The following is a 54,935-nucleotide window of genomic DNA, read 5'->3' on the forward strand; positions in this document are numbered from 1 at the left end:
TCTGACCACGACACTCCGTACCGTCGCCGAGACGGGCTCCACCAACGCCGATATGGCGGAGCTCGCTCGGAACGGCGCGAGCGAGGGGCTCTGGTTGCGCGCGGAGCGCCAAACGTCCGGAAAGGGCCGCCAGGGCAGGGTTTGGGCCTCGCCCGAGGGCAATCTCTATATTTCGACGTTGGTCCGTACGCGCCCCGGCGAGCCTTCGCCCGCGACGCTGGCGTTGGTCGCCGCCGTTGCGCTGGAAGAAACCGTCGCCTTGTTCGGCGTCCGCGCGATGCTCAAATGGCCCAACGATCTGCTCGTGAACGGTGCCAAGCTATCGGGAATCCTGCTCGAACGCGTGGATGATGCGGTCATCATCGGCTTCGGGGTCAATCTGGCGCACTGCCCGGTGGGACTTGGCCAGCCCGCGACGAGCCTGAGCATCTATGCGCCTTCGCCGGACGCGGAAGTTTTTGCCGAAGCTCTGGCCGAGATCTTCGCTCGTTGGCTCTCGCGCTGGCGGAACGGCATTGCGCCGGTGCGCGAGCGCTGGCTTGCTCGTGCCCACCCTGCCGGGACTGCGCTCACTGCGCGGCAGGCCGATGGCAGCCAGGTGGACGGCCTGTTCGATGGACTGACGAGCGACGGGGCGCTCATCCTGCGCTTGGCCGGGGGCGGCGTCCGTGTCATTCACGCGGGCGACGTTTTCCTGCTCTGAAAGGGCCCCGAATGCTGCTCGCGATCGACGCCGGCAACACCAATGTCGTCTTCGCACTGGTCGATGCCGGAGCGATTCGCGCGCGCTGGCGGATCGCCACGGATCCGCGGCGCACCGCCGATGAATATGCCGTGTGGCTCAGCCAGTTGCTTGCGCTTGAAGGATTCCGGATCGGCGACGTCACCAGCGTCATCATCGGCACCGTGGTGCCGCGCGCGCTGCACAATCTTCAGGTTCTGAGCGACAAGTACTTCAAGACCGAAGCGGTGATCGCCGGGCAGGGACGGGCACCTTGGGGCTTTCAGCTCGATGTGGAAGAGCCGCAGAATCTTGGCGCGGACCGGGCGCTCAATGCGATCGCCGCTCATGCGAACCATCCGGGCGACCTGATCGTCATCGATTTCGGAACCGCCGCGACGTTCGACATGGTCGATTATACCGGGGCCTATAAAGGCGGCATCATAGCGCCGGGCATCAACCTGTCGCTCGATGCGCTGGTCACCGCCGCCGCAAAGCTGCCTCGCATTGCGATCGAGGCGCCCAAGGGCAATATCTCCGTAATTGGTCGCAATACGGTCGATCAGATGCACATCGGCATCTATTGGGGCTATATAGCGATGATCGAAGGGCTGGTCGCCCGGATGAAATCCGAGGTGGGCCGCCCGCTGAAGGTGATCGCGACGGGTGGCCTCGCGGTGCTCTTCGAAAAGCACACGGACGTGTTCGACGCGATCGAACCGGATTTGACGATTCAGGGGTTATGGATGCTGTGGGAACGCAGCCGGTAACCCGTTCCAAGGAAACATTGTGACTCCAGGTAAAGAACTACTCTTCGTCGCGCTTGGCGGCTCGGGCGAGATTGGCATGAACGTCAATCTCTATGGCTGTGACGGCAAATGGCTGATGGTCGATTGCGGCATCACCTTTGGCGACGCCAGCTATCCCGGCGTGGACGTGATCCTACCCGATCTCCAGTTCATCGAGGAGCGGCTGGACGATCTGCTCGGCATCGTGCTGACGCATGGACATGAGGATCATATCGGCGCGTTGCCCTATCTGGCGAGCGAACTCGGCGTTCCCCTCTATGCGACACCTTTCACCGCGGGGCTGATCCATGGCAAGCTGGAAGAGGAGGGCAATGCCGATCGCATCGAGCTGAACGTGGTCAAGGAGGACGGCCCGTTTGATATCGGCCCGTTCCGCATCACCTATACCCCGCTCGCCCATTCGATCCCTGAGGGCAATGCGGTGCTGATCGAAACACCTTATGGCAGGATCTTCCATACCGGCGACTGGAAGCTCGATGAAGCCCCGGCGCTGGGCGGAGCCTCGACCGCGCAGGAATTGACCGCGATTGGCGACAAGGGCGTGCTCGCGCTCGTCTGCGATTCGACCAACGTCTTCAATCCCCAAGCTTCCGGCTCCGAGATCGATGTTCGCAAGGGGCTGGATGAGGTCGTCGCCGGGATCAAGGGCCGCGTGCTGGTCACGACCTTCGCGTCGAACGCCGCGCGCCTCCAGACTCTGGGCGAAGTGGCGCAGGACTGCGGGCGCCAGCTTTGTGTGGCGGGGCGTTCGCTCGATCGGATCATCCGCGTCGCCAAGGCCACGGGCTATCTGCGCAACTTCCCCGAAACGATCGATTTCGATACCGCGATGTCGCTGCCACCGAGCCAGGTGATGATCATCGCGACCGGGGGGCAGGGCGAGCCCCGGGCCGCGCTCAATCGCATCGCCGAGGACACGCACGTCCTGAAGGTCCACAAGGGCGATACCGTGCTCTTCTCCTCGCGCCAGATCCCGGGCAACGAGATCGCCATCGGCCGCATCATGAACATTCTGGCGGGGAAGGGCGTGGAGATCATCACCGATCGCCAGGCTTTCATTCACGTATCCGGCCATCCGGGGCGGCCCGAACTCTCCGAAATGTATAAGTGGATACGGCCCGAAATCCTGATCCCGGTGCATGGCGAGGTCCGCCACATGCACGAGCAGGCGCGCTTTGGCCTGTCGGAGGGCGTGCCGCAGGCGATTAACCAGGTGAACGGCGATATCTGGAAGCTCGCGCCCGGTAAGCCCGAGAAGGTTGGCGATGCCCCTGTGGGCCGTCTGGTCCTCGATGGGGACGTGATCCTTCCCGCCGATGGCGCGACGATCAACGAGCGCCGCCGGGTTGCGTTGTACGGCCAGATCTCGGTTGCAGTCGCAGTCCAGAAGGGCCGGCTTATCGGTGACCCCCAGATCCGGCTGCAAGGCGTGCCGGTGGAGGAGGATCGCGACAATTTCATCGCCGATGCCTGCGATGCCGCGGAACAGGCGGTGCAGAAGGAAAGCAGCCGCGATCTCGAAAAGCTCCGCGAAGCCATCCGTCTTTCGGTTCGCCGCGTCGCGGTACGCTACACCGGCAAGAAGCCGGTTGTCGACGTCCTGATCATCGAGGCCTGACCCTATGACGTGGCAATCCGCTCTGGCGATCTATCTGTTGTTCTGGGCCTTTTCGGTCTTCCTGGTGCTTCCGTTCGGCGTAAAGACCAGCGAGGAAGCCGGGGTCGATCTCGTCCCCGGTCAGGCCCCCAGCGCACCGCATGAGTTCAACGCCAAGCGCGTGATGATCCGCACGACGATCGTGGCGACCGTCCTGTTCGCGCTGTTTTTCGCGAACTACAATTTTGGCTGGGTGACCACCGATATGCTGGACTGGGTGAACTAATAGCCCTCCAGCACACTCTGGGGTTTCGTGATGCGCGAGATGCCAGCTTTCGCTGGCATGACGGTCAGCTGCGCAGCCTCTCGATCGCCTGGGCCAGCGCCACATAAAGCTTGCCCATGTCGGAAGAGAGCAGGGTCACGCCCAGTGGCGATCCGTCGCGCAGCGTTAGGATCTGGCGCAGCATCGCCTCGAAATCGTGGATGTAGCGATTGACGTTTTCGCGGAAGGCGTCGTCCTCGTCATATAGGCGATGGATCTCGCGCGCGTCGCCGGCATCCAGCACGCGCACCGCGCGGCGGGTGAAGACGCCGCGATCGCCCTTCAGATACGCCGCCCATGCGCTGTCGGTCACATCGGCGGCGAAGGTCTTGGTGATATCGATCGAGTTCGAATTGAGCGCTTCGATCAGCAGCGAGACACGGCGCGCGAAGCTGTCGCCGTCCGCCTCTTCGCGTGCGGCGCGCGCGGCTTCGATCTGCGCTTCGACCTGGCTCGTGCTTTCGGCGAGCTGGAGCATCTGCTGGGTCAGCCGCTCCGACGCGCGCGTCGCTGCGTTGACGGCGGCCTCGGTCGTATGGCCGAGTTCGGTCAGCTGGCGGCGGACGCTGTCGTCCATCGCGCGGCGCATAGCGGTGGTGCTGGCTTCCTCCAGCGCGCGGGTGGCGCCGGGAACGATGCCCGCAATCGCTTCGCGCGCATGATCCGCCGCCGCCACAGCGGTCTCGCGGACGCGCAGCAACGCATCGACAAGTTGTGGTGCAGCGTCCTCGGCAAAGGTCCGCGTGGTCTGGATCGTCTCGTCGACGATCTGCTCGAGCGCCTGAGCCCGTTCGCCGCCCGTATCCAGCGTCTCCAGCAAGGACGCCTGCGTCTTGGCCAGCGTATCGCGTTGCTGGCTCACCACATCGGCGATCGCCTCGATCGCGTCGTGGGTGCTTTCGGCGGCAGTCACCAAAGCGAGCAGCTCGGGCTTGGCGCCAGCCACGATCTGGCGGCTCGCGGCGATCCGCGCATCGAGCCGCGCCAGAGCCTCGGGCAGGGTCTCGTCGATCTCGCGCGCCGAAGCGTCCAGCGCCGTCAGCAGATCTTCGGAAGTGGTAATGACGCGGCGGGCGATCACATCGCCGCCGTTCAGCGCCTCGCTCATCGCGTCGACCGAAACGTGGAGAGCGCTGACCGACGCGGCGAGGCCTTGCGTCCGGTCCATGCCGGCTGCGTGGAGCACCTGCAGTTCGCGATCGAGCCGATCGACGCCGCTAGAAAGCCCGGCAAACAAAGCGTCGCCGCGCTCCTGTTCCTCGCCGAGCCGCGCGCCCACGCGCTCGACCGCGTCCGCGATCGCAGCCATGCGCTCCGCGAGCGCTTCGGTCGTATCCTTGCTCGCGCGATCGAGCGCCGCCTGGTTGGCGCCCAACATCGCCAGGATCGCCTCTCCCTGCGCGGCGATGCCCTTGCGTGCCTCATCCACAGCCACGGCGGCGCGATCGAGCATGCCATCCACTTCGACCGACATCTGCCCGGTGACCGCCTCCAGTCGCGCGCTGGCCGCCTCGCTGGTCGCTTCCATGCGGGCGATATGCGCCGCCAGCCGGTCCGCCGCGCCGCCGGCGATCTGATCCGCCTCGCGTCCGCGCTCGGAAAGCGCCGATAGTTGCGTGTCGAGCGCCGCAGCGCGCTCGCTCGCGAGCAGTCCTGCTGCGTCCACGCGCTCCGAAAGGCCGCGCATTTCCTCATGCGCCTTGGGCAGCGAGGCAAGCACGACCGCGATCCGGCGTTCGGCCTCGCCAGCGGCGAGCGTCAGCGTGCGGCTGCTGCCGTCGATCGAGCTCGCCTGATGCGCCACCGTGCCCGCGACTTCGGCGATCTGCTGCGCTGCGCGGTTGCCCATCGCGATCAGGATGTCGGTCTGTTCAGCGAGGGCCTCGCGATTCTCGGCCAACTTCTCCGACAGGGCAGAGAGCTTGCGGTCCAACGATGCCGCTTCCATCCGCATCGTGTGCGCGGTGGCTCCGAAGCGGCGAGCCTCCGCCCGGCTGGTGCGCATCGCCAGAAGATAGAGCACGCTGATCAGCAGCGGCGGCACGCATAAAGCCGCGATCAGCTGCACCAGCGCTACCGGCGGCATTCCGGCCTGCACCGAGGGAAGCGCCATCCAACCGAGCCCGGCAAATGATCCCAATGCCGCCGCGATGGCGAGCGCCGGGAATATCCAGCTACGGTCTCGTGCGGGCGTCTCTTCCTCCGCACCGTCGTCCGCTTCGGGCAGCACGGCGGCTGCAGACAGGACAAAGGGTTCGTCGCTGTCGGCGGTGAACATTGGCTCTGCTGGTTTGGCCCCACTCATGTGGCGCATTTACCACATTATTCCGCCGGACCAACACCGTAAGGAAACGGACCGTTAACATAGCCTCTGATAGCGTCGCCTGATGGCGTATGATCCCGGTGCAATCGATGCGACCCTGGCGGCGGCGGTGGGCGACGAGCCCCAGCTGATCGCTGAGCTGCGCGAGGCGTTTCTCGATGGCGTTCGCCGGTGCCTGCAAGCGATGAAGGGTGCCGACAGCCCGGATGCCTGGAGCGCAGCGGCGCTCCGGCTCAAGGGATTGGCCGCCAGCTTCGGCGCTGTGCGCCTGATGGGCCTGGCATCGGAGGCTGCGACCGCACAGGCGCATGACGGCGCCGTGCTGCGCAAGCTTCACCGCGCCGTCGAACGGCTCTAGGCTGTCTCCGGCGCCGCTGCCGGAGACCTGATTTGCGTCCCACCTTATTCCTGTTCGCGATACTGGCGATGTTCGCGGGAAATGCGGCGCATGCGCAGGTGGTCGATGACCGCCCCATCGTTGTCACCGGAAAGAAGGGCGGTTCCGCCAAAGCGGCCCAGCGCCAGCTTCGCCAGATCGTCTCCGCCGTGGACGGCCAGCTTGCGCGCTTCGCCGAGCCGGTCTGCCCGATCGTGCTGGGCCTTTCGCCAGAGAGCAGCCTCGCGGTCGCGCGCCGCATGCGTGATATCGCGGAGGATGCGGGGGCAAAGGTCGCACCCGAGCGCTGCGATCCGAATATCGTCATCATCATCGCCGCGGACGCGGATATGTTCACCGCGGCGCTCCGCAAGCGCTTTCCGGCGATGTTCGCGGGCCTGCGCCCGGGTGAATTGCGGCGTGCCAAGCGCGAGGGGCCGGTGCATGCGTGGAACACGGTGGAGGTCCGGAACGAGGATGGCGAGGCCGCGACCGGCGGCGACGGGGAGGAGCCGCCTGTTCTGGCGGTGCAATCGGCGTCGAACATCCGTCCGCCCACCCAGCAGGTGACGCTCCAGTCGATCGTCGTGATCGACGACGGCGCCGCGCTGGGAAAGTCGTTGACCCAGATTGCCGATTACGCGGCGATGCGCACGCTCGCGGGTGCACGCCCCCCGCGTGAACCCGGGATGGCGGAAACGATCCTCTCGCTCTTCGATGCCGATGGCGTCCCCCCGCCGCAGATGCTCACCCGGCTCGACAGCGGATTCATCAAGGAGCTCTACTCGGGCGCGGGGAATGCCACGGCCCGGCAAAAGGCTCGTGCAGCCGCGCGCAGGGTGGCGGGCGAGCGCTAGCTTTTCCGGCTCAGCTCGCGCGTCGCGTCGTCGAGGCCCGCGAGCGTCAGCGGATACATGCGGTCGTTCATCAGCTCGCGGATGATTTTCACCGACTGGGTATAGCCCCATTGCGCCTCCGGCAGCACGTTGAGCCACACTGCGGCGGGATAGGTGTTGGTCAGCCGCTGCATCCACACCGCGCCGGCTTCCTCGTTGAAATGCTCGACCGATCCGCCGGGATGAGTGATCTCATACGCGCTCATCGAAGCATCGCCGACCAGGATCAACTTATAATCATGGCCATATTTGTGGAGGATGTCCCACATCGGCGTCCGCTCGGTGAAGCGGCGGCGATTGTCCTTCCAAACGCCCTCATAGGGGCAATTGTGGAAGTAGAAGAATTCGAGGTTCTTGAACTCGGATGTAGCGGCCGAGAACAGCTCCTCGCAAAGCTTGACGAACGGGTCCATCGATCCGCCGACATCGAGGAACAGCAGCAGCTTCACCGCATTGTGCCGCTCAGGCCGCATCCGCACGTCGAGCCAGCCCTGCTTGGCGGTGCCCTCGATCGTCGCGTCGATATCGAGCTCGTCGGCGGCGCCTTCGCGGGCGAAACGGCGAAGACGCCGCAGCGCGACCTTGATGTTGCGCGTGCCCAGCTCGCGGGTGGCGTCGAGATTCTTGAACTCGCGCTGGTCCCACACCTTCAGCGCGCGCTTGTGCCTGCTTTCCCCGCCGATGCGGACGCCCTCGGGGTTGAAGCCCGAATTGCCATAGGGCGAGGTGCCGCCGGTCCCGACCCATTTGTTGCCGCCCTGATGCCGGCCCTGCTGCTCCTCCAGCCGCTTCTTTAGCGTCTCCATGATCTCGTCCCAGGAGCCGAGCGACTTGATCGCCTCCATCTCTTCTGGCGTCAGGAACTTCTCGGCGACGGCCTTGAGCCAGTCCTCCGGGATGTCGGCGGGGGCGACGCCGTAATTGGTGGCGATGCCGCGGAACACCTTGGCGAAGACCTGATCGAAGCGATCGAGCAGCCCCTCGTCCTTCACGAAGGTGGCGCGGGCGAGATAATAGAAAGCCTCGGGCGTGCGATCGATCACATCGCGATCGAGCGCTTCGAGGAGGATCAGATGCTCCTTCAGGCTCGCCTGGATACCAGCCGCACGCAACTCGTCGAGGAAGGAGAAGAACATGGCGCCGGGTTTAGGGTCGGAACGGTGCGCCAGCAAGGGACAGGGGCGTGACGGCTTGGCTTCCCACTTTTCATGCGAATCGTGAAATTTCGCTTCGTGGCGGGCCTGGGCTGAGCAAAGGTGCGGCTACCCTGTAGGACAGCGTGACCGCCAATTTCTCCCTTGCTTCAGCGGGGGTGGGCTTGGTGGGGTGGCGGTGCCCTCTCCGTCATTCTGAACTTGTTTCAGCATCCAGCCCTCCACCAAATTCACCGCTGGGTTGGTGCACGTTGGACGCTGAAACAAGTTCAGGGTGACGGGGGAGATTGGGTTTCTCATTCCTCCCTCGCGCAGCGGGGGAGGGGGACCGCCGCGAAGCGGTGGTGGAGGGGGCGTTGCCGCAGGGGATGCGCTTGCCGCCGGGCCCTCTCCGACAGGCTGCGCCTGCCACCTCCCCCGCTGAAGCGGGGGGAGGAATATACTAGGCCTCGCGTCGGCTCAGGTGGAGGAGCATCGCCGCCATCACCGCCGCACCGCCGATCCCGCCCAGCATCCAGCCCAGTTGCTGGATCTCCGGCCGGGGCGACAGCATCCCCGCCGCGAGCAGCCATGGGAACCACGCCGCCTTGGTCGCGCCGAACGTGCCGATCCCGATGAACGTGCCCGCAATGCCGAAGACCAGCGGCACCACGAAGCTGCGATTCGCGAGCGCGACCCAGAGCTGGAGCATGCTGACCAGGGTGCAGGAGAGGGCCATGAGCCCGAGCCGTATGGCCAGGGCTGCATAATCGGGATGGCCGGTCACGCCCAGCGGATGGAGCAGCGAGAGGAGAGCAGCGCCGCCGAGCAGGAACAGGAACAGCAGCACAGACATCGCCGCGACGAGCCCGAGCATCACGATTGCCTTGGCGAGAAACACATGGGGCCGCGCGCCCGGCAGGGTGAGCAGATGGTTCCAGTTGCGCGAGCCATGCTCCATCTGCGCCATCAGCACGCTGAGCGCGGTGATCGCGAGCGGCAGCATCACGAACGACCAGATGCCGGGGCCGGTCATGACAAAGGCGGCGAGATTTACCGGCGCCTTCTTGTCGAAGGCGATGATCGTGCCGAGCAGCGCGACACATCCGGGTGCGGCGACGCAGAGCATCAGCGCGAGGCTGCGGCGCAGCTTGAGGATTTCGGCGATCAGATAGCGGTGCAGCATGGGGTGGCTCCTCAGGCGGCCTGAGCGATGTGGCGGTGATAGATTCCTTCCAGCGAAGGCCGGTGGCGGGCGAGATGCGAAAGCGACTGCCCCTCGCGCACCAGCAGCGCCGCGATCTCGGCAGGGTCCTCCGCATCGACCAGCAGATTACCCGCCTCGCTCTGGCGAACCGAGAAGCCGGCGCCCCCCAGGATCATCGCCGCGCGGGGGCGATCGCCGGTATCGACCTCCACCGCCGCGATGCCGCCGAGCAGCGCATCGAGCCGCGATTCGACCAGCAGCCGCCCGCGATGGAGCAGCCCGACATGCGTCGCGACCTGCTCGACTTCGGAGAGGAGATGGCTGGAGACGATCAGCGTGACGTCGCCGGTCTCGGGCAGGCGGCGCAGCAGATGGCGCATGTCGCGAATGCCGTCGGGATCGAGGCCGTTGGTCGGCTCGTCGAGGATCAGCAGGCGCGGATTGCCGAGCAGTGCCCGCGCGATGCCGAGCCGCTGGCGCATGCCGAGCGAATAGCCGCCGACGCGTTCGTCGCCCGCGCCGCGGAGATCGACGATATCGAGCACCCGATCGATCTCGCGCCGCGGAAGGCCGAGCAGGATGCGGGTGAGATCGAGATTCTGGCGGCCGGTGAGGTGATCATAGGTGGAAGGCGTCTCGATCAGCGAGCCGATGCTGGTGCGCGCCTTCGCCGCATCCTCGCCGAACAGACGGATCGTCCCGGAATCGGCGCGCAACAGGCCGAGGACGAGCTTGAGCGTCGTGGTCTTGCCCGCGCCATTGGCGCCAAGAAAGCCATATATCGCGCGGCGCGGGACATTGAGCGAGACTGCATCGACGGCGGGCGCACCCTTGCCGAAGCGCTTGGTCAGGCGATGGGTTTCCAGGGCAGCGGTCATGCATCGACTCCGAATTTAACTATAGCTTAAATTTGCCAATCGTGGAAATTTAAGTCAAGGTTAAATCATGAGCGGCATGGAGACCCTATGATCGACACGCTTCGCGCCCGTGCGCGCATCCTGATGTGGCTGGTGACGGTGCCCTTCGTGCTGCTGCTTCTGGTCGCCGCGATCCTGATCCTCGCGCCGATCTGGACCGGCCGCTTTTCGTGGCCGGCGCTGATCTTCAACCTGCCGATGTATATCTATGTCTGGGCGATCTGGATGGTGCGGCAGGCGCTTGGATCGATCGCTTCGGGGGCGGTGTTCGGGCAGGTCGTGCCGCAGCTGCTGCTGCGAATCGGCGCGGCGTTGTTTGCCGGCGGCTTGATCAACGTGTTCGGCGTGCCGCTGCTGATGCGCCTGATCTATAGCCAGGGCGCCTATGCGCGGTTCGATGGCGCCGCGATCACGCTGGGGGTGATCGGCGCGACGCTCGTCCTCGTCGCGCAATTGCTCGCCCAGGCATCGGCCGCGCGCGAAGAGCTGGACGAGTTTTTCTGATGCCGGTGAAGGTCACGCTGGACGCCGTGCTCGCCAAACGCGGCATGACGGGCAAGCAGCTCGCCGAGCAGATGGGGCTCAGCGAGACCCAGCTCTCGCTGTTCCGCTCGGGCAAGGTGCGGGGCATCCGCTTCGCCACGCTCGCCAAGATGTGCGCGGTCCTGGAATGCGCGCCGGGGGAATTGCTGGATTACGAGGCGGATCCGTCGGATTTGTCCGCGCCCGAAGACTGAGGCGCCCGGTGCACCAGTTCCACCAGCACAAATGAGATGATCATCAGCAGATACCAGGCTCCCAGCTTGCCGGGGGAGACGAGCAGCAGGCCAAGCATCAACCCGCCGAACAGGCAGGCCCAGCCTTGCTTGAAGCCGAACAGCAGGAACTCATAAAGCCAGCTGCGCCAGCCCGGGCGGGGCTCGAACGCTTCCAGCTGGGCGCGGATGCGGGCGAAGCGGGTGGCGCCGAGAGAGCGGGGATCGGTCAGTCCACTTCCTCCGCCCAGAATATGAAGGCGTTCTGCGCGTCCCAGCCGATGATTCCGCAGTCGAAGGTGGCGCCGGTCAACGGCATCCACCAAGTGTTCGTCTGTCCGGGCATCCAGCCATTGGCCAGCCACACGGGCCGGTCCCGCAGTTCGGCCAGCGCCTGCTTTGCCTCGGAAACTGCGTGCGGTTTGGGCGCAGAATGATGGGCAAGGCTGGTCGTGGCGGCAACCGCGAGCACATAGGCAGCGTCGGAAAGGCTGACGGCCTTTATGCCGCCGGGGACAAACGGATCGTCGCGTGAAGTCGGATAATCGAGCTTTGCCGCGATCAGGCGGGCCATCTGGCCGTCGCGGCCCTCGGGGCGTTCCCCGATCCACCAGCGCGCACGCCGATGGCGCGCATGTCGTTGGAAGCACGCTTCGAGGATAGGCATGGGATACAAGGCTAAGCTGCCCCGACGCGCCGTGTGCGTACACGACAATAGGGCCGTCCTCCCTTGCGCCGCTCCGCCATCCGCCTCAGCCGATCGGTGCAGGCTGGCGCGGGGTGTGGAGCAGGGCGGGATCGAGGCAGGCGCATTCGGGGGCGCTATCGGTCCAGATCAGTTCGGTCGGGCGGTAACGGTTCGGATCGTCCAACGCGCCGACGCGGACGCCAAGGAACTTCGGGGCTTCTGCGGGGCCTGTGAAAAGCGGCGTCCCGCAATCGGGGCAGAAGCCGCGGCGCATGCGATTGCCGCTGTCGGCGACGCTTTCATACCAGCGCACGTCGCCGGTGATCGAGACCTGCTCGATCCGGTACATCGCGTTGGTGGTGCCGCTGCCGGCCGCCCAATATTGGCAATCGCGGCACCAGCAGGTGCGAACGCGCAGCGGCGCGCCCTCGATCGCGATGCGGACCTTGCCGCACAGGCAGCCCGCGTGCGTGGTCATTTGCCCTGCTGCCGCCGGGCCATGAACGCCAGCCGTTCAAACAGCATCACATCCTGTTCGTTCTTGAGCAGCGCGCCGTGGAGCGGCGGGATCGCCTTGGTCGGGTCGCGGTTCTGAAGCACGTCCAGGGGCATCTCCTCGTGGAGCAGCAGCTTGAGCCAATCGAGTAGCTCGCTGGTCGAGGGCTTCTTCTTGAGACCGGGCACTTCGCGGATATCGTAGAAGATATCCATTGCCTTGCTCACCAGCATCTTCTGGATGCCGGGGAAGTGGACGTCGATGATCGCCTGCATCGTCTCGCGATCGGGGAACTTGATATAGTGGAAGAAGCAGCGGCGCAGGAATGCGTCGGGCAGTTCCTTCTCGTTGTTGCTGGTGATGACGACGATCGGGCGCTCCGCGGCGCGGACGGTCTCCTTGGTCTCATAGACATGGAATTCCATGCGATCGAGTTCCTGGAGCAGATCGTTCGGAAACTCGATATCGGCCTTATCGATCTCGTCGATCAGCAGCACCGGCAGTTGCGGCGCGGTGAACGCCTCCCAGAGCTTACCCTTGCGGATGTAATTGGCGATGTCGTGCACACGCTCATCGCCCAGCTGGCCATCGCGCAGCCGCGCCACCGCATCATATTCGTACAGGCCCTGCTGCGCCTTGGTCGTGGATTTTACGTTCCACTCGATTAGCGGCGCGCCGACCGCCTTGGCGATCTCATAGGCCAGCACGGTCTTCCCCGTGCCGGGTTCGCCCTTGACGAGGAGGGGACGGCGCAGCGTGACCGCTGCATTGACCGCGACCTTCAGATCATCGGTCGCGACATAGCTCTGGGTGCCTTCAAAACGCATGAAGGGGGGATAGAGGGGTTCGGTTGCTCGTTGCAACCCTTAGTGCCCGGGATCAGTGCCGATCGCGGGCGCTGGCGCGCGCCTCGAGCAGATCCCACAGTCCGCGATGCTGTGCGAAGAGCTGTTGTGCGCCGAAAAGCATCGCGCGCTCGACCGGCCCGGCGCGGACCAGCGCATCGATGACCGTGGCGGTTTCCTCGAACGGCGGCAGGGCGAAGGGGGGCGGGGTGAGGTTCAGGCGGTCGGCGGCGGCGTCGAGCACCTTGCGGATTTCGAGCCAGTCGATCGCCAGCGCCAGAGCCGCGCCGATCGCGCATCCCGCGCGGTCCGATTGGGCCAGCGTTTCCAGAGCATGGCGCTGCGATGCTGCTGCTGCTTCGGATTCGGCATGCCCCGGCGTACTCGGCAACGGACCCGCAGCGGCGACGATTCGGACTAGGAAGGCGCGTTCCGTCGCGAATGCTCCCGCGGCGCTCTCCAGCCACGCCTGCTCGCTGCCAAGCGGCGCATGCGTTGCCGCGTGATCGATCACGCCGGGATGCCGGCCATGCAGGATGCACATGTAGTGCGCCGCATCGGCGAGATCGCGAACCGGCTCCACATTGGCCTGGAGCCGCTGGAGATAAGGATGGTTTGCGCTTCCGTCAGAGGCCGCGAGCGCACCCATGGAGCTCCAGCCGCCTGCCAGTCGCGCAACGTTCACGGATTCAAGCGGCATACGCCCCCAACAAATTAGTAGCTGGCCGGCGAAAGGACCGGGTGCAGCCGTGATGCGCCACAGGGATATACCGAAGCGCGTAAAGACGTGGTTTCCGCGGGATTTACCGTGATGCAACACACTGTGCCGGGGTGGGATTCATTGCGTTTGCGTAACGCCGCCTTTCCGAAACGGCGGTCGCTTTTCAGCGAAACCTCACAACGCGCTCATGTCGCTCATTCCATGGCCCGCAAGAGTGCGGCTTTCAGCAATATCCAGAGGACTGGCGATGACGGGAAGCACGGCGCGGGGCGCTTATTGGGCGGGGGTGGCGATGGCGGTATTCGTGTCGCTGTTCCAGATGTGGATAAACTTGGCCGTGGGCATCGTCGGCAATGAAGAAAACCCCGCGAACCAGGGATTCTTCGGCGTGGTCGCGACCGCGCTTGCCTGCACGTTCGTCGCGCGCGCCCGTGCACCGGAAATGGCGCGCGCAATGCTCGCCGTGGCTGCGGTCCAGGCCGCGCTGGCGCTGATGCTGGCAACTGCGCCGGCCAATGCGCACTCGATCAAGCCGATCGTCGTGCTGAGCAGCGGCTTTGTGGTGATCTGGCTGACTTCCGCTGCCTTGTTCCGGCGGAGCGCGCGAATCGCTGGCGGATGAAAGGAAATCGCCGAGCGGCAAGCGCGGACAAATATCAGCGGCGGCGCTCAATATCCATGGCGGAGCCAGGCGCGCTTCATCCAGAAGTTCTTTTGTGTTTCTTCCTTAAGGCCCTCTTCCCACGCGGATATCAATTTCACCTGATACCATTTCACGCCATTCTTGACCTCCCGCCGCCCGGTCAGTTCGACAGTCGTGAAGCCGAGATTGGAGGAATGGACGTTGAGGTGAGATTCGTTGAGGTTCTGCAGAAGGGTGGTTTTATCGATATTGTATCGCCTGCCTGCGCCATATTCGCCGGCCTCCAGCCCGGTGTGGAAGCCGTAATTGAATCCGTCATCATATTGGGTGATTGCAAACGGCAAGGGCGCGCCTTCGTCATAATAGCCGTGATTATACCCCGACTGATATCCTCTGATATAAGCGTCCGCAGCCTCCTGTCCGGCCTTTTCGCCCTCCGCATAGGCTTGCCGGTAGGTTTCATCGTCGATCATCGGTGGGGGCGGCTGGCTGAATGACAGCTCATACTCCGCCAGCAGTTCGTTATAGCCCTGACGATAGCCGGCATCCCGGCCGACCTCCCATGCCTCTTCGTTCAGCCGGTCCATCGCTTCGGCCGACTCCTGCTCGCTCACTTCAAGGCTTTCGATCGCCTGGCGAAGCTCGGCGATCCGCCCGATCAGCGGCTCGCGGTGATCCACCACATGCTTGAGCAGGTTAGAGGTGGTGAGGACCAGATCCTCCGCGTCGATCTTGGTCCTTATCGCATGCTTGCCGGAAGCCGCCCCGGATGCGACTGGATCGCTGGCGACCGCATCCGCCGAGTCCAAGGGTGAAGTTATCGTCAGGGTCACGGTCTGTGGCCGCGTCGCCGCATTGCCATCAATGTCGATCCTGTACCATGTCGCGACCAGCCGGCTCGCATAGCGTACCTTGACGGTGGAACCGCCGGACGCTGGCGTGGCTTCGACGCCCATTGCGGCCGGAATTGCCCGGGGCGCCAGGGCGACGGCCTTGGTCTTGTCGGCATAATCGACATTGAGGATGTAGCGCATCCAATAGCCCTGCTCGTTGACATCCACGCGAAGGTTGTCCTCGATGCGGCTCGACTGCAGCGAATTGGCGGTTCCGGGGATGGCTGTCAGGTTACGCGCTTCGTTTCCCGGGCCGCCCAGTTTCTCGGTCAGCAAATGCCCCGAGATATAGCTCTCTCCCGACAGCTTCTTGAAAGATGCGACACGCTTTAGCGCGTTCTGCGCCGATGGGTTTGAGCCAAGATTATGGTCTGGGCCGATCATGGCGTCCACACTCGTGCCTTCGCCGCTAACCGCATCAACGGCGCCCCAGCTGATATGCGACCTTCGCACATTCACGCCGTCCACGAGTTTTGCGCTGCGTCCGGACTCGGTTGCCGTGCCACCAAAATTCTCGGTGCGTGTGCCGCGGAAGCTTCGCCAGTCATAATTCCCGTCGCGCGTGGCGATGATCTCCGCATCTTGCACCAGCGCGCGTTGCACCACCGGCGCGCTTGGGGGAGGCAACATTGACGGCGCGGCGGCGCGCTGGACCGCCCCCCCGGCGGCGAGCGCACCCATGCGATCGGCTTCGTCCTCCAGCACCCGATCGTCATTGACCGGCACGCCGCCCGCCATCTGTGTGGTCGGCTGCACCCGGCCCTGCGCTTGCTGGACGACATGCCAGGCCTCATGCGGCAGATGCGCTTCCTGGCCGGGGCCGAGATGGATATCGCCACCCTGCGCGAAAGCATGCGCCTGTAGCTGCGCGGGCAGGGGCGAGTTGCGATGGACGCGAACATGATCGATCGACATGCCCGACATCGCCTCGACCCCTGCCTTGAGAGTATCGGGCATGCCGGTGTGGTTTGGGGTCAGTGCTTCAAGCCGCTGGACCGGCGCGGAGCCGTTCAGCGCAGCCGACATCGCCGAAAGCTGCGCGGTGTGCGGTCCCGCAGCGTGCTCGGAACTCGTCGCCCGCTCGTCGCGGCGCGCAAGGGGCCGCTGTGCTGCTTCCCGATCCATCCGTGCAGGCTATACCTGCACAGATATCCCTACAATTGCCAAATCAAAGATGGCTACCGAAGTGGACCAGATTGCTTCCTGACAGAAAATAACTGTCCGGCGCTTCTTCAGGAAAAATCAAACATCCGGATTCGTCTGTTTCGATGGGGCCAGAGATCTCGCCGCACATTCGCGTGCTGTACGGCAATCGGTCAGAGGCCCGGCGATGCGCCAGTCTCTGACCTTTGACCCTGTCGGCTCGCGCCGCGCTTACTGATCCAGGAACGACCGCATCTTGCGCGAACGCGAAGGATGCTTGAGCTTCCTGAGCGCCTTCGCCTCGATCTGGCGGATGCGTTCGCGGGTAACCGAGAATTGCTGGCCGACTTCTTCCAGCGTGTGATCGGTGTTCATCCCGATGCCGAAGCGCATGCGCAGCACGCGCTCTTCGCGCGGGGTGAGTGAGGCAAGGACGCGGGTGACCGTTTCCTTCAGGTTCGCCTGGATCGCGGCATCCACCGGGATCACTGCGTTCTTGTCCTCGATGAAATCGCCCAGATGGCTGTCTTCCTCGTCGCCGATCGGCGTTTCGAGGCTGATCGGCTCCTTGGCGATCTTCATCACCTTGCGCACCTTTTCGAGCGGCATGCTCAGGCGCTCCGCCATCTCCTCCGGCGTGGGTTCGCGGCCCTGCTCGTGGAGGAACTGGCGGCTCGTGCGCACCAGCTTGTTGATCGTCTCGATCATGTGCACCGGAATACGAATGGTGCGCGCCTGATCTGCGATCGAGCGGGTGATCGCCTGCCGGATCCACCAGGTCGCATAGGTCGAGAACTTGTAGCCGCGGCGATATTCGAACTTATCGACCGCCTTCATCAGGCCGATATTGCCCTCCTGGATAAGGTCCAGGAACTGCAGGCCGCGATTGGTGTATTTCTTCGCGATCGAGATCACGAGGCGCAGGTTCGCCTCGACCATCTCCTTCTTGGCGATACGCGCTTCGCGCTCGCCCTTCTGCACCATGTTCACGATGCGGCGGAATTCGCTGAGCGCCATGCCGGTCGCCTGGCTGATCTCGCTGATCTCGATGCGGATGCGATCGACTGCGGCGCCTTCATTCTCCGCGAACGCGGCCCATTTCTTGTCGAGCTTCTGAACGGTCGCGATGAAGCTCTCGTCCAGCTCATGATCGACATAGCGATCCAGGAAATCCTTGCGATTGACCTTATGGCGCTCGGCAAGGCGCAGCATCTGGCCGCCCAGAGCGGTCAGGCGGCGGTTGAAGCTGTAAAGCTGATCGACCAGGTACTCGATCTTCGCGTTGTGGAACTGGACGCTCTCCACCTCGGCGGTGAGGTCCTCGCGCAGCTTCTGGTATTTGCGCTCGTCGGCCGCAGCGAGCTCGCCGCCAGCCGCCATGGCGCTGAGACGCTGCTCCTGCATCTTCGAGAATTTCTTGTAGATCGACGTGATGTTGGCGAACTTCTCCAGCGCCTGCGGCTTGAGCGTTTCCTCCATCTGGGCGAGCGACAGCGTATTGTCCTCGTCCTCATCGTCCGAAGGCCGCGGGGCGCGGCGCTCGGTCATCGAATCCTCGTCCTCTTCTTCCTGGACTTCCTCGACTTCCTCTTCTTCCTTGAAGGAAGCGCCGGCGGTGGCTTCGCTGATCTCGCCATTATCGTCCTCGGCGCCTTCGACCTGTTCGGCCGAGGGACCTTTGGAAAGCATCGCGTCGAGATCAAGGATTTCGCGGAGCTGCATCGTGCCTTCGTTCAGGGCGTTCGACCAGCCGATGATGGCGTTGAAGGTGATCGGGCTTTCGCACAGGCCCAGGATCATAGTGTCGCGACCGGCCTCGATGCGCTTGGCGATGGCGATTTCGCCTTCGCGCGACAAAAGCTCCACCGCGCCCATCTCGCGCAGGTACATGCGCACCGGATCGTCGGTGCGATCGACGGTTTCCTTCTTCTTGACCGGCTCGAACCCGGAATTGTCGTCGGAGGCCTCGGCCTCATCGGACTCGTCGGCCTTGTCCTCGTCGGATTCGCCGTCTTCGCCCGATTCCTCATTCTCGACGACATTGATCCCCATGTCATTGAGCGCGGACATAACGTCCTCGATCTGCTCCGAGGTCATCTGATCCTGCGGGAGCATCTCGTTGAGTTGGTCGACGGTGATGTAGCCGCGCTTCTTGGCGCGCGCGACGAGCTTCTTCAACGTACCTTCGTTGAGGTCGATCAGGGGCGCGTCACCAGCCTCGCCGGTCTCGGTGACGTCGATATTCGCCTTGGCCATCAAAATCCTCAAAAATCAGATGGCGGCTATTTTACTAGGCCGCCCTATTCGTCCAAATTCTCGTCGTCCGCAACCTTGAGATTTCCAAGGTGCGTTTCGAGCTCCTGACGCTGTCGTACCAGCGCCACCTGTCGCGCAAAGGCGTCGTCCGATGGACGCTCCTTCAAAATCGCAGTCGCCTCTTCGATTGCCCTATTGAGAGCTGGTTGCGCTGCAAGGGCAGATATCGCCTCACGGATATCATTGCCGGCCCCTTGGTGATCCCGATGCCTGCGGATATAAGCGTATGCCATTCCATCAGCTCTGACTAACTTTTCCGCAGCTGCTTTCAGACCAGCGGTTGCCAATATGGTCTCCACGGTGGGTTTATCAAGCCTGGGGTAGCTCAGGGCCCCATCCAACAGCGCCTCGAGAATCTGCCCCTCTCGAGAATGGTCTATCAGTTCTGTGAGCCGCTCAATATTGGATGAAATCGCAGTAGGATATAAAATCAACGCGCCACAAAGCTCCCTCATCAAAACGGGATTCAAACCGCTCGCCTTAAGCCTCCGTGCGACGGTAGATGGCGGGGCTTCTGCATTTGACCAATTGGGGTGGAACTTGCCGCTGCGCGGACGCCGCACTTCCCGGGAAGGCAGCGCAAAGAGCGCGTCTAGACGACGACGAAATTCGGCTGAGTACTCTTCGCGCGTATCGCGATGGACAATAGACTGCACTAACTCACGTAAGCGCTTACGGAGCCCGGCGCGTGCCTCAGGGGTGTCAAGAGGTTCAGCACCTACCTCTTGAGACCAGAGGAAATCGGCCAACGGCTGAGCGGATCGAAGCAAATTGTCAAATTCGTGGGGTCCGCGGTCGTAGATCAGTTCATCTGGATCAAGCCCCTCGGGCAGCCCAACAATCGAAAGGCGGCGGCCGGGCTCAATCGATGCAAGCGCTTTGACTGACGCGCGAATGGCCGCTCGCTGGCCCGCAGAATCTCCGTCAAAGCACAGGATCGCCGTATCGGAGGCGCGCCAAAGCCGTTCTAGCTGATGCTCTGTCATTGCCGTGCCGAGAGGAGCTACGACTTCGTGGAACCCCGCCTGTGCCAGCGCGATCACGTCCATATAGCCTTCGACCGCGATGATTCGCCCTGTCTTGCGCGCGGCTGCCTGGGCCCGGTCGAGATTGTAGAGCGTGCGCCCCTTGTCGAAGAGCGGCGTCTCGGGCGAGTTCAGATATTTGGGTTCGCCATCCCCGATGATGCGCCCGCCAAAGGCGATGGTCCGCCCGCGCACATCGCGGATCGGGATCATCAGCCGTCCGCGGAAGCGGTCATACGGCTCTTTGTTCTCCACGCCGATCAGCAGCCCGGCCTCGACCAGCATCGGATCGCCATAGCCCTTGAGCGCCTCTTTCAGCTTCCCGCGCGAATCGGGGGCGAAGCCCATGCCGAACGCCCGCGCCACCTCATCGCTCACGCCGCGTTTCTTCAGCAGCGCGCGCGCTTCCGCGCCCTCGATGCCGTGCAGCCGTTCGGAGAACCAGCGCGCGGCATCCTCCATCGCCTCGTGCAAGCCCTTGGCGCGCTGGGCCTTCTCCGCCGATCGCCGGTCCTGCTCGGGCATTTCCATGCCTGCCGCCTGGGCCAGCTCCTTTACCGCGTCGATAAACGGCAGCCCGCGCTGATCGGTCATCCAGCGGATCGCATCGCCATGCGCCGAGCAGCCGAAGCAGTGATAAAAGCCCTTGTCGTCGTTGACGTAGAAGCTGGGGGTCTTCTCGTTGTGAAACGGGCAGCAGGCGCGGAATTCCCGCCCCGCCCGCTGGAGCTTCACCGTGCGCGCAATCAGCCCGGAAAGCAGCGTCCGGGCCCGAAGTTCGTCGAGAAAGGCGGGGGTGAGGGACATAGATTCTGAACGTAACGATTTGTTGTGGCCATGTCAGCCATTGAGCAGGTGGTCGCCAGTGTTTCGGCGGCCTTGCGGACAATGATGATGGAGCCACACAAGGGACGACGCCGGGGCGACTCGGGCCGGTTTGACCGTCTCCTTGCCTCGCTGGCCGGCGGCGTACCCCAAACCGAACCTCTATTACACGACGAAATGTTCTCGGTGCTGCTGTGGTGGCGCGCGGGGCTGATCGCCGGCAGCGCCTGCTCGCTCGTCATCTGGGTGGTAGCTCTCTTCACGGTGCACGCCAGCTGGCCGATGTGGTTCGTCCTTGCCGAACTCGGGCTGGGCGGCGCGAAGTGGCAGATCGCCAGCGCGAGACCGCGCGAAGCAGCCGCGCGCGCCAAGGCGGTCGGGCGGCTGATGCTGCTTTCGATCGCCTGGGCTCTCCTGCTCGGCACCGGTATCGCGCTGTCGATCGCCATGGGCGGAGCGGAGCTGGCTACGCTTGCGGTGGGCGTCGGTGCAGGCTCGATCGGCGTGGCCACTTTCCGCAACGCGCCGACTCCACGAAACGCCCGGGCCATCATCCTGTGCGTCGTCGTGCCGCCGGCGATCTCGGGCTATTTCTTCTCGAACGGCGCGCTCTCGCTGCTCTGGGTGTGCCTTGTCCCCTGGTGCGCCAGCCTGTTCCTGATGGTCCGCCAGAATTTCGAGGTGATTCGCCAGGCGTCGGTCACGCGACTCGAGCTTCACCGCCTCGCGCGCACAGATGCGCTTACCGGCGTGGAAAACCGCCTCGCCTTTGAAGAGTATTTCCGCGAGTCGATGGAGGGGCGCCTCGGCGCGACCTTGCTCTATCTCGATCTGGACGAGTTCAAGCAGGTCAATGACCGGCACGGCCATGAAGCGGGCGACGCGCTACTGGTCGACGTGGCGCACCGGATCCGCGCCGCCGTGCGCAGTTGCGACCGGGTGTTCCGGCTGGGCGGCGACGAATTTGCCGTGATCCTAGACGACATGAACCCGCGTGAGGTCGAGGCCCGCGTGCTCGCGATGATCGCGCAGATCGCCCAGCCCAGCACGGTTTCGCCCGGCGTCACGATCCGTGTCGGCGCAAGCGTGGGCGGCGCGATGCTCGACAATCGCGAACCGGCCGAAGCCGTGCTGCGCGCCGCCGATGCCGCGCTCTATCAGGCAAAGGCGCTCGGGCGCGGCCGCTACGTTTCCGCAGCGACCGCCGCCTGACCGACCCTTAGCTCAGCGCCGCTTTCACCGCGGCGCTCGCCTTGCTCATGTCGAGTTCCGTCGCGTGGCGCGCCTTCAGCTCGGCCATCACGCGGCCCATGTCCTTCATGCCGCTTGCGCCCAGCTCGGCCTTGATCGCCTCCACCGCCGCCGCGGTCTCCTCGGCGGTCATCTGCTTCGGCAGGAAGCGCTCGATCACCGCGACTTCCGCCGCCTCGGCATCGGCCAGCTCCTGGCGGCCGCCCTTGGTGTACATTTCGATCGATTCGCGGCGCTGCTTCACCATCTTCTGCAGCACCTCGACCACCAGCGCGTCGTCGCTTTCCGGCGCCTTGCCGGCGCGCGCCTCGATATCGCGGTTCTTGATCGCCGCCTGGATCAGGCTGATCGCGCCGCGCGCGGCTTTGTCACCGGCCTTCATCGCTTCGATCTGGGCGGCCTTGATATCGTCTCGGATCATTTCTCTATCTCGTGCATGGATGTTTGTGCCCCTCTATACGCGTCAGGCGGTTGACGCGAGGGGGGAGGGGGTCTAGCCGCCACCCCTTAGCGACATCGCCAACATTCAATGGAGCGCCACCCCCCAATGGCCGAAGCCAAACCCATGTCCGTGCCTGAAGGAGCCACCGGCGTATTGGTGCTCGCGTCGGGAGATGTGGTGTGGGGCCGCGGCTTCGGTGCCGAGGGCCAGGCGGTGGGCGAAGTGTGCTTCCACACCGCGATGACCGGATATCAGGAGATCATGACCGACCCGAGCTTCGCCGGTCAGATCATCAACTTCACCTTCCCGCATATCGGCAATGTCGGCGCCAATGCCGACGATATCGAGGCCGACGAGCCCCACGCTCTGGGCATGATCGTGCGTGAGGACGTGACCGAGCCGAGCAATTTCCGCTCCACCGAGCATCTCGATGCCTGGATGAAGAAGCATGCCCGCATCGGCCTGTCCGGCGTGGACACCCGCGCGCTCACCCGCCGCATCCGTCTCGGCGGCGCTCCCAACGGCGTGATCGCGCATTCGCCCTCGGGGGAGTTCGATATTCCGCTGCTCCTCCAGATGGCCCGCGAATGGCCGGGGCTGGAGGGCATGGACCTCGCCATCACCGTCACCACCGAAACCCATTTCGGCTGGGAAGGCGGCGTCTGGCGCCTCGGCCACGGCTACGCCCCCACGTCACCCCAGCGCGCCCCGGGATCTCAGGCCCCCAGCACTCCGTCATCCCAGCGAAAGCTGGGATCTCAAGCCACGGGCGCGCCGTCATCCCAGCAAAAGCTGGGATCTCAAGCCACGACCGACCCGTCATCCCAGCGAAAGCTGGGATCTCAAGCCCCCACCGCGACCCCCGCCGCACAAGATCCTGACTTTCGTCAGGATGACGACACACGCCCCCATGTCGTCGCCATCGATTACGGCTCGAAGAAGAACATCTTCCGCAATCTCGTCGATGCCGGTGCCAGGGTCACCGTGCTTCCCGCCAACGCGACCTTCGAGCAGGCGATAAGCTTCGACCCCGATGGCTTCTTCCTCTCCAACGGCCCCGGCGATCCCGCCGCGACGGCAGAATATGCCGTGCCGGTGATCCGCCAGATGCTGGAGAGCGGCAAGCCGGTGTTCGGCATCTGCCTGGGCCACCAATTGATGGCGCTGGCGGTGGGCGCGAAGACCAGCAAGATGTTCCAGGGCCATCGCGGCGCCAACCATCCGGTCAAGCGCCTCAGCGACGGCGCGGTCGAGATTACCAGCATGAATCACGGCTTCGCGGTGCTGGGCGAAACGCTGCCGGCGAACGCCCGCGAGACGCATGTGTCGCTGTTCGACGGCTCGAACGCCGGCTTCGAACTGATCGACCGGCCGGCCTTCGCGGTGCAGTATCACCCGGAAGCGAGCCCGGGCCCGCAGGACAGCCTGTATCTGTTCGAGCGGTTCGTGGGGATGCTGCGGTGACTCTCTCTCCCACAGAGAAAGCGTTGCTCGTCGCTCTAAAGAGCGGGAGGCACTTTAAGGCTAATCCGATTAAGCCGACCGATTTGCTGGAACTGCAATCGCAGGATGCTAACCCTGCGGGTCGGCGGCTCGTCGCGCTTGGATTAGCGGCTCGCGTCAATGATAGTGCCCGACCCGGCGCTCTGCTTCTTCGGATAACGGATGCTGGGATATCTGAAGCCGAAACACTCCAAGATGCAGAGCGGATTCCGACCCTCTGGGAACGCACTAAGGCGGTGCCACGAAGCGATTGGATCGCCCTGGCTGCGCTTGTCATCTCAGCCATCGCTCTCTTGAAGCCAGGTCCCTAATGCCCAAACGCACTGACATCTCCTCCATCCTCGTCATTGGCGCGGGGCCGATCATTATCGGTCAGGCGTGCGAGTTCGATTATTCGGGCACGCAGGCGATCAAGGCGCTCAAGGAAGAGGGCTATCGCATCGTCCTGGTCAATTCGAACCCGGCGACGATCATGACCGATCCCGAGCTGGCCGACGCCACCTATGTCGAGCCGATCACCCCAGAGATCGTCGCGAAGATCATCGAGAAGGAGCGCCCCGATGCGGTTCTGCCGACGATGGGCGGGCAGACCGCGCTGAACACGGCGCTGGCGCTGGCACAGGATGGCACGCTGGAGAAGTTCGGCTGCATCATGATCGGCGCGGACGCCGAAGCGATCGACAAAGCCGAGGACCGGCTGAAGTTCCGCGAGGCGATGGACAAGATCGGCCTCGAAAGCGCCCGTTCGGCGATCGCGCATACCGAAGCGGAGGCGCTGGAGGGGCTGGCAAAGGTCGGCCTGCCCGCGATCATCCGGCCCAGCTTCACTATGGGCGGCTCGGGCGGCGGCATCGCCTATAATCGCGAGGAATTTCTGGCGATCGTGCGCAACGGGCTCGATCTGTCGCCAACCACCGAAGTGCTGATCGAAGAGTCGCTGCTCGGCTGGAAGGAATATGAGATGGAGGTCGTGCGGGATCGCAACGACAATGCCATCATCATCTGCTCGATCGAGAATGTGGATGCCATGGGCACCCACACCGGCGATTCGATCACCGTGGCGCCCGCGCTGACGCTGACCGACAAGGAATATCAGATCATGCGCAATGCATCGATCGCGGTACTCCGGGAAATCGGCGTCGAAACCGGTGGTTCGAACGTGCAGTTCGCCGTCAATCCGAAGGACGGTCGCCTGATCGTCATCGAGATGAACCCGCGCGTGTCGCGTTCGTCGGCGCTGGCGTCGAAGGCCACCGGCTTCCCGATCGCCAAGGTCGCGGCCAAGCTGGCGGTGGGCTATACGCTCGACGAGATCACCAACGACATTACCGGCGCGACGCCCGCAAGCTTTGAGCCGACGATCGATTATGTCGTCACCAAGATCCCGCGCTTTGCCTTTGAAAAGTTCAAGGGTGCCGAAGTCTCGCTTGGCACCGCGATGAAGTCGGTCGGCGAAGTCATGGCAATCGGCCGCAACATCCATGAATCGATGCAGAAGGCGCTGCGCGGTCTCGAAACCGGCCTCAGCGGCTTCAACAATGTCGATCGCCTCGCCGGTGCGCCGCGCGATCAGATCGAGGCCGAACTGGCCCAGCGCACCCCCGATCGCCTGCTGATCGCCGCACAGGCACTCCGCGAAGGCTTCACCATCGCCGAAGTGCAGGCGCTGGCATCCTATGATCCGTGGTTCCTTGAGCGGATCAAGGAGATCATCGACGCCGAGGAGCAGGTGTGCCAGAACGGCCTGCCGCAGGATGCGGCGGGCATGCGCAAGCTCAAATCGATGGGCTTCAGCGACAAGCGGCTCGCCTATCTCGCGCTCAAGTCCGCCAATCTGCGCGAAGGCGCCGACCAGATGGCCAAAAGCTCCGGCCTGATCGGCGAAGTCGTCAAGGCGATGACCGGCGGTGTGACCGAGGCCGATGTGCGCGCGCTCCGCCACAAGCTTGGCGTTCGCCCGGTGTTCAAGCGGATCGACACCTGCGCGGCAGAGTTCGACGCGAAGACGCCCTATATGTACTCGACCTATGAGGCGCCCAGCTTCGGCGAGCCCGAGAACGAGTCCAATCCCACGTCCGCCAAGAAGGTCGTGATCCTTGGCGGCGGTCCGAACCGGATCGGGCAGGGGATCGAGTTCGATTATTGCTGCTGTCATGCCTGCTTCGCGCTGGGCGATGCTGGCTATGAGACGATCATGGTCAATTGCAATCCGGAGACGGTGAGCACCGATTATGACACGTCCGATCGCCTATATTTCGAGCCGCTTACCGCAGAGGACGTGCTGGAAATCCTGCATGTCGAGCAGTCGAACGGCACGCTCGCCGGCGTCATCGTCCAGTTCGGCGGTCAGACTCCGCTCAACCTCGCCAAGGCGCTGGAGGATGCGGGAATCCCGATCCTCGGCACCTCGCCCGACGCGATCGATCTGGCGGAGGATCGTGAGCGGTTCGCCGATCTGGTCGGCAAGCTTGGTCTCCGCCAGCCGGCCAACGGTCTGGCGCGCAGCCGCGACGAAGCCGTCGCCGCCGCGGAGCGCATCGGCTTCCCGGTGCTGATGCGCCCCAGCTATGTGCTGGGCGGTCGCGCCATGGAGATCGTCGATACGCTCCAGCAGCTCGACGATTATATTCAGACTGCGGTGCAGGTGTCGGGCGACAGCCCGGTGCTGATCGATCAGTATCTGCGCGATGCCGTGGAAGTCGATGTCGACGCGATCTGCGACGGCACCGATGTGGTGGTGGCCGGCGTGCTCCAGCATATCGAGGAAGCCGGCGTCCATTCGGGCGACAGCGCCTGCTCGATCCCGCCCTACAGCCTGCCGGACGACATCATCGCAGAGATCGAGCGCCAGACCGTGGCGCTGGCGCATGCGCTCAAGGTCGTAGGCCTGATGAACATCCAGTTCGCGGTGAAGGACGGCCTTGTCTATCTGATCGAGGTCAATCCGCGCGCGAGCCGCACCGTACCCTTCGTCGCCAAGGCGATCGGTGCGCCCGTGGCCAAGATCGCGGCGCGTGTGATGGCGGGCGAGAAGCTTGCCGATCTGCCGAAGATCGATCGCAACATCGATCACATCGCGGTGAAGGAAGCCGTCTTCCCGTTCAACAAGTTTCCCGGCGTCGATCCGGTGCTCTCACCCGAAATGAAGAGCACCGGCGAAGTGATGGGGATCGATCAGGATTTCGCGACGGCGTTCGCCAAGGCGCAATTGGGGGCGGGGACGGTCCTGCCCAAGGGCGGCTGCCTGTTCGTCAGCGTCAAGGACAGCGACAAGCCGGTGATCCTGCCGGGGGTGAAGCTGATGGCCGAGATGGGCTTCTCGATCATCGCGACCACCGGAACCGCCGCCTATCTGCGCGAGAACGGTCTTGAGGTGCGCGACGTCAACAAGGTGGCGCAGGGTCGTCCGCACATCGTCGATCGCATCGTCGATGGCGATGTCGCGATCATCTTCAACACCACCGAAGGGTGGCAAAGCCTCAAGGATTCCTCCGATATCCGCCGCTCCGCCCTCGGGCTTAAAATTCCCTACTTCACCACCGCCCAGGCCAGCGTGGCGGCCGCACGGGCGATCAAGGCGTTGTCGGAGCACAGCCTGACGGTGAAGCCGCTGCAGGATTACTGATCCGCCCCGGAACGGGGAGGGGACCGCCGCGAAGCGGTGATGGAGGGGGTGCCGCCGCGAGCGATGCGTTTGCGGCCAGCCCCTCCTCCGTCGCTCGCCATCCGGCCGGGGATCGCGAACCTTGCGCTCTGTCCCGCGCACCCCTATTATTCGCAATCGCACAATTGATCCCCCCATCGATGGCAGTGTGCGGGCGTTTCCGCTGCGGGACGCTTGGGACGAAGGTATTTGAAGGACGAGGTGTATGGCGACCGTGGACAAGATGCCGATGCTTCAGGAGGGCTATGAGAAGCTCACCGCCGAGCTGAAGCGCCTGAAAGCGGAGCGCCCGCTGATCGTCGACGCGATCGAGGAAGCCCGCGCGCATGGCGATCTTTCGGAAAACGCCGAATATCATGCCGCCAAGGAGCAGCAGGGCCAGAACGAAGCCACGATCGCCGATATCGAGGGCAAGCTCAGCCGTGCGCAGATCATCGATCCGCGCGAGCTGACCGGCGACAAGGTCGTCTTCGGCGCCACCGTCACCCTCCTCGACGAGGATGACAAGCCGCTCAAGTATCAGATCGTCGGCGAGACGGAGGCCGATGCCAGCCGCGGCCGCATCTCGTACAATTCGCCGATCGGCCGCGCGCTGATCGGTCGCAAGGTGGACGAAGAGGTCGAGGTCTCGGTGCCGGCTGGCGATCGCTATTATCTGGTCTCCAAGATCGAGTTCATCTGAGGGCATGCACCTTCCCCGGGGCCGATTTACCGATGCGTTGATTGCCCTGGCGGCGTTCGCGGCGATCTTCGCGGCGCTCGCCGTCGGGCTGGGCCGCGCTTCGATGGCGTTCGGATTCATGCCGGCGGAGTTCCTGGCCGGCGGGTGGCAGTTCGCGCCGGTGCGCTCCTGGCTTTCGCCGCTGGCGTCCGCATTCCTGCCCTATGACATCATCTCGGCGCTGTTCACCGGCGTCTTGCTGCTTATCTCGGGGCGCTATGTCGAAAAGTCGCTCGGGCCGGTGGGGCTGGGCGTGCTGTTCGTCGCGGGCGCTTATGCCGGGGCGGCGGCGCGGCTGTTCCTCACCCCCAGCTCGCCATTGCCCAGCGCAGGACTGTCGCCGTCGCTCTTTGCGATCGTGGGCGCCTATATGATGCTGTACGGCGTGCCGAGGGGCCTTCCGGTCCCCCAGCGTCTCAGCCGTCCGCTCCAGATCGGCGTGATCGCGTTGTTCTGGCTCGTGATCCAGCTCGTGTTCAGCCTCGCAGCGCGCAGCTTCGAGGTGTCGGTCAGCATGGTCGATCCGCTCGGCGGGCTTGTCGCGGGCATCCTGCTCGCAAAGCCGCTGCTGGCCTGGCGCTGGCGCAAGGCCTGAAGCGACCTAAGCGGGCCGGTGCCGCCCGCCTGAAAAACGGCCTTAGCTGGCCGGTTCGGCGTCGGGATCGAGCAGCCGGTGCAGGTGCACTACCACATAGCGCATTTCGGCATCGTCCACCGTGCGCTGCGCAGCGCTGCGCCATGCATTCACTGCCGTCGCATAATCGGGATAGATGCCAACCACGTCGAGATTGGCGGGGTCCTTGAAATCAAGCGTCTGCGGATCGGACACGCGGCCGCCGAAGACGAGGTGCAGCTTGCTCAAATGAGCCTCCTGGGGAAGAGTGTTAGCCGCAGCCCTTAGCGCCTGCAGCATCACGCTCAACCCCGATAATCTCCTGTCACGCCTTTTCGGCGGCGGCCCCCTTGGCGGCATCGATCACGTTGCCGAACAACGCGCCGATCTTGTCCCGCGTCGCGTCGCGATCGGGGAGCAGCCCTTCGATTTCCGCGCGCCCGGTTTCCTTCGCTGCGTCCAGCGCGGCGGTGGCGCGGTTGGCGAGCTTCTGGCCCACCGGATCGAGTAGTTCGCGTTCCTTGTCCAGCCGCGGCAGCAGCATGCCGATCACCACGCCCAGCGCAACGCCGCCGGCCACCAATGCGATCGGGTTGACGCTGTCGTCTGCGGGCTTGGTGGAAGCATTGGTGGTCATTTGGGGGATCCTTTCTTCGCCGGCCTCGCGGCCTTTTCCTTCAAACCCTTGTCGGCGTCGGGGGTTTCATTCCGCCCGCGCACAATATCGCCGATCCAGCCGCGCGCCATGAACAGCCCGACCACGCCGGCAAAGCCGGCAGCGGCGATCGGGCGGCTGCGCACCGCTTCCGCGCCCTTGCGGGCGATGCTGGCAACGCCCTGAGCGGCGCTCTCCACGGCATCCTGCGCCAGATGCGACGGCTTCAGCCGGTCCTGCACCTCGGCCAGCGTGCCGAACAATTGCTGCCGCGCCATCGCGACGCGCGCCTGCGCGGCGGTCACGTCATGCGGGTTGCCGCTCACGGCTTCTCGCCCAGGATGCGCTTCACCTGCACCCAGGCGAGCCGGGCCATGACGGCCGACACCAGGCTGATCCCCGTGACCACGATCAGCGTCGCCCAGCCGGGGCCGACGCGGGGGGCGAGGGTGAGCACCAGCCCGACGACCAGCGCCACCGACGCGGCCAGCGCCAGCGCCATCGCGGCGGCACCCATCCACAGCATCGCGCGTGCGTCGCGCAGCTTGGCGCGCGCCAGCGTCCGGTAATAGTCGATCTCGGCCTGGGCATAGCCCTTGCCGTCTTCGGCCAGCCGGCTCAGCAGATCGCCAATACCCTCTTCAGGCTGTGGTTCGCTCACCCCCCTCGACGCTCCTTATTCCTTGGGGGCGGGATCGCCGGCATCGGATGCCGCATCGACGCCCGACTTGATCAGCCGCGCGAGGACGAAGCCGACCGCCGCCGCTGCGCCCACCGCGATCACCGGGCTCTTCTTCACGAAAGCGGTAGCGTCGGCGATCAGGTCATCGACTTCCTTGCCGCGCAGGCTTTCCGAGAAGTTGGAGATGCCCTGCGCCGCCGATCGGGCATATTGGCCATATTGCTCGCCCAGCCGCGCATCGACATCGCTCGCTGCGCCTTCAAACATCTTGGCGACCTCGTCGAGCGCGCCGGTCGCGCGTTCCTTGCCCTCGCCGGCAAAGGCGCGCGCGCGCTCTGCAGCTTCGCTCCCCAGCTTGCTGGCGGATTCGCGGATCTGGTCGGCGGGGCTGGGCTTGGCAGCCGTTTCGGTAGCACCCGGATCTTCGGTCAGCGTGTCGTTCACCGTCGCTTCGTTCTTCGTTTCGTCAACCATGCCGAAAAATCCTCCTTGTCTCGTGCGAAACAACAACGGCCTCGTTTGCGAGTTCCATTCTTAGCCGTTAGAGGCCCGCGCAAGCCTTCACGGTACAAAGTAGGGAGACCGTTACGTGACCGCAATCATCGACATCCACGCCCGCCAGATTCTGGATAGCCGGGGCAACCCCACGGTAGAGGTTGATGTGATGCTCGAAGATGGCAGCTTCGGGCGGGCCGCCGTGCCTTCGGGCGCTTCGACGGGCGCGCACGAAGCGGTCGAGAAGCGCGATGGCGACAAGAACCGCTGGCTGGGCAAGGGCGTGGAAGCCGCTGTCCAGGCCGTGAATTCCGAGATTGCCGAGGAAGTGCTGGGCCTCGACGCGGAGGATCAGGCCGATCTCGATCGCGCGATGATCGAACTCGACGGCACCGAGAATAAGGGCCGGCTGGGCGCCAACGCCATCCTGGGCGTCAGCCTCGCCGCCGCCAAGGCTGCTGCCGATGCACGCGGCCTGCCGCTGTATCGCTATGTCGGCGGCGTCAACGCCCATGTGCTGCCGGTGCCGATGATGAACATCATCAATGGCGGCGAGCATGCCGATAATCCGATCGATTTCCAGGAATTCATGATCGTGCCCGTCGGTGCGGAGAATATCGTCGAGGCGGTGCGCGCCGGCTCGGAGATTTTCCACACGCTCAAGAAGAAGCTGCACGAAAAGGGGCTGGCCACCGGCGTGGGCGACGAAGGCGGCTTCGCGCCGAACCTCAGCTCGACCACCGACGCGCTCGATTTCATCATGAGCAGCATCGAGGCCGCTGGCTACAAGCCCGGCGACGACGTGATGCTGGCGCTCGATTGCGCCGCGACCGAATATTATCGCGACGGCGCGTACAAGATGGTGGGTGAGGGCAAGACCTTCTCCTCTGCCGAGAATGTCGATTTCCTCGCGGGCCTGTGCGCCAAATATCCGATCTTCTCGATCGAGGACGGCATGGCCGAAGACGATTGGGAAGGCTGGAAGGCGCTCACCGAAAAGCTTGGCGGCAAGGTCCAGCTTGTCGGCGATGATCTGTTCGTCACCAACCCGAAGCGCCTCGCGCGCGGCATCGATGGCGGCTTCGCCAATTCGCTGCTGGTGAAGGTCAACCAGATCGGCACGCTCACCGAAACGCTGGAGGCCGTCAGCCTCGCCCAGCGTTCGTCCTACACCGCCGTAATGTCGCACCGTTCGGGCGAGACCGAGGATGCGACGATCGCCGATCTCGCCGTGGCCACCAATTGCGGGCAGATCAAGACGGGCAGCCTTGCCCGCTCGGACCGGCTCGCCAAGTACAACCAGCTCATCCGCATCGAGGAAGAGCTGGGCGACGCCGCAGTCTATGCCGGGCGGAGCGTGTTGAAATAACCCGTCATCCCAGCGAATGCTGGGATCTCGCGCGGCAAGGAATCCAGGCCAGAGACCCCGGCTTTCGCTGGGGTGACGGCTTACGGGCAACTACGCCCTTGCCTAACGGACAAGGTTAAGCAAGAATCACCCTATGTCGCGTACCGCCTCTCCGATCCAGTCCTTGCTCCGCCGCGCTGGCGTGCCCGCAATCGCGCTCATTGCGATCGGCTTTTTCGGCTATAATGCGGTGCTCGGCCCAACGGGCGTGGTTGCGGCCCGCGAGTTCAAGGGCGAGCTGCAGCAGGAGCAGGCAAAGCTTGCCGAGTTGGAAAAGCAGCGTGCGGAGATCCGCAACCGCGTTGGCCTGCTCGATCCGAAACGCGGCGCAGATCCTGACCTGGTCGAGGAAATGGCGCGCAAGAAGCTCAACGTCGTCCGCCCCGACGAAGTTGTGATCCCGCTCAAGAAATAGCCTCCACTCCGGCGATGATTAATCCTTCACGATCGTGAAGGATTAAGGTAGTTTGCGCGCTTCCGCAGGGGGCGGCTGCATGATCGAGAGCGAGCAGCACGATGCAATCGTGGCGTGTCTTTACGCCGCTGCCGCTGGCGATCGCCAATGGTCGAACGCACTTGAGCTGATTGCGCAGGCTTTTCGGATGAGCGCTGCTGTGATGGTCGTAGCCGATCCGGCGGGCGCATCCTTCCGCGCCGAGGTTCATGGCCGGCCGAGCGATTATGCGAACAGCTATTACGCATCGGAAATCTTCCTGGAAGACCCGCGCGTGCCCTTCTTTCTCGCTACGCCGCCGGGCAAGCTGTATTTCGATCACTGCCTCTATGATGTCGCAGCGATGGCGCGTGATGATCGCGTCCAGCGCACGACCAGTGAAATCGGTGTCTTCTATCAGTTGGGTGCGCAGTTGCGGCTGCCCGCTGCGGGGACGGGCACGGTATCGATGCTCAGCACCGAGGCGGAAGGCCATGCAAGCGAGGAAGTGATTCGGTCGTTTCGCCGGCTCGCGCCGCACATCGAGCAGGCATGTGCGTTTGGCGAGCTGATCGAGCGTAACGCCGCTACCCAGGATGCGTTGATCGAGGCGCTGGCTGCGCGTGCGGACGGAGTCATATTGCTCGATCGCATCGGCCGTCCGGTTTTCGTCAACGATGTGGCGCGGGCAATCCTGGGGGCTGGTGACGGGCTGGGATTTACCGCCGATGGGCTGGTCACGCGCCGGGGTCCGGAGACGCGGCGTCTGCGCGGCATGATCGCGGATATTCTCGGCAAGCGGGCGGGCGGGCCCCGGCGTCCCGGCGGCCAGATATTGATCACGCGCCCGTCCATGCGGCTTCCTTATGTCGTGCGCGTGCTGCCTGCGCCCGCCAGCGAGCGCTTCCTTGCGCTGCATAGCATCGCCTGCGTGATCCATATCCATGATCTGGCGGCGGTGCGGCTGCCCTCGCGACGGGCTCTCCGCGCGACGTTCGGACTGACGGAACGCGAATCCGATCTGGCCATCGAGCTGGTTCGTCATGCCGGACTCGGCCCGGCGGCGGAGGCGGTGGGAATGGCGCTCAACACCGCCCGCAATCACCTGCAGGGCATCTTCCGAAAATGCGGTGTCGCGAGCCAGGCCGAGGCGGTGCAGCTGCTGACGCGCCTCGCCTGATACCCGGTCCGAACGGACTAGATGAGCCATCTCGACTCGCCCGGACGCCCATCGAATAAATCGGTGGCAGATCTGGGGAGAACGATCTTGAAAATCATGACGAAAATCGCGCTGGCAACGGCGATCCTGAGCGTGCCGCTGCTTCAGGACGCGGCGACCGCAGGGGCAGGGAGCGCCTCGCCTCGCCTCGCCCAGGCCAGCGCCGGACGGCCTGGCCCGGCGCAGTCGGCGACACCCGAGGAGACCAAGCGCGCCGAAAGCGCACTCGGCAATGTGGCAAACCAGGAGCAGTTCGCGAAGGCGCTGCTCAACGGCGACGTCAAGACGATGACCGCGCTTTACAATCGTGCCGGTGGCACGGGCACCGTTCGCGTGCCGCAGGGCATCGGCAAGTGGCCGAACATCAAGATCCATATCTGCTGGAAGCGGACAAGGCCGGATGGCACCGTGACCGAGATTTGCCTCGGCGCCGAAGCGTCGATGCTGGTCAGGACCGGTCCGTTGCGTGCGGTAACGGGTTAGCCCGATCCGCATTTGTCACCGTGCGGCGGGCGCACCACACGCGTGGTGATGCGCCCGCTTTGGCGTGGCGAACACAGGCGCGCGCGATCGGTCATAAGCGAAGAAGCACCCGCGTTGACGTTGCGTCGGGCGCAACAAAAAGCCTATAGGCCCGGCTCTGACCTCCCCGGGATAGGATTTCCGCATCGTGGCAAAAGCGCCAGCGAAGAAAGCAACGACCGAACCTGCCAAGAGCAATCGCGAGCGCCCCAGCGAGCCGGAGCGGTACAAGGCCTCCAAGGAAGAGCTGCTCGAATTCTACAAGCAGATGTTGCTCATCCGCCGCTTCGAGGAGAAGGCCGGCCAGCTCTATGGCCTCGGCTTCATCGGCGGCTTCTGCCACCTTTATATCGGCCAGGAAGCCGTGGCCGTGGGTCTCCAGTCGGGTCTCGACGGTGACAAGGATTCGGTGATCACCGGCTATCGCGATCACGGCCACATGCTTGCCTATGGCATCGATCCCAAGGTGATCATGGCCGAGCTTACCGGGCGCGGGGCCGGCATCAGCCGCGGCAAGGGCGGCTCGATGCACATGTTCTCGACCGAGAAGAAGTTCTACGGCGGCCACGGCATCGTCGGCGCGCAGGTGTCGCTCGGCACCGGTCTCGCCTTCGCGCACAAGTATCGCGAGGATGGCGGCGTAGCGATGGCCTATTTCGGCGACGGCGCCGCGAACCAGGGCCAGGTCTATGAGAGCTTCAACATGGCCGAGCTGTGGAAGCTGCCGATCATCTATGTGATCGAGAACAACCAGTATGCCATGGGCACCAGCGTCAACCGTGCGTCGTCCGAGGATCAGCTCTACAAGCGCGGCGAGAGCTTCCGCATCCCGGGCATCCAGGTGGACGGCATGGACGTGCTCGCCTGCCGTGGCGCGGCCGAGGAAGCGCTCGCATGGGTGCGCGCGGGCAAGGGGCCGATCATCCTCGAGATGAAGACCTATCGCTATCGCGGCCACTCGATGTCCGATCCCGCCAAGTATCGCAGCCGCGAGGAAGTCCAGGCGGTTCGCGACAAGTCCGATCCGATCGAGGCGGTGAAGCGCGAGCTCGAGGCGATGGGCGTCAAGGAAGACGATCTCAAGCCGCTGGAGCAGGAGATCCGCAAGATCGTCAACGAGAGCGCGGACTTTGCTGAGTCCACGCCCGAACCGGATCCCGCTGAATTGTATACCGACGTGCTGGTGGAGTCGTACTGAGATGGCGATCGAACTGAAGATGCCGGCGCTGTCGCCCACGATGGAAGAGGGCACGCTCGCCAAGTGGCTCGTCAAGGAAGGCGACTTCGTGAAGTCGGGCGATATCCTGGCGGAAATCGAGACCGACAAGGCGACGATGGAATTCGAAGCGGTGGATGAAGGCACCATCGCCTCGATCCTGGTTGCCGAGGGCACCGACAATGTGAAGGTCGGCACCGTTATCGCGATGGTCGCCGGGGAAGGGGAAGATGCGTCCTCGCCCGCACCCGCGCCAGCCGCCGAAGCGCCTGCCCAGGAGCAGAAGGCCGGGGAATCCGAAGCACCTGCGCCCAAGAAGGCGGAAAGCGGCACCCAGCAGCTCGCCAGCAGCAAGGCCTCGACCGTCTCCGATCCGGCGATCCCCGAAGGCACCGAGATGGTGAAGACCACCGTCCGCGAGGCTTTGCGGGACGCCATGGCCGAGGAAATGCGCGCCGACGACCGCATCTTCGTAATGGGTGAGGAAGTCGCCGAGTATCAGGGCGCGTACAAGGTCACGCAGGGCCTGCTCGACGAGTTCGGCCCCAAGCGCGTGATCGACACCCCGATCACCGAATATGGCTTTGCCGGCATCGGCACGGGCGCGGCGATGGGCGGTTTGCGCCCGATCGTTGAGTTCATGACGTTCAACTTCGCCATGCAGGCGATCGACCACATCATCAATTCGGCCGCCAAGACCAATTACATGTCCGGCGGCCAGATGCGCTGCCCGATCGTGTTCCGTGGCCCCAATGGCGCGGCCTCGCGCGTCGGCGCGCAGCACTCGCAGAATTACGCCCCCTGGTATGCCAGCGTCCCCGGCCTGATCGTGATCGCGCCCTATGACGCCGCCGACGCCAAGGGCCTGCTAAAGGCCGCGATCCGCAGCGAAGACCCCGTCGTCTTCCTCGAGAACGAGCTTCTCTATGGCCGCAGCTTCGATGTGCCCAGGCTCGACGATCACGTCCTGCCGATCGGCAAGGCGCGCATCGTGCGTGCGGGCAAGGACGTGACGCTGGTCAGCTATTCGATCGGCGTGGGCGTCAGCCTGGAAGCCGCCGAGACGCTGGCGGGTGAGGGGATCGATTGCGAGGTCATCGATCTGCGCACCCTGCGCCCGCTCGATACAGCGACGGTGCTGGAAAGCCTCAAGAAGACCAACCGCCTCGTCGTGGTCGAGGAAGGCTGGCCGACCTGCTCGATCGCGAGCGAGATCACCGCGGTCGTGATGGAGCAGGGCTTCGACGATCTCGATGCCCCGGTTCTGCGCGTCACCAACGAGGATGTGCCACTGCCCTACGCCGCGAACCTCGAAAAGCTTGCCTTGATCGACGCTGCAAAGGTCGTCGCCACGGTCAAGAAGATCGCCTGACGCCTCGGCCCCGGTGCATGATGAAAGGGGGGGCGGTCCGGAAACGGGCCGCCCTTTGCTTGTTCAGCTGTTGTAGAGGTTGCAGGTCGATCGCGTCGCCGCAGGTGCCGGGTTATAGATCTGCGCATAGTCGCGATTGTCGCGAACGATGAACGACGCGATGTAATGCAGCCGCTGGGGCGACCCGAACCAGCCATTGCCCACCAGCGGCGTATAGAGATAATTCACCTCGACGAACATCACCCCGGCCCCGGCCGGCGCGTTCACCTGCGCCCCGGCATCGCCCATGCCGTTGGGGGCCAGCGTACCCGCATTGGAAGCGTCGGCGGTCGTGCCGGCGGTCACCGTGGTGGTGCCATAGCTCGAATCATAGCCGCTGCCGTTCTTCCTCCCCATGCAGCGCTGCCAGTGGATGCGCTGCGTCCCGCCGATATTCTCCAGGCTCGACAGGATCACGCGGCCATTCTCGGTCAGGTCGATGCTCTGCCCGTGCAATCGCGTCGCCTGCAGCACGTCGTTGATATCGGCCTCGCGCAGCTGCACGGTCGCCTGGCCGGTATAGAGGCCCACGCGTGAGGCGTTGTCGGCCAGCTCCAGCGCAAGCTGGCTCAGCCGCTGGTTGACGATGGCTAGGTTGGTCAGCTCGACGCCCCATAGGCCAGCGGTCAGGAACAGCGGCAGCCCGAGCGCGAACTCGAGCAATGCCGTTCCCGAACGGTCACCGCGCAGGCGGCGCAGGAAGCGCTTCATCATGAGCATCGCACCACGACCGTGGGGATCGACTGGGTGGCGAAGGGCTGGTTCTTGAGCAGGGTCTTGGCCGACACCGTCTCGGTGGAGGACCAGCCGAGCAGCTTGCCCAGCGGGAATATCCGCGGATAGGTCGCAGTCACGGTATATAGCGTCACATCGTTCGCGCCGCCCTGGCCCTCTCTGCCCGGATCCGCATCCCACCGCATGTTGGCGTTGACGTCGTCATAGCATTCCGTGGCGTCGCGAATGCCGTTGCCGTTTGTGTCGGTGAAGCGCTCGGGTCTGATGTTGCCGAACGTGGAATAGCTTCTTCGATCGAACGTCACGGTGGCGCGGTTGGCGACCTGCTTGACGGCTGCTTCCACCTTGGCGTCGATGGTCGCCGTCGTCGCGCCCTCGATGCCCGAATCGCGACCCGCCTTCTGGATCGCGCCTTCCAGCACGGCGCGGGCATATGCCTGGTACGACAGGTCCATCAGCCCTAGCAGCATCATGACCAAAACGGGCGCCAGGATCGCGAATTCCGTGGCGGCCACGCCACGCCGGTCGCGCAACAACCTATTGGGGAAACGAGCCCGCATCACTTGGACACCCGCAGCATCGCGACGCGCGAGGCGATCGTCTGGAAGGCGGTGTTGAGCTGCGCGTCGCTCGAAGCGGTGAACGCGTTTCCGGAGCTGGATGCGCATTGCTGCAGTTCGCTCGTCAGCCCGGATCCGAATGCAATCACCCATACGGTGATGTTGCGGTTCTTCGCGGCCTCGCACTCGGCAAGGAAGCGTGCGTTGTGGCGTGCGGTCTGGGTCGAGGTGTTGGTGCCCGTTACGCGCCGGTCATAGCGCTCATATCCATACATCCCATAGATATCGAGGTTCGGCGACATCTCGCCGTCGGTCATGAAGACCAGGTGGCGGATCGGGGTCTTGCGGCCGGGCCATGCCGCCGTGTCGCTCGCAAACGGGCCGTCGGGTGCCAGGAATCGGGTGCCCCAGATGAATCCGGTATCGTGATAGGTGCCGCCCATCGGCCGGAAGTCGGGATCGTTCAGATAATTGCTAACGTCGTTGCGGCTCATCACGCCCAGACGCTTGGCTTCCTTGCCGCAGCTCACATAGCCAGACGACATCTTGGACGCGATCGATTCATAGGAGCTGCCGCTCGCGGTCGAGGCGGTGACTTCGACGGTGCCCAGATTGTTGTTCCGCTCATAGATGATGTCGGGCCACATCGGACGCCACCGGCTTGCCGTGTCGGTCGGCATCAGATCGGGATCGAGATCCGCGGGCAGCGAGGTCTGGCTGAATGAAGAATCAGCCGTCGTATCGCGCTCCTCGATGCAGCCCTGCCATTTGCTGGTGCTGCTGTCCCAGGTGCTGGGATTGTTGACCCAGCCTCCCAGCACGAACTGCGAGATATCCACCGACAGCGGGCCAAAGCGGTACATCAGCTCCATGCTTTGCGTGGTTACGACACAGCGGCCCCCGTTGGACGAAGTCCAGCTCACCGTCTTGTAGGTAACCCGGTTGTTGTAATCGTAGCCGGTCGACGGCGAGCGCGACGCATAGCCGTTGCAGGTGTTCTGTGAGGTGTTGGTGTAGGTGGTGGACGACGAAGAGCCGTAATTCCGCTCGAACGGCACCCGCGATGAATAGGTATGCGTGTCCGTGTTCAGGAACGAGCTCGGAATGATCTTCCCGACATTGACGGTCGAAGTATAGGGCACGAAGCCGTAGCGGATCTTGGTGGTAGAGTCCGCCGAGGCCGCCAGCGTGTCATAGAAGTTCAGCACGGAGGTGCGCAGCGCCTTGATCCGGGCGTTGCTCTTTTCGGCAGTGTAATAGCCCGTCGTGCCGTCGCTGCGAGTATAGGAGTAGACCGATTGGCCGCTCATATTGGTATCGCTGGCGGCATAGGCCATCGAACCGGTCGTATCGAGCACGAACATCACATCGAGGTCGGCTACGTCGAAGCGCGCTTCGCACACCACCGAAACCGTGTTGTCGCCAAAGCCCATCATCGAAGTCAGCGTCATCGGCACGGTCGCGCTGGCCGCGCCTGCGACTTGATTGTCGGCGGTCTTGCTGGGGGTGAACGTCACCGCAGACGATGCAAACATGCCCGTCTTGAAATTATTCCGGAAGAAATTCTGCGCCTGGGTCGCAGCATTGCTGTCGAGCGTGCTCGATGCGCTGGTGACCATGAACTTCCGGCCGGCCAGAACGCCCGCGTCACAGGCCTGTTGCAAACGCACCTTGACCACGTAGAGACGGGCGGTGTCCACCGCCGAGCCGACAATACCGAGCAACGGGATGAGCGCCACCGCGATCATCGCCAGCGTGTTGCCGCGCTGGTCGCGCGCGAGCCGCGTCAGGAAGCCGCGAAAACCCGCCCCATTTCGATTTCCGAATGCAGCCATGCAGAAAATTCTTCCCCGATCCGGCAGGGATATGCGGCACGTTACGTTAATTTCAGGTCAATTCGCAGGCTTAACCCGAGGTAATTGTGGAGGTTGATAACCCCGAACGTGCGCTTGCGCTCAGCTATGCCGACAGGGGGCGCGAAGCCTTGGCGTCGCTGCTTGCGCTGGACGATGCTCTGGCCAAGCTGCTGCGCACCACCAGCGAGCCTGCGCTCGGGCAGATGCGGCTGGCCTGGTGGCGGGAATCGCTGGAGCGGCTCGATACCGCGCCTGCGCCTGCCGAGCCGGTGTTGCGCGCGGTTGCGGCCGAAGTGCTGCCGCTCGGCGTGACCGGGGCCTCGCTAGTGCCCGTCGTCCATGGCTGGGAAGTGCTGGTGGAGGAAGAGCATCTCGATGCCGATGCCCTGCGTCGCTTTGGCGAGGGGCGGGGGCATCTCTTCCACGCGGCGGGCAAGGCGTTGGGGTCGGTTGACGATCCGCTGGCCCAGGCGGGCCGGGGCTGGGCGCTCGCCGATCTCGCGGGCAATCTCAGCGCTCCGGCCGAGGCCGCCGAAGCCCGCGCCCAGGCTGCGCCCTTGCTCGCCATGGCAACCTCAGCGCGCTGGAGCCGCCCGGCGCGCGCCTTGGGCGCGATGGCGCATCTGGCGCGGATGGACCTTGCCTTGCCAGCGGGGAGCGCGCCACCGATCGGCGCGCCCGCGCGGGTGGGCCGCCTGCTCTGGCACCGTCTGACTGGACGATAGCTGCCTTGCCGGTCTAGCCTGACGTCAAGACGGCGGGGGACGGGCCTATGTGGCGGTATTTCGTTGGTGCGGGCGGAGCGTTGCTGCTGGCTGTGGCGGGCATGTTCCTCTTTCGCGGAACCGCCGCGCAGCAGCCTTTGGTCCCGCCGCCACCCGCCGCCGCCGTTGCCTCAGAGGAAGAGGCCCTGCCGGATGAGGCACCCTCCGCCTCGGCCAAGACCCGCGAGCAGAAGCGCTTCGATCGCTATGACAAGGACCGCAACGACGCGATCACCCGCGACGAATATCTCGCCTCCCGGCGAAAGGCGTTCGCCAAGCTCGATATCAATGGCGATGGCAAGCTCGGCTTCGATGAATGGGCCGCAAAGACGACGGCCCGGTTCACCGGGGCAGACAAGGACAAGTCCGGGACCCTCACTCGCGCCGAGTTCCTCACCACTGCCCCCAAGCGCAAGCCCGCCAAACCCAAATGCGCCTGCCCGAAACCGGCTGCCGCTGCTGGGGAGGATGCTGAGGAATAACCCGGACCCCAAGGTAAAAACCTACGTCGCCCCGGCCTTGAGCCGGGGCCCCGCTTCTTCCTTGATCCCCGCAGGTGCTGCGCGACCCCTCCTTCGTCCGCTCCACCTTTACCCTTGCAATGTAGGATTTCGCCTGCTTGGCTCAGCCGGTCGGCATTGCCGATTGCTCTTTGAAATCGTCAGCCGCAGCCGCTCCGCCGCCGCAACCTTCGCGGACGCTAGCGGCGTTCTTGGTGTCACCTTAGTGTAACCTTAGGCCGCGAGCCATGCCGCGAACGCGTCGCGCGCCCGGGCCGTGTAGAGCAGCTTGCGGTCCGCCTTCTTGCTCTTGCCCGGGATTGGCGGGAACAGCCCGAAATTGACGTTCATCGGCTGGTAGGTCTCCACTTCCGCCTCGCCGGTGATGTGCGCCAGCAACGCGCCCAGCGCCGTTTCGCGCGGTGGTGGCGTGATCGCCTTGCCGCCCAGTTCCGCCGCTGCAAAGCGCCCCGCCAGCATCCCGATCGACGCGCTTTCGACATAGCCTTCGCAACCGGTGATCTGCCCGGCGAAGCGGATGTTCGGCCGCGCCTTCAGCCGCAGCGTCGGATCGAGCAGCTCGGGCGACTTGATGAAGGTGTTGCGGTGCAGCCCGCCGAGCCGCGCGAACTCGGCATTCTCCAGCCCGGGGACGGTGCGGAACAGGCGGACTTGCTCGGCATATTTGAGCTTGGTCTGGAAGCCGACCATGTTCCACAGCGTGCCGTCGGCATTGTCTTGCCGAAGCTGTACGGCGGCATAGGGCCAGCGCCCGGTGCGCGGATCGTCGAGCCCCACGCCCTTCATCGGCCCGAAGCGCGGGGTATCGATGCCGCGCTCGGCCATCACTTCGATGGGCATGCACCCTTCGAAATAGGGCACATTCTCCCACTCGCGGAACTCGGTCTTCTCCCCATCGAGCAGCCCCTGGACGAAGGTCAGGTATTGCTCCTTGTCGAGCGGGCAGTTGATATAATCCTTGCCCGTGCCGCCGGGCCCCACCTTGTCCCACCGCGACTGGTACCAGGCCGTGTCGAAGTTGATGCTTTCGAAGTGCACGATCGGCGCAATGGCGTCGAAAAAGGCCAGGCTCTCCTTGCCCGTCGCCGCGCCGATATCTTCGGCAAGGCCGGGCGCCGTCAGCGGCCCGGTGGCCACGATGGCAAGTCCTTCCGAGGGCAGGGTATCAATCCGTTCGCGGACGATCTCGATGTTCGGATGCCCCGTCAATGCCGCCGTGACGCCATCGGCAAACCCGTCGCGGTCCACCGCCAGTGCCGATCCCGCAGGCACCTGATGCTTGTCGGCCTGAGCAAAGATCAGCGAGCCGAGCTGGCGCATCTCGGCATGGAGGAGGCCCACCGCGTTGCGCTCGGCATCGTCGGAGCGGAAGCTGTTGGAGCAGACGAGCTCTGCCAGCCGGTCGCTCTGGTGCGCAGGCGTCATGTCGCCGCCGCCCCGCATTTCGGAGAGGCGAACCTTGTAGCCTGCATTTGCGAGTTGCCAGGCAGCCTCGGAGCCGGCGAGCCCGCCGCCGATGATGTGAACGTCGTGTGTCATTGCCCGAGCCGATAGCCGGGCCGGCGCGGGATGACAAAGGGAACGGGGCCGTTATGTTCAGCGGGATGAAGCTTCGCCCCATCGACTGGTTGTTCGTCGCCGCGCTGATCTGTGGCGCCAGCTATTACGCCGAGCATTGGCTCCAGCTCGACAGCCCGCTCGCCACGATCTGGAAGGGCTCCGGCGTGAGCCTGCTCGCGCTCTGGGCCTTTGCACGGGGCCGCCCTTGGATCGGGCTAGTGCTGGCATTCGGCGCGCTCGGCGACATGCTGCTCGATGCGGTCGGGCTTGAGGTCGGCGCGGTGGCGTTTCTCATCGGGCATGTGCTCGCGCTCGGCTTCTTCTGGCGCAGCCGCAGGGCGCATTGGTTCGTCCCCGTGCTTGGTGCCGCGGCCGTGTCGCTGGCCTCCTATCTGCTCGCCGGCGGTTCCGGCGTGGCGCTTTACGGCTTTGGGCTTGGCGCGATGGCCGGGGCGGCGCTGGTCAGCCGCTTCCAGATCGCGACGGTGGGGCTGGGGGCGCTGCTCTTCGTGGTCTCTGACCTGCTGATCTTCGCCGTGATCGGGCCGATGGCGGACTCCCCGATCCCGGGTCTGCTGATCTGGCCGACCTATTTCGCGGGTCAGGCGTTGATCGCCTGGGGCGTGGTGACGGAGATGGCGCGTGAAGGTGTACACGATCGGGTATGAAGCCACGACGATGGCGGAGTTCATCGCGGCGCTGAAGGGCGCAGGGGTGGAGCGGCTGATCGACGTGCGCGCGCTGCCCCTGTCGCGCCGCCCGGGCTTCTCCAAGAACATCCTCGCCGCGACCCTGAAGGAGGCCGGGGTGGAATATGTCCACCTCAAGAACCTCGGCACGCCCAAGCTCGGGCGCGATGCCGCCAAGAAGGGCGATGTCGCGACGCTGGAGGCGGTGTACGAGACGCAGCTTGGCTTGCCCGAGGCGCAGGCGGAAGCGGCGCAGATGCGAGCCCTGGCGGCGGAGAAGCCGAGCGCTCTGCTCTGCTATGAGCGCAACCCCGAACACTGCCACCGCACCCTGTTGCTGGAGGCGGAGGGCGAGGGGATGGAGGTAGTGGACCTTTATCCCTGAATGGCCTCGCGCCACTGCCCGGGCTGAAGGTCAGCCAGCGACCACTCCCCGATCTGCCAGCGGATCAGGCGGAGCGTGGGATAGCCCACCGCAGCGGTCATCCGCCGCACCTGGCGGTTGCGGCCTTCGCGGATGGTGAGGCGTACCCAGCTGTCGGGGATGGACTTGCGGACGCGGATCGGCGGGTTGCGGGGCCAGAGCGCGGGATCGTCGATGCGCTCGGCAAAAGCGGGGAGGGTGAGGCCGTCCTTGAGCTGGACGCCGCGGCGGAGTTGGGCGAGTGCGCCCTCGTCGGGCTCCCCTTCGACCTGAACTAGGTAGGTCTTGGGCAGCTTGTACTTCGGATCGGCGATGCGCGCCTGGAGGCGGCCATTGTCGGTGAGGAGCAGCAGCCCCTCGCTGTCTCGATCGAGCCGCCCGGCGGGATAGACGCCGGGCACGTCGACGAAGTGCGACAGGTTCGGGCGGTTCAGTTCGTCGGTGAACTGGCAGAGGACATCATAGGGCTTGTTGAGGAGGATCAGCATCCGATGCTCGCCGCGACGGCCTCCGCCACCTTGATGCCATCGACCGCCGCAGAGAGGATGCCGCCCGCATAGCCCGCACCTTCGCCAGCAGGGTAGAGGCCCTTGACGGTCAAGCTCTGGAAGTCCGCGCCGCGGGTGAAGCGGACGGGGGAGGAGGTGCGGGTCTCGACGCCGGTCATCACCACATCGGGATGATCGTAACCGGGGATCTGCTTGCCGAAGACCGGGATCGCCTCGCGCATCGCCGCCACCGCGAAATCGGGGAGGCAGGCCGCGAGATCGGTGGGTGTGACGCCGGGGCGGTAGGAGGGGATGACGGAGCCGAGCGACTCCGACGGGCGACCGGCAAGGAAATCGCCGACGCGTTGGGCGGGCGCGCGGTAGTTCGAGCCGCCTGCGACGAAGGCGAGCGATTCCCAGTGGCGCTGGAAAGCGAGGCCCGCGAGCGGATCGCCGGGATAGTCGCGCTCGGGATCGATGGCGACGACGAAGCCCGAATTGGCGTTGCGCTCGTTGCGCGAGTACTGGCTCATGCCGTTGGTGGCGACGCGGCCTTCCTCCGATGTTGCCGCGACTACCGTGCCGCCGGGGCACATGCAGAAGCTGTAGACCGTCCGCCCGTTCGAGCAGTGGTGCGAGATGTGATACTCGGCCGCGCCCAGGATCGGATTGCCCGCATCGGCACCAAAGCGCGCCTTGTCGATCCACGACTGCGGATGCTCGATCCGCACGCCGATCGAAAACGGCTTGGGCTCCACGAACACCCCCGCATCGCGGAGCATCGCGAAGGTGTCGCGGGCGCTGTGGCCGACCGCCAGCACGACATGATCGGCCTCGATATAGGAGCCGTCATGGATGTGCAGCCCGCGGATCGCTCCGCCCTGTATGTCCACCCCGGTCACCCGGTGCTGAAACCTATACTCGCCGCCCAGCCCCTCGATCTGCTCGCGGAGACTCATCACCATGGTCACCAGCCGGAAGGTGCCGATATGCGGATGCGCCTCGATCAGGATCTCGGGCGGGGCGCCGGCCTTCACAAACTCGGTCAGCACCTTGCGATCCAGATGCCGGGGGTCCTTGATCCGGCTATAGAGCTTGCCGTCCGAAAAGGTGCCCGCGCCGCCCTCTCCAAACTGGACGTTGCTCTCGGGGTTCAGCACGCTGCGGCGCCAAAGCCCCCAGGTATCCTGCGTCCGTTCCCGCACCTGCTTGCCGCGATCCAGGATGATCGGCCGCAACCCCATCTGCGCCAGGATCAGCCCGGCGAGCAGCCCGCACGGGCCCGCCCCGATCACTACCGGCCGCTTTGCCCCCGCCGGAAGGGTGCGCGGCACGATCCTGTAATGCGTATTCGGCGTGCGCTGAACGTTGCGATCGCCCCGGAAGCGGCCGAGGACGGCATCCTCATTCTTCACATTGACGTCGATCGAATAGACCAGCCGGATATTCGCCTTGTCCCGCGCATCCGCCGCACGCCGCGCCACGACATGCTTGATCAGCTCACGCGGGGTGATCCGCAGCCGCTTGCAAAGCGCGGCGGGGATCGCCTCGTCAGGATGGTGGAGCGGGAGGCTGAGTTCGGTGACGCGGAGCATCGCCGCGCTTTAGCGGCGCGGCGAGGCCACGCCAACCGGCGCGGAAGGTGACACTAAAGTGACACCAAGAACGGACTTCGCGGTGCCCGACAAGGCCCGCGCGCGGCGCGAATTTTTCCAATGTTTGTAGTGACCGTGGGGGCGTTGTGAGGCCGTGGCGCGCGGATGGGCTGAGCGCGGCGACATGCCGACCGACCGCGCCGCATGGCTGACCACCCCGGTGCGCGCGAGCGCGGCGATGAAGGCGACTTGACGGTCTGCGGTCCAGCCGGTGGCGTATTTCCGGCGGGGGATGTGGGGGGTGAAGCGGAGGAGGAGGTCTTTGGCCATGTTTGTGTGGCTCCGTGTGGTGGAACGGAGGGGGAACATGGCATAAGGTGGGGTGTGTAGGAAAGAATGAACAAGGTCCCAAACTTCGGATCTTAGTTAATCCCACGCAGCCGGACGACCAATTCGGCCTCTGGCATTCTGGCCGGAGAACCAGTCGTCAAAGGCTACAACGAGAGGATCTGCAAATCTGGAACGATGCCCGCGTCCATTTGGATAAATGTCATCCCCGTCAAAGTTTCTGAAGCGAGCAGGTATCGTTGGAGCCTCCGACCCCCAGTAAATAAAATCTGTCCCCCAAATGACGTTATCTGAACCAGTATCTCGCTCAAGGTTGTCAAGATTTAACACGCCATTCTCAAAACTATGATGCGAATCAGCCTGCAGCCAACAACTGTTTTCCCGACGATAGATATTGTCCCCATAGGACCTGGCCCTACTTCCATACATTGACGGTTTTTTCTTCTGAAATAGGGGGTGATCCCAATACTCTTGAAAAGAGATCTTACCCTCAACTTTCATCGCAAATATCATGCGACCAGCTAGCTTGTTGGATGCACTTCCGCACCCCAGAACGATATCGCCAACTTTTGCCGACGCGCGAATTTGGGGTTTACATGTCGCCAACGTGCAAACGCCGTGAAAAGGGTTCGGTGCAAACCCAAAATCGCGGGCCATTTTATAGGAGTGCAGCCTCACCTACTGACACTTCACGCGGTTGGTTTTTCGTGGTTCGTCCGGCTTCGCGGAAGGCGACTCCCAAACATCTTCGCCCTCAACAGCAGGAATGAGACGATCGCTATCGATTTTAACAACAGCATCTGCCAGGTCATCAACCCCTTCTGGAATCTGCTTCGGGTCACCGCAAAGAACGGCAATAGTTCGCTTGCCTTCGGAATTGGCGACACCAATTCCTGCGCACAGGTCACCCGACGCGCCCGGCTCCTCGGGTATAAGGAAGACACAGATATCCGAGTTCTCAATACACTGTAGCAACTCTGGCGGCAGATCGCGCTCTCCAGACTGAGCCGCAACCGCATCGTCAGGTTGAGCTTCGATCACGCAAATGGCATAACCTTCGCCCTCAAGCCTACTGCGTACAGAATCCACCGAAGTAGCGGTGGCTGCTATGTAAACTAAACACGCTCTCTTTTCATCTGACATGGCGCACTCCTCGAGGCGCCAAATCTACGGTACAAAACGAGAATGTCGAGTATCAATCTATAAAGACAATTCGTGTTGCGCTCGGGGTTGAGGCTTTAACCCGTAAATCCGGTTCAGGCCGGATATAAAATCCGCTTTTCCTCCGTAGCTCGGATGTCTGACCCGTACGGTGTTTATGCCCATATCAAGCATCGCGGCTTCCGCATCATTGCCAATAGCGACAACAGTCTTGGGCTTAAGCAATCCAATCAATTCAATAAGGAGCGGCTTGCAGGCTTGTCGCTCCGCGCGCGTGTGGCATCTGTTCGTAAAAGGATTTCCGGCATCGTGAGGATGAAGTGGAAAGGCATTCCATAAAAAAACCGGCTGCCTAATTCTCTGCAGCATCTCCCAGGTCACCGTTGCGGTACGCTCGCCAATCGCGACACCCTTAGTAGCTTTGCGAAGATTCAGTTCGCCAAAATACGACGAGTAGGTTGCGAGTCTCAATTCGTCAGTGAGGGCAATCCCAGTTCGACGCCCCCCCAGATAGCCCAGATCACGTCCTACCCACATTGTCTCCACGCCAGTCTTAAGACTCGCCTCGATTAACTGACGAAGGTTTTCCGCCCTAATGGATGGTCCTTCCGCCCGATCATGCACATTGCAAATGTCACGATAAGGATTGAAAACATTAGGCAGGCGCACGCTAGAAAGCTTATCCACGAAATCCGCCGGTGTCATTGCTTGAGGGGCCCAACAGTAATTTCTCTACCGTTCACCGCTATCGTTCCTTTTCTATGCTCTTTCAGGTAGCGAAATGCTGTATACCCCTGAAGAATAGCTTCTTCCCATACCCAATAAGGGGTAGAGTGTACCTCGTATCCCTCCACGAAAGTCCGGATAGTTTTAAGAAGGTCGAAACTTAATTTTCCGCGTTCTACACCGGAGAAAAAATCACTTTTCTTGGCTTCGTTAAAAACGATAGCTGAAATACCTTCTTCAATCAGAATTGCGCGTGCGCCGTCTTGCGATTCGTCGACTAACTTATTGCTTTTACGTTTTGTTTTGAAAAGTGCCCGAGTTACGGGTGACCATCCCAGTACGGCCGCATAGGCATAGTGAAATACGTCGTGAAATCTATAATGGTCAGGATCTCCTATATTATCAGTTAGTCGGTCGCCGATATGGATGCCGTTGCAACTTTGGTATACAAAGTAATTATCATTAGATAATTTTTCTTCGATAATATTAACCAATATAGATTGCGGAAGTCTTTCGTAATTTGGGAAGTCATTGTCAAATAGTGGTGGAAGCGATCTCTTGGAAGGCCAGCGCCCATCAATTTTCAGCAAATTTTCACCAGCTGCCTGTTCAAGGGAAACACCGGCGCGATTGCAAACATTGATTAACTCAGATAGTAAGCGCTCAAAGGCGCTCAACAGCAGCGATTGATTTTTGCGTTTGCTTTTCAGGAATTTTCGATGCGCAGCGACTAAGGCACCGGATGCCTCCGCAAAATCTATAAGGCGCCATTCCAGATACAAAGTTGGATTGTCAGAGCCCGATTTTATCTCGGGTTGAAGATCAGAAAAGGTAATGTTCTGGGAGGAGAATGAGGCGGGGCCTTTCCGTTTTGCAAGTACAAGTGCTGCAATGTCGCTCAACGTAATATCGTTGCGGTTTGCGACGGCAGAGATGTACCATAAAACATCGCCAACTTCCTCGGAAACTCTAGCTTTGTAAAGTTCCGGCCTTGTGCGATCTCGCTCACGTTTCTTTACTTCAGCTAGAACGCTACCCGACTCGCCGAAAAGGCCCAGAAGCAGGAAAGAGGCTGAGTCGTGACCACGAGATACGTCCGTCCTCGTCGCCGCTCTTTGATAAGCGTTGAGGGAATGATTCGTCATTCTTATTGAGTATTGAATTTGTCCATGCTGAGCAATGGTCGGCGATCAGCATAGCCGTGACGCATAAAAGGGCACGGGCAAAGCCCGCGCTGACGTCGGACGGGTTCGGCGGCGGTCGCCGCCGCCCCGCCGGCCGGGCTGGCGGCGAGTCCTGAACCAGCTACGCTGCTTCAGGCCGCCTGGCCTTCATCTCCTCATTCACCATTTCCGCCAACAAAAACGCCAGCTCCAGCGATTGCCCCGCGTTCAGGCGCGGGTCGCAGTGGGTGTGGTAGCGGTCGGCCAGGTCGTGTTCGCCGATGTCGATCGCGCCGCCGGTGCATTCGGTGACGTTCTGGCCGGTCATTTCGGCGTGGATGCCGCCGGCATAGGTGCCCTCGGCGCGGTGGACGGCGAAGAAGCCGCGGACTTCGGCCAGGATGCGGTCGAAGGGGCGGGTCTTGTAGCCGTTGGCGGCCTTTACGACGTTGCCGTGCATCGGATCGCAGCTCCACACTACCGGATGCCCTTCGCGCTTTACGGCGCGGACGAGCTTCGGGAGGCCGGCTTCGATCTTTTCATGGCCATAGCGGGTGATGAGCGTGATGCGGCCCGCGGTGCGCGCGGGGTTTAGCGTGTCGAGCAGGCGGAGCAGCTCGTCGGGCTCAAGCGTGGGGCCGCATTTCAGGCCGATAGGATTGCCGATGCCGCGCAGGAACTCGACATGCGCCGATCCTTCGAAACGCGTGCGATCGCCGATCCAGAGCATGTGCGCGCTGGTATCGTACCAATCGCCGGTCAAGCTGTCCTGCCGGGTCATCGCCTGCTCATAGGGCAGCAGCAGCGCTTCATGGCTGGTGTAGAATTGCGTGGCCTTGAGCTGGGGCACGCTATCCGCGTCGATGCCGCAAGCCTGCATGAAATCAAGCGCTTCGCCGATGCGGCTGGCAACGTCTGCGAACTTGTCCGCCCAGGGGCTGCGGCCCATGAAATCGAGGGTCCATTTGTGGACCTGGTGCAGGTTCGCATAGCCGCCGCCGGCAAAGGCGCGGAGGAGGTTCAGGGTGGCGGCGGACTGGCTGTAGCCCTGAAGCATGCGCTGCGGATCGGGGATGCGCGCTTCGGGGGTGAAGGCGATGTCGTTGACATTGTCGCCGCGATAGGAGGGCAGGGTGACCCCGTCGATCGTCTCGGTATCGGCCGAGCGCGGCTTGGCGAACTGGCCCGCCATGCGGCCGACCTTCACGGTGGGCAGCTTCGACGCGAAGGTGAGCACCACGGCCATCTGGAGGAGTACGCGGAAGGTGTCGCGGATATTGTTGGGGTGGAACTCGGCGAAACTCTCCGCGCAGTCGCCGCCCTGCAGCAGGAAGGCTTCGCCGCGCGCGACCTTGCCCAGCTCGGCGGTGAGCTCGCGTGCCTCTCCGGCGAAGACGAGCGGGGGATAGGAGGTGAGCTGGGTGGTGGCGGCACCCAGGGCCGCGGCATCGGGATAGGTGGGGAGCTGGCGCGCCTCGAACGCGGGCAGGGCCCAGCTGTCCGGCGTCCATTTGGCCGAGCTGGTGGCGGAAGAGGGGGCGGAAACATACCAGTCGGCATGGTGCGCGATGCCGTTTGCGGCGATCTGGTTGACCACCTGCGCATTGGCGCGCTTGCCGTCTTCCTCCCAGCCCTGAACGGTGGAGCCGGGGGTGTCGTACCACGCGCCAAAGGCCGCGCGGGAAAGGGCGCGCTCTTCGCGGAAACGGCGGATCTTGATGCCTGCTAGTGTCGTCATGGGGCGGGGATTACTCTTATGGGGTAAAGATTTGCAAGTGGTTTTTGCGGGATTATCCCGATTTGGGTTAGCGATTGACAGTGCGGGGCGGGGCGGCCATCTTGGCGGCGTGTCCACCACCGCGTCCTTCCTGCGTTTTCGCGCACATTCCGGCCAGCTCGCCGCACGCGACTAGCCCGGGCTCCTGACGGCAAGGCCGCGGAGTTCCGGGGTCTCTCCTGCACATCGTGTACTCAGAGAAAGCAAAACCGTGGAAAGCACCAAAGTCGTGCGGGACGAACAGCGTCCTGCGATCCATCTTGTCGATAGCGAATGCGACGCGCTCTATGCGCTGGCGCTGGCGATCCAGTCGAAACGGCCCGAGCGCGCAGAGATGCTGCTCGCCGAGCTGGACCGGGCCGAGGTCGTTCCGGCGGGCAAGCTGCCGAAGGGCGTGGTGACGATGAACAGCCATGTCGAATTCTTCGACGAGGCGACGGCCAAGCCGCGCACGGTGCAGCTCGTCTATCCGCAGCACGCCGATATCGATGCTGGGCGGCTCTCGATCCTGAGCCCGGTGGGCATCGGGCTGATCGGCATGTCCGAAGGCAGCGCGATATTGTGGCCCGATCGCGACGGGCACCAGCGGCTGCTGCGCATCGTCAGCGTCAAGGCGGCCGAGGGCTGACGGGTGAGCATGGAGGAGATTGGCCGTTACCGCTGCACCGGTGACGACGGCACGCCGCTGACGGTGGTGGAGTATCGCTATATCTTCACGACCGAAAGCGAGGCGGGCGTGCGCCGGCAGCCGGGTTCGCGCTGGCTCTCGCTGCTAGATGGCGAGCCGGTGCGCTATATCGACGCCGAAACGTTTGAGGTGACGGGCAGCGGGGAGCTGCTGCGGCGCGAGCTTGCAACGCCACGCAACTAGGCCGGGATATTCGGCGATGTCCTGAAGATTGCCGATGCGGAACTGCCAGGAACCCAGCTTCTTGCCCTGCGGCCCCGCGAGATGGAGCGTCAGCGTCTTCGTGTGGCGCATGGCGCGGGCCAGCGCCGTGCCGTCAGCCGGCACGAGCGTCCAGCGGTCTGACTGGGGGTGAACCCTGGTGAGGCTGAGCGCGACGGGGCTGCTTTCGCCGTCGAGCAACAGAGAGGCGCTGAGCGCAGCGGCGATGCGCGGGGTAAGCATCACCTCGAGCTTCTGGATCGTGCCGAGCGGAAGATCGGGCTGGAAGCGGGCATGGAGCCAGGCATTGCCGTCCGTCGCCTTGTGCGCCCATTCGGCGAAGGCGCCGTTGCCGCCAAGATGCGCGGTGGTCATGTGAAGATCGGGAACGGCGTTGAACCGGCAACTCTCCCGGCCATTCGCGTGCTGGCGCACGTCGATAATGCGGGTGTCGACGCGCTGGGCAATCGCGGGCCCGGCGATCAGACACAGTGCAGCGGCGGCAAGCAGGCGCATAATTTCCCCTAATATCCTGCGGCGAGATCGACCTCATTCTTGAGCGGGCGGCCCTCCAGGAAGGCGTGCAGGTTCTCGACGAACAAGGCCGCGCCGCGCAGGAACATGCGGGTCTGGCTGCGGCCGGACAGATGCATGGAGTGGATGATGTTGGGCGTGGTCCACAAGGGGTGCTCGGGCGGCAGCGGCTCGGGCGTGACGGTGTCGAGAAAGGCCCCGGCGATGCGGCGCCTGGCACAGGCGAGCATCAGCGCATCCTGATCGATCAGCTCGCCGCGGCCGACATTGATGATCCAGGCGGAGGGCTTCATCGCCTGAAGCTCGGCCTCGCCGATCATCGCCTTGCTCTGATCGGTGGCGGGGGCGGCGAGGAACACCCAGTCGAACTCGCCCAACCGCGCCCGCCACGCATCCGGGCCGATCGTGCCTTCCGCGCCCGAGCGGGTGACGCCGGTGACGGCGACGCCGAAGCCCGCCAGCCGCTCGCCGATCAGCCTGCCGATCGTGCCATATCCGATGATCAGCGCGCTGGTTTCGAACAATTCGAGCTTGCCGGGCGCGTCCATCGGCCATTCACGGGCGTCGGCGGCGCGGAGCACCTGATCGTAGCGCTTGGCGGCGACGAGCGCGCCCATCACGGCATATTCCGCCACCGTATGCGCGTTGACGCCCGAGCCGTTGGTGACGCGGGTGCCGCGCGCCCTGAGCGCATCGGTGTCGAGCGCGTCGAGCCCGGCATAGATGGTCGAGAGCCATTTGAGCTTGCGGGCCGCCGCGACGTTGCGCGCCCATTGCGCGGGCGCATTGTGATCGAGCCAGCCGATATCGGCCTCCGCGGCCATCGCTTCCGCCTCTTCGGCGCTGGTGAACCAATGGACATCGAGACCGGCGGGAAGCTGCGGTTCGACGAGCGGACGGGCGAGGGCGGGAAGGACTGCTTTCATGGCGCGAGGTTAGGAGCCGACCGGCGGCGGATCAATCGCGGCGGATGACATTGCGCAGGCTTGAAGGTGTACTCTAAGCTCCCCTGGATTCGATCTGCTTCGGGATGGAGTAGCGTGCGTTTATATGGGGTGGTGCTGCTTGGAGCTGTGGACGGTTCGATCTGAAGCCGATGGTGCTGCAGGCGAATTCCATGCCGCTGGTCGAAAAGCGGCGCGCGGAGCATGACCGCTTTGTAGCCTGCCTCAAAAATTACCGGTCCAAAACGCCATGGACCTATGACGAGGGCAGCGATTTCTACGCCGCAGTTGGCCATGTGAAGTTCTTCAGCGCGTATCGTTGCTCGATCAAGCCGGGAACGGGCTGCATCAAGGATCAGGACTGGCAGCGTTTTCAGCAGGTGGTGGGCAATGGCGACGCGCCCTTGCAGCCGATAGACAGTACGGCCTGGAGACGAGTGCTGCGATGGTCCTGGAAAAGGCCGCCAACCGCTGGCGCATCGAGCTAAACGAACAGCTCAAGAACTGGAAAGCGACCAACGGCTGAGGCGCGGACCGAGCCGTTATTGCGGCTCGGGGCGCGGGCGATCCTTGCCCTGCCATTCGGCCGGGCGGTCGGTACGTACGCGATCGCGGTCACGGGTAGGGCCGCGCGGGGTGGCCGTGGCGCTGGGGCTGGGGGTTGGCGTGGGCGTTGCCTCCGGACGGTCGCGGCCAGGGCGATCGCGGCCGGGGGTGTTGCGGTCCCGATCGGGGCGTGTCGCGCTTTCGCGGGCGCGCTCCGCCCGTTCGCGTTGCTCGCGTGCCTCGCGCGCCGCTTCGTTGGCTTCGCGGGTGCGATCGGCATCCGGCGTCCTGCCACGGCCGTCACGATCAAATTCGCGGACCGGCTTGTCGCCCTGATAGGCGAAGGAGCGGCCTTCGCGCTGGACGAAGAAGGGCCGGGTCTCGCCGCCACGGAAATAGGCGACGTTATCGCCATCATCATCTGCGGTGCGCAGGATCCTGCCGTCGCGCATCCATGCCCAGCCATCGCCGTGGCGGATGCGCTTGATGTTACGACCGCCGCGGATTTCCTCCTCGATCTTCGCTGCGTCGGTGAGCGGTGCCTTTTCGGCGGCGGGCGCGCTGGCGGCAGGCTTGGGAACAGCGGGAACCACGACCGCAGGGGCACCGGCGACGTCCTCGACCACGGCGACTTCATCGTCATCGTCGTCGGAGAAATTGTCGAGCGCGACGGCATCGGCGACGTTCACCGAGGCATTGTCGGTGGTTTGGGGAGTGCCGTTGCACGCGCCGAGCGCGAGCATCACTGTGAGCGAGACGAGGGGCA

At 63.9% G+C, this 54,935-nt stretch carries 60 protein-coding genes and 1 pseudogene (2 of these 61 running past the window's edge); 28 read left to right on the forward strand and 33 right to left on the reverse strand.

Going from position 1 to position 54,935, the window contains the following annotated elements; all coding sequences use genetic code 11:
* The 5 genes in view from nuoN to SSO01S_RS02820 are tightly spaced (at most 19 nt apart) and all read left to right on the forward strand, a layout consistent with a single transcriptional unit that may run on beyond the window.
* Nucleotides 1-5, forward strand: partial view of an NADH-quinone oxidoreductase subunit NuoN gene (gene nuoN, locus SSO01S_RS02800; protein ID WP_066794820.1) — the 3' portion only. It extends 1,441 nt beyond the left edge of the window; 5 of the gene's 1,446 nt are visible here — the last part of the coding sequence; the start codon falls outside the window, past its left edge; it ends in the stop codon at nt 3-5.
* Nucleotides 2-703, forward strand: a complete 702-nt coding sequence (locus tag SSO01S_RS02805) for a biotin--[acetyl-CoA-carboxylase] ligase (RefSeq protein ID WP_281178669.1) — start codon at nt 2-4, stop codon at nt 701-703. Before nuoN ends, SSO01S_RS02805 begins: the two co-directional genes overlap by 4 nt.
* A gap of 11 nt (nt 704-714) precedes the next feature.
* Nucleotides 715-1,491, forward strand: coding sequence for a type III pantothenate kinase (locus tag SSO01S_RS02810; RefSeq protein WP_066794829.1), 777 nt, complete (start codon nt 715-717; stop codon nt 1,489-1,491).
* 19 nt (nt 1,492-1,510) lie between these two features.
* Complete coding sequence (locus SSO01S_RS02815; protein WP_066794830.1) at nt 1,511-3,148, forward strand: ribonuclease J; 1,638 nt, start codon at nt 1,511-1,513, stop codon at nt 3,146-3,148.
* 4 nt (nt 3,149-3,152) lie between these two features.
* Nucleotides 3,153-3,413, forward strand: coding sequence for a DUF1467 family protein (locus tag SSO01S_RS02820; protein ID WP_066794832.1), 261 nt, complete (start codon nt 3,153-3,155; stop codon nt 3,411-3,413).
* Nucleotides 3,414-3,477: 64 nt separating this feature from the next.
* Here SSO01S_RS02820 and SSO01S_RS02825 read toward each other — a convergent pair whose 3' ends face one another.
* Nucleotides 3,478-5,730 carry a coiled-coil domain-containing protein gene (locus tag SSO01S_RS02825; RefSeq protein ID WP_157073600.1) on the reverse strand — a complete coding sequence of 751 codons (2,253 nt, stop codon included), beginning with the start codon at nt 5,728-5,730 and terminating at the stop codon, nt 3,478-3,480.
* A 109-nt stretch (nt 5,731-5,839) separates the two neighbouring features.
* On the opposite strand from SSO01S_RS02825, the gene SSO01S_RS02830 reads away from it, so the two are divergent.
* Nucleotides 5,840-6,133 (forward strand): hypothetical protein, encoded by a 294-nt coding sequence (locus tag SSO01S_RS02830; protein ID WP_066794834.1) that lies wholly within the window; start codon nt 5,840-5,842, stop codon nt 6,131-6,133.
* A gap of 68 nt (nt 6,134-6,201) precedes the next feature.
* Nucleotides 6,202-7,008: a hypothetical protein gene (locus SSO01S_RS02835; protein ID WP_066794836.1), complete on the forward strand. Its 807-nt coding sequence runs from the start codon at nt 6,202-6,204 to the stop codon at nt 7,006-7,008.
* Here the strand turns inward: SSO01S_RS02835 and SSO01S_RS02840 are convergent.
* From SSO01S_RS02840 to SSO01S_RS02850, 3 genes are all read right to left on the reverse strand, one after another.
* Nucleotides 7,005-8,183 (reverse strand): vWA domain-containing protein, encoded by a 1,179-nt coding sequence (locus SSO01S_RS02840; protein ID WP_066794838.1) that lies wholly within the window; start codon nt 8,181-8,183, stop codon nt 7,005-7,007. The two genes, SSO01S_RS02835 and SSO01S_RS02840, sit on opposite strands and share 4 nt — an antisense overlap.
* A 460-nt stretch (nt 8,184-8,643) precedes the next feature.
* On the reverse strand, nt 8,644-9,366 hold the full coding sequence (locus SSO01S_RS02845; protein WP_066794842.1) for an ABC transporter permease: 723 nt from the start codon (nt 9,364-9,366) through the stop codon (nt 8,644-8,646).
* Nucleotides 9,367-9,377: 11 nt separating this feature from the next.
* On the reverse strand, nt 9,378-10,265 hold the full coding sequence (locus tag SSO01S_RS02850; protein WP_066794844.1) for an ABC transporter ATP-binding protein: 888 nt from the start codon (nt 10,263-10,265) through the stop codon (nt 9,378-9,380).
* A gap of 87 nt (nt 10,266-10,352) precedes the next feature.
* Here SSO01S_RS02850 and SSO01S_RS02855 point away from each other — a divergent pair, with 87 nt between their 5' ends.
* Nucleotides 10,353-10,808, forward strand: coding sequence for a DUF2975 domain-containing protein (locus SSO01S_RS02855; RefSeq protein ID WP_066794846.1), 456 nt, complete (start codon nt 10,353-10,355; stop codon nt 10,806-10,808).
* Nucleotides 10,808-11,041, forward strand: a complete 234-nt coding sequence (locus tag SSO01S_RS02860; protein ID WP_066794847.1) for a helix-turn-helix domain-containing protein — start codon at nt 10,808-10,810, stop codon at nt 11,039-11,041. The genes SSO01S_RS02855 and SSO01S_RS02860 overlap by 1 nt, the downstream gene beginning before the upstream one ends.
* Nucleotides 11,042-11,115: 74 nt before the next feature.
* Here the strand turns inward: SSO01S_RS02860 and SSO01S_RS17780 are convergent.
* From SSO01S_RS17780 to SSO01S_RS02880, 5 genes and pseudogenes are all read right to left on the reverse strand, one after another.
* A pseudogene (locus SSO01S_RS17780) lies at nt 11,116-11,292 on the reverse strand (DUF817 domain-containing protein); the annotation flags it as partial.
* Complete coding sequence (locus SSO01S_RS02865) at nt 11,289-11,633, reverse strand: hypothetical protein (RefSeq protein ID WP_169798305.1); 345 nt, start codon at nt 11,631-11,633, stop codon at nt 11,289-11,291. The pseudogene SSO01S_RS17780 and the gene SSO01S_RS02865, both read right to left, overlap by 4 nt.
* Nucleotides 11,634-11,811: 178 nt before the next feature.
* A complete protein-coding gene (locus SSO01S_RS02870; protein ID WP_066794851.1) occupies nt 11,812-12,225 on the reverse strand; it encodes a GFA family protein in 414 nt (137 codons plus the stop codon).
* Nucleotides 12,222-13,070 (reverse strand): AAA family ATPase, encoded by an 849-nt coding sequence (locus SSO01S_RS02875; RefSeq protein ID WP_066794853.1) that lies wholly within the window; start codon nt 13,068-13,070, stop codon nt 12,222-12,224. The genes SSO01S_RS02870 and SSO01S_RS02875 overlap by 4 nt, the downstream gene beginning before the upstream one ends.
* Nucleotides 13,071-13,122: 52 nt before the next feature.
* Nucleotides 13,123-13,788 carry a DUF6975 family protein gene (locus SSO01S_RS02880; RefSeq protein ID WP_066794855.1) on the reverse strand — a complete coding sequence of 222 codons (666 nt, stop codon included), beginning with the start codon at nt 13,786-13,788 and terminating at the stop codon, nt 13,123-13,125.
* A gap of 268 nt (nt 13,789-14,056) precedes the next feature.
* On the opposite strand from SSO01S_RS02880, the gene SSO01S_RS02885 reads away from it, so the two are divergent.
* Nucleotides 14,057-14,431, forward strand: a complete 375-nt coding sequence (locus SSO01S_RS02885; RefSeq protein ID WP_066794857.1) for a hypothetical protein — start codon at nt 14,057-14,059, stop codon at nt 14,429-14,431.
* Nucleotides 14,432-14,478: 47 nt separating this feature from the next.
* On the opposite strand, the gene SSO01S_RS17110 is transcribed toward SSO01S_RS02885, so the two are convergent.
* The 3 genes from SSO01S_RS17110 to dnaG form a co-directional block, all read right to left on the reverse strand.
* Nucleotides 14,479-16,470 (reverse strand): eCIS core domain-containing protein, encoded by a 1,992-nt coding sequence (locus SSO01S_RS17110; RefSeq protein ID WP_083942802.1) that lies wholly within the window; start codon nt 16,468-16,470, stop codon nt 14,479-14,481.
* A gap of 249 nt (nt 16,471-16,719) precedes the next feature.
* Nucleotides 16,720-18,744 (reverse strand): RNA polymerase sigma factor RpoD, encoded by a 2,025-nt coding sequence (rpoD, locus tag SSO01S_RS02895; protein ID WP_066794859.1) that lies wholly within the window; start codon nt 18,742-18,744, stop codon nt 16,720-16,722.
* A gap of 44 nt (nt 18,745-18,788) precedes the next feature.
* Nucleotides 18,789-20,636 (reverse strand): DNA primase, encoded by a 1,848-nt coding sequence (gene dnaG, locus SSO01S_RS02900; RefSeq protein WP_066794863.1) that lies wholly within the window; start codon nt 20,634-20,636, stop codon nt 18,789-18,791.
* A gap of 195 nt (nt 20,637-20,831) precedes the next feature.
* On the opposite strand from dnaG, the gene SSO01S_RS02905 reads away from it, so the two are divergent.
* Complete coding sequence (locus SSO01S_RS02905; RefSeq protein ID WP_066794865.1) at nt 20,832-21,866, forward strand: GGDEF domain-containing protein; 1,035 nt, start codon at nt 20,832-20,834, stop codon at nt 21,864-21,866.
* A 7-nt stretch (nt 21,867-21,873) separates the two neighbouring features.
* Here the strand turns inward: SSO01S_RS02905 and SSO01S_RS02910 are convergent, their stop codons facing one another.
* Complete coding sequence (locus SSO01S_RS02910; RefSeq protein ID WP_066794868.1) at nt 21,874-22,326, reverse strand: GatB/YqeY domain-containing protein; 453 nt, start codon at nt 22,324-22,326, stop codon at nt 21,874-21,876.
* A 126-nt stretch (nt 22,327-22,452) separates the two neighbouring features.
* On the opposite strand from SSO01S_RS02910, the gene SSO01S_RS02915 reads away from it, so the two are divergent.
* The 4 genes from SSO01S_RS02915 (at nt 22,453) to SSO01S_RS02930 (ending at nt 28,830) form a co-directional block, all read left to right on the forward strand.
* Nucleotides 22,453-23,811, forward strand: a complete 1,359-nt coding sequence (locus tag SSO01S_RS02915; protein WP_066794871.1) for a carbamoyl phosphate synthase small subunit — start codon at nt 22,453-22,455, stop codon at nt 23,809-23,811.
* A 349-nt stretch (nt 23,812-24,160) separates the two neighbouring features.
* The gene (gene carB, locus SSO01S_RS02920) at nt 24,161-27,475 is read left to right on the forward strand and encodes a carbamoyl-phosphate synthase large subunit (protein WP_066794880.1); all 3,315 of its coding nucleotides are present in this window, start codon (nt 24,161-24,163) and stop codon (nt 27,473-27,475) included.
* A 244-nt stretch (nt 27,476-27,719) separates the two neighbouring features.
* Nucleotides 27,720-28,196 carry a transcription elongation factor GreA gene (gene greA, locus SSO01S_RS02925; RefSeq protein WP_066794883.1) on the forward strand — a complete coding sequence of 159 codons (477 nt, stop codon included), beginning with the start codon at nt 27,720-27,722 and terminating at the stop codon, nt 28,194-28,196.
* Between the two features lie 4 nt (nt 28,197-28,200).
* Nucleotides 28,201-28,830 carry a rhomboid family intramembrane serine protease gene (locus SSO01S_RS02930; RefSeq protein ID WP_083942804.1) on the forward strand — a complete coding sequence of 210 codons (630 nt, stop codon included), beginning with the start codon at nt 28,201-28,203 and terminating at the stop codon, nt 28,828-28,830.
* Nucleotides 28,831-28,872: 42 nt separating this feature from the next.
* Here SSO01S_RS02930 and SSO01S_RS02935 read toward each other — a convergent pair whose 3' ends face one another.
* From SSO01S_RS02935 to SSO01S_RS02955, 5 genes are all read right to left on the reverse strand, one after another.
* Nucleotides 28,873-29,097 (reverse strand): DUF4170 domain-containing protein, encoded by a 225-nt coding sequence (locus tag SSO01S_RS02935; protein ID WP_066794890.1) that lies wholly within the window; start codon nt 29,095-29,097, stop codon nt 28,873-28,875.
* 76 nt (nt 29,098-29,173) lie between these two features.
* Nucleotides 29,174-29,485, reverse strand: a complete 312-nt coding sequence (locus SSO01S_RS02940; RefSeq protein WP_066794892.1) for a hypothetical protein — start codon at nt 29,483-29,485, stop codon at nt 29,174-29,176.
* Nucleotides 29,482-29,829, reverse strand: a complete 348-nt coding sequence (locus tag SSO01S_RS02945; RefSeq protein WP_174520747.1) for a DUF3618 domain-containing protein — start codon at nt 29,827-29,829, stop codon at nt 29,482-29,484. Before SSO01S_RS02945 ends, SSO01S_RS02940 begins: the two co-directional genes overlap by 4 nt.
* Nucleotides 29,826-30,164: a phage holin family protein gene (locus tag SSO01S_RS02950; protein ID WP_066794894.1), complete on the reverse strand. Its 339-nt coding sequence runs from the start codon at nt 30,162-30,164 to the stop codon at nt 29,826-29,828. The genes SSO01S_RS02945 and SSO01S_RS02950 overlap by 4 nt, the downstream gene beginning before the upstream one ends.
* 15 nt (nt 30,165-30,179) lie before the next feature.
* Nucleotides 30,180-30,659, reverse strand: a complete 480-nt coding sequence (locus SSO01S_RS02955; RefSeq protein WP_066794897.1) for a hypothetical protein — start codon at nt 30,657-30,659, stop codon at nt 30,180-30,182.
* 115 nt (nt 30,660-30,774) lie between these two features.
* Here SSO01S_RS02955 and eno point away from each other — a divergent pair, with 115 nt between their 5' ends.
* From eno to SSO01S_RS02985, 6 genes are all read left to right on the forward strand, one after another.
* On the forward strand, nt 30,775-32,049 hold the full coding sequence (eno, locus tag SSO01S_RS02960; RefSeq protein ID WP_066794898.1) for a phosphopyruvate hydratase: 1,275 nt from the start codon (nt 30,775-30,777) through the stop codon (nt 32,047-32,049).
* A gap of 133 nt (nt 32,050-32,182) precedes the next feature.
* On the forward strand, nt 32,183-32,503 hold the full coding sequence (locus SSO01S_RS02965) for an FtsB family cell division protein (RefSeq protein WP_066794900.1): 321 nt from the start codon (nt 32,183-32,185) through the stop codon (nt 32,501-32,503).
* Nucleotides 32,504-32,582: 79 nt separating this feature from the next.
* Nucleotides 32,583-33,701 (forward strand): helix-turn-helix transcriptional regulator, encoded by a 1,119-nt coding sequence (locus tag SSO01S_RS02970; protein ID WP_066794901.1) that lies wholly within the window; start codon nt 32,583-32,585, stop codon nt 33,699-33,701.
* An 87-nt stretch (nt 33,702-33,788) separates the two neighbouring features.
* On the forward strand, nt 33,789-34,223 hold the full coding sequence (locus SSO01S_RS02975) for a hypothetical protein (protein ID WP_066794909.1): 435 nt from the start codon (nt 33,789-33,791) through the stop codon (nt 34,221-34,223).
* A gap of 187 nt (nt 34,224-34,410) precedes the next feature.
* Nucleotides 34,411-35,460, forward strand: coding sequence for a pyruvate dehydrogenase (acetyl-transferring) E1 component subunit alpha (gene pdhA, locus SSO01S_RS02980; protein ID WP_066794911.1), 1,050 nt, complete (start codon nt 34,411-34,413; stop codon nt 35,458-35,460).
* Between the two features lies 1 nt (nt 35,461).
* Nucleotides 35,462-36,850, forward strand: a complete 1,389-nt coding sequence (locus tag SSO01S_RS02985; protein ID WP_066794914.1) for a pyruvate dehydrogenase complex E1 component subunit beta — start codon at nt 35,462-35,464, stop codon at nt 36,848-36,850.
* A 63-nt stretch (nt 36,851-36,913) separates the two neighbouring features.
* On the opposite strand, the gene SSO01S_RS02990 is transcribed toward SSO01S_RS02985, so the two are convergent.
* From SSO01S_RS02990 to SSO01S_RS03000, 3 genes are read right to left on the reverse strand one after another with little or no spacing between them, the layout of a single operon-like run.
* Entirely contained in the window at nt 36,914-37,609 is a 696-nt protein-coding gene (locus SSO01S_RS02990; protein WP_066794917.1) for a TadE/TadG family type IV pilus assembly protein, read from the reverse strand.
* The gene (locus tag SSO01S_RS02995; protein WP_245646558.1) at nt 37,600-38,139 is read right to left on the reverse strand and encodes a TadE family protein; all 540 of its coding nucleotides are present in this window, start codon (nt 38,137-38,139) and stop codon (nt 37,600-37,602) included. Before SSO01S_RS02995 ends, SSO01S_RS02990 begins: the two co-directional genes overlap by 10 nt.
* 44 nt (nt 38,140-38,183) lie before the next feature.
* A complete protein-coding gene (locus SSO01S_RS03000; protein WP_066794921.1) occupies nt 38,184-40,019 on the reverse strand; it encodes a TadE/TadG family type IV pilus assembly protein in 1,836 nt (611 codons plus the stop codon).
* A gap of 86 nt (nt 40,020-40,105) precedes the next feature.
* Here SSO01S_RS03000 and SSO01S_RS03005 point away from each other — a divergent pair, with 86 nt between their 5' ends.
* Together SSO01S_RS03005 and SSO01S_RS03010 are read left to right on the forward strand one after the other, a co-directional pair.
* Nucleotides 40,106-40,765 (forward strand): isoprenoid biosynthesis enzyme family protein, encoded by a 660-nt coding sequence (locus SSO01S_RS03005; RefSeq protein ID WP_245646559.1) that lies wholly within the window; start codon nt 40,106-40,108, stop codon nt 40,763-40,765.
* A gap of 47 nt (nt 40,766-40,812) precedes the next feature.
* Nucleotides 40,813-41,286 carry an EF-hand domain-containing protein gene (locus SSO01S_RS03010; RefSeq protein WP_066794924.1) on the forward strand — a complete coding sequence of 158 codons (474 nt, stop codon included), beginning with the start codon at nt 40,813-40,815 and terminating at the stop codon, nt 41,284-41,286.
* Nucleotides 41,287-41,538: 252 nt separating this feature from the next.
* Here the strand turns inward: SSO01S_RS03010 and trmFO are convergent, their stop codons facing one another.
* Entirely contained in the window at nt 41,539-42,864 is a 1,326-nt protein-coding gene (gene trmFO, locus SSO01S_RS03015) for a methylenetetrahydrofolate--tRNA-(uracil(54)-C(5))-methyltransferase (FADH(2)-oxidizing) TrmFO (RefSeq protein WP_066794927.1), read from the reverse strand.
* Between the two features lie 65 nt (nt 42,865-42,929).
* Here trmFO and SSO01S_RS03020 point away from each other — a divergent pair, with 65 nt between their 5' ends.
* Entirely contained in the window at nt 42,930-43,553 is a 624-nt protein-coding gene (locus SSO01S_RS03020; protein ID WP_083942819.1) for a lysoplasmalogenase family protein, read from the forward strand.
* Entirely contained in the window at nt 43,528-43,959 is a 432-nt protein-coding gene (locus SSO01S_RS03025) for a DUF488 domain-containing protein (RefSeq protein WP_066794931.1), read from the forward strand. The genes SSO01S_RS03020 and SSO01S_RS03025 overlap by 26 nt, the downstream gene beginning before the upstream one ends.
* On the opposite strand, the gene SSO01S_RS03030 is transcribed toward SSO01S_RS03025, so the two are convergent.
* From SSO01S_RS03030 to SSO01S_RS17125, 7 genes are all read right to left on the reverse strand, one after another.
* On the reverse strand, nt 43,950-44,486 hold the full coding sequence (locus SSO01S_RS03030) for a pseudouridine synthase (RefSeq protein ID WP_066794932.1): 537 nt from the start codon (nt 44,484-44,486) through the stop codon (nt 43,950-43,952). The two genes, SSO01S_RS03025 and SSO01S_RS03030, sit on opposite strands and share 10 nt — an antisense overlap.
* Nucleotides 44,480-46,081: an NAD(P)/FAD-dependent oxidoreductase gene (locus SSO01S_RS03035; RefSeq protein ID WP_066794933.1), complete on the reverse strand. Its 1,602-nt coding sequence runs from the start codon at nt 46,079-46,081 to the stop codon at nt 44,480-44,482. Before SSO01S_RS03035 ends, SSO01S_RS03030 begins: the two co-directional genes overlap by 7 nt.
* Before the next feature lie 9 nt (nt 46,082-46,090).
* Complete coding sequence (locus tag SSO01S_RS17115) at nt 46,091-46,411, reverse strand: hypothetical protein (protein ID WP_157073601.1); 321 nt, start codon at nt 46,409-46,411, stop codon at nt 46,091-46,093.
* Nucleotides 46,412-46,507: 96 nt separating this feature from the next.
* Nucleotides 46,508-47,107: an Nmad2 family putative nucleotide modification protein gene (locus SSO01S_RS17450; protein WP_281178666.1), complete on the reverse strand. Its 600-nt coding sequence runs from the start codon at nt 47,105-47,107 to the stop codon at nt 46,508-46,510.
* Nucleotides 47,108-47,572: a hypothetical protein gene (locus SSO01S_RS17455; RefSeq protein WP_157073603.1), complete on the reverse strand. Its 465-nt coding sequence runs from the start codon at nt 47,570-47,572 to the stop codon at nt 47,108-47,110.
* Nucleotides 47,573-47,629: 57 nt separating this feature from the next.
* The gene (locus SSO01S_RS17120; protein ID WP_245646560.1) at nt 47,630-48,277 is read right to left on the reverse strand and encodes a uracil-DNA glycosylase; all 648 of its coding nucleotides are present in this window, start codon (nt 48,275-48,277) and stop codon (nt 47,630-47,632) included.
* 14 nt (nt 48,278-48,291) lie between these two features.
* Nucleotides 48,292-49,461, reverse strand: a complete 1,170-nt coding sequence (locus tag SSO01S_RS17125; RefSeq protein ID WP_083942807.1) for a nucleoside triphosphate pyrophosphohydrolase family protein — start codon at nt 49,459-49,461, stop codon at nt 48,292-48,294.
* 5 nt (nt 49,462-49,466) lie between these two features.
* Between SSO01S_RS17125 and SSO01S_RS17670 the strand changes: the two genes are divergently transcribed.
* Entirely contained in the window at nt 49,467-49,616 is a 150-nt protein-coding gene (locus tag SSO01S_RS17670; protein WP_169798306.1) for a hypothetical protein, read from the forward strand.
* Nucleotides 49,617-49,621: 5 nt separating this feature from the next.
* Here SSO01S_RS17670 and SSO01S_RS03045 read toward each other — a convergent pair whose 3' ends face one another.
* A complete protein-coding gene (locus SSO01S_RS03045; protein ID WP_066794937.1) occupies nt 49,622-51,217 on the reverse strand; it encodes a class II 3-deoxy-7-phosphoheptulonate synthase in 1,596 nt (531 codons plus the stop codon).
* Between the two features lie 250 nt (nt 51,218-51,467).
* Here SSO01S_RS03045 and rnk point away from each other — a divergent pair, with 250 nt between their 5' ends.
* Nucleotides 51,468-51,884, forward strand: a complete 417-nt coding sequence (gene rnk, locus SSO01S_RS03050) for a nucleoside diphosphate kinase regulator (RefSeq protein ID WP_245646561.1) — start codon at nt 51,468-51,470, stop codon at nt 51,882-51,884.
* Between the two features lie 144 nt (nt 51,885-52,028).
* On the opposite strand, the gene SSO01S_RS03055 is transcribed toward rnk, so the two are convergent.
* Complete coding sequence (locus SSO01S_RS03055; RefSeq protein ID WP_066794938.1) at nt 52,029-52,661, reverse strand: hypothetical protein; 633 nt, start codon at nt 52,659-52,661, stop codon at nt 52,029-52,031.
* Nucleotides 52,662-52,669: 8 nt separating this feature from the next.
* Nucleotides 52,670-53,605 (reverse strand): NAD(P)-dependent oxidoreductase, encoded by a 936-nt coding sequence (locus SSO01S_RS03060; RefSeq protein ID WP_066794940.1) that lies wholly within the window; start codon nt 53,603-53,605, stop codon nt 52,670-52,672.
* A 191-nt stretch (nt 53,606-53,796) separates the two neighbouring features.
* Between SSO01S_RS03060 and SSO01S_RS03065 the strand changes: the two genes are divergently transcribed.
* The gene (locus SSO01S_RS03065) at nt 53,797-54,111 is read left to right on the forward strand and encodes a hypothetical protein (RefSeq protein ID WP_157073604.1); all 315 of its coding nucleotides are present in this window, start codon (nt 53,797-53,799) and stop codon (nt 54,109-54,111) included.
* Between the two features lie 54 nt (nt 54,112-54,165).
* Here the strand turns inward: SSO01S_RS03065 and SSO01S_RS03070 are convergent, their stop codons facing one another.
* A protein-coding gene (locus SSO01S_RS03070; protein WP_066794946.1) for a hypothetical protein crosses the window boundary here: on the reverse strand, nt 54,166-54,935 show its 3' portion. The gene runs 10 nt beyond the window's last position; only the last 770 of its 780 coding nucleotides appear in the window; its start codon lies beyond the right edge, outside the window — the gene reads right to left on this strand; the stop codon is at nt 54,166-54,168.

Origin of the sequence: Sphingomonas soli NBRC 100801 (genome assembly GCF_001591025.1) — a bacterium.
Taxonomy (GTDB): domain Bacteria; phylum Pseudomonadota; class Alphaproteobacteria; order Sphingomonadales; family Sphingomonadaceae; genus Sphingomonas; species Sphingomonas soli.

Coding starts and splice junctions, on each gene's coding strand:
- SSO01S_RS02855 (WP_066794846.1), top strand. CDS start 10,353: ATGATCGACACGCTTCGCGCCCGTGCGCGCATCCTGATGTGGCTGGTG.
- SSO01S_RS02835 (WP_066794836.1), top strand. CDS start 6,202: ATGTTCGCGGGAAATGCGGCGCATGCGCAGGTGGTCGATGACCGCCCC.
- SSO01S_RS02875 (WP_066794853.1), bottom strand. CDS start 13,070: ATGCGTTTTGAAGGCACCCAGAGCTATGTCGCGACCGATGATCTGAAG.
- SSO01S_RS02910 (WP_066794868.1), bottom strand. CDS start 22,326: ATGATCCGAGACGATATCAAGGCCGCCCAGATCGAAGCGATGAAGGCC.
- greA (WP_066794883.1), top strand. CDS start 27,720: ATGGCGACCGTGGACAAGATGCCGATGCTTCAGGAGGGCTATGAGAAG.
- SSO01S_RS17110 (WP_083942802.1), bottom strand. CDS start 16,470: ATGGATCGGGAAGCAGCACAGCGGCCCCTTGCGCGCCGCGACGAGCGG.
- SSO01S_RS03055 (WP_066794938.1), bottom strand. CDS start 52,661: ATGCGCCTGCTTGCCGCCGCTGCACTGTGTCTGATCGCCGGGCCCGCG.
- SSO01S_RS03000 (WP_066794921.1), bottom strand. CDS start 40,019: ATGGCTGCATTCGGAAATCGAAATGGGGCGGGTTTTCGCGGCTTCCTG.
- SSO01S_RS02845 (WP_066794842.1), bottom strand. CDS start 9,366: ATGCTGCACCGCTATCTGATCGCCGAAATCCTCAAGCTGCGCCGCAGC.
- SSO01S_RS02825 (WP_157073600.1), bottom strand. CDS start 5,730: ATGTTCACCGCCGACAGCGACGAACCCTTTGTCCTGTCTGCAGCCGCC.
- SSO01S_RS03045 (WP_066794937.1), bottom strand. CDS start 51,217: ATGACGACACTAGCAGGCATCAAGATCCGCCGTTTCCGCGAAGAGCGC.
- SSO01S_RS03060 (WP_066794940.1), bottom strand. CDS start 53,605: ATGAAAGCAGTCCTTCCCGCCCTCGCCCGTCCGCTCGTCGAACCGCAG.
- SSO01S_RS02820 (WP_066794832.1), top strand. CDS start 3,153: ATGACGTGGCAATCCGCTCTGGCGATCTATCTGTTGTTCTGGGCCTTT.
- SSO01S_RS02810 (WP_066794829.1), top strand. CDS start 715: ATGCTGCTCGCGATCGACGCCGGCAACACCAATGTCGTCTTCGCACTG.
- SSO01S_RS02905 (WP_066794865.1), top strand. CDS start 20,832: ATGTTCTCGGTGCTGCTGTGGTGGCGCGCGGGGCTGATCGCCGGCAGC.
- SSO01S_RS02865 (WP_169798305.1), bottom strand. CDS start 11,633: ATGGCCCGCCTGATCGCGGCAAAGCTCGATTATCCGACTTCACGCGAC.
- rpoD (WP_066794859.1), bottom strand. CDS start 18,744: ATGGCCAAGGCGAATATCGACGTCACCGAGACCGGCGAGGCTGGTGAC.
- SSO01S_RS02965 (WP_066794900.1), top strand. CDS start 32,183: ATGTCGCGTACCGCCTCTCCGATCCAGTCCTTGCTCCGCCGCGCTGGC.
- SSO01S_RS02940 (WP_066794892.1), bottom strand. CDS start 29,485: ATGACCACCAATGCTTCCACCAAGCCCGCAGACGACAGCGTCAACCCG.
- SSO01S_RS17115 (WP_157073601.1), bottom strand. CDS start 46,411: ATGGCCAAAGACCTCCTCCTCCGCTTCACCCCCCACATCCCCCGCCGG.
- SSO01S_RS02915 (WP_066794871.1), top strand. CDS start 22,453: ATGGCCGAAGCCAAACCCATGTCCGTGCCTGAAGGAGCCACCGGCGTA.
- SSO01S_RS02850 (WP_066794844.1), bottom strand. CDS start 10,265: ATGACCGCTGCCCTGGAAACCCATCGCCTGACCAAGCGCTTCGGCAAG.
- SSO01S_RS17455 (WP_157073603.1), bottom strand. CDS start 47,572: ATGTCAGATGAAAAGAGAGCGTGTTTAGTTTACATAGCAGCCACCGCT.
- SSO01S_RS03030 (WP_066794932.1), bottom strand. CDS start 44,486: ATGCTGATCCTCCTCAACAAGCCCTATGATGTCCTCTGCCAGTTCACC.
- dnaG (WP_066794863.1), bottom strand. CDS start 20,636: ATGTCCCTCACCCCCGCCTTTCTCGACGAACTTCGGGCCCGGACGCTG.
- trmFO (WP_066794927.1), bottom strand. CDS start 42,864: ATGACACACGACGTTCACATCATCGGCGGCGGGCTCGCCGGCTCCGAG.
- SSO01S_RS03065 (WP_157073604.1), top strand. CDS start 53,797: ATGCCGCTGGTCGAAAAGCGGCGCGCGGAGCATGACCGCTTTGTAGCC.
- SSO01S_RS02990 (WP_066794917.1), bottom strand. CDS start 37,609: ATGCTCATGATGAAGCGCTTCCTGCGCCGCCTGCGCGGTGACCGTTCG.
- SSO01S_RS02860 (WP_066794847.1), top strand. CDS start 10,808: ATGCCGGTGAAGGTCACGCTGGACGCCGTGCTCGCCAAACGCGGCATG.
- SSO01S_RS02885 (WP_066794857.1), top strand. CDS start 14,057: ATGACGGGAAGCACGGCGCGGGGCGCTTATTGGGCGGGGGTGGCGATG.
- SSO01S_RS02840 (WP_066794838.1), bottom strand. CDS start 8,183: ATGTTCTTCTCCTTCCTCGACGAGTTGCGTGCGGCTGGTATCCAGGCG.
- SSO01S_RS02985 (WP_066794914.1), top strand. CDS start 35,462: ATGGCGATCGAACTGAAGATGCCGGCGCTGTCGCCCACGATGGAAGAG.
- SSO01S_RS02880 (WP_066794855.1), bottom strand. CDS start 13,788: ATGCCGCTTGAATCCGTGAACGTTGCGCGACTGGCAGGCGGCTGGAGC.
- SSO01S_RS03010 (WP_066794924.1), top strand. CDS start 40,813: ATGTGGCGGTATTTCGTTGGTGCGGGCGGAGCGTTGCTGCTGGCTGTG.
- SSO01S_RS02870 (WP_066794851.1), bottom strand. CDS start 12,225: ATGACCACGCACGCGGGCTGCCTGTGCGGCAAGGTCCGCATCGCGATC.
- SSO01S_RS03020 (WP_083942819.1), top strand. CDS start 42,930: ATGAAGCTTCGCCCCATCGACTGGTTGTTCGTCGCCGCGCTGATCTGT.
- SSO01S_RS02930 (WP_083942804.1), top strand. CDS start 28,201: ATGCACCTTCCCCGGGGCCGATTTACCGATGCGTTGATTGCCCTGGCG.
- SSO01S_RS02970 (WP_066794901.1), top strand. CDS start 32,583: ATGATCGAGAGCGAGCAGCACGATGCAATCGTGGCGTGTCTTTACGCC.
- SSO01S_RS02830 (WP_066794834.1), top strand. CDS start 5,840: ATGGCGTATGATCCCGGTGCAATCGATGCGACCCTGGCGGCGGCGGTG.
- SSO01S_RS17125 (WP_083942807.1), bottom strand. CDS start 49,461: ATGACGAATCATTCCCTCAACGCTTATCAAAGAGCGGCGACGAGGACG.
- SSO01S_RS03035 (WP_066794933.1), bottom strand. CDS start 46,081: ATGCTCCGCGTCACCGAACTCAGCCTCCCGCTCCACCATCCTGACGAG.
- carB (WP_066794880.1), top strand. CDS start 24,161: ATGCCCAAACGCACTGACATCTCCTCCATCCTCGTCATTGGCGCGGGG.
- SSO01S_RS02955 (WP_066794897.1), bottom strand. CDS start 30,659: ATGGTTGACGAAACGAAGAACGAAGCGACGGTGAACGACACGCTGACC.